Raw genomic sequence first — 57,671 nt, 5'->3', positions numbered from 1 at the left:
GAAATGCAGCACCGGATGATATCCGGGGCGGCCGATTTGGCGCGTGCGCGCTGCAACCCACGTCACGAACTCCATAAAGGTCTGGCCTTCGACGCCGAATTTCTGCCTTGAGTTGATCAGGCCGTGCGGAAGCACATCCACGGACTTCAGGATCATTTTGTCGACGTTGATTTCGCGAGCGTCACCGCCCTGACAGTAGATGGGGACCCTCCGTGTCGGCAGCGGTAGGTTAAATTCATTGCATACGATCTCAGCCATCGAGGTACGGTGAAGATGAGCGGCTGCGCGAAGAAGCGCCTGGCTGACGCCATACTCAATCGCGAGCGGCAGCCGCTCATCTTCGTGAGGCTCGAAAACATTCGCGCAGGCAGCAAGGTAGCGAGACGCATCGACATCGCGAAGTCGTGGCGAGACGACCCGCGACGTCAAATCCGAGATTTGAGCAGCTTCAAAGAAGGGATCGCGTCCGCCGGCACCAGAGTACTGGACGCCCATCATGTCCCCCCAGACGACGATGCCGTCAGCCAGGACAAGCCCGACGCTGAGCGAAGATGCCGGAACGCGAACGGACGTGAACCCAGAGGTTATCGGTTCGCCAAGATAGATGAAGCCGTCCTGGATTGCGCCAGCCCTGATCGCAGCCTGATCGTCATAGAAAAATCCGCCACTGCCAGGCGCGAGAAGGACGTCTTTGATCTGCACTTTCACTTCGCTCGATCTCCGTTGGAGTGCGCTGGCGGGCGATGTAGTAATTTGGTCGATGTCTATCCAACTATGAGCCACTTGGTATCGAGTTCGCCAATATAAAGTCCGGACGGTGCCATCGCGTTTTCAGATGGCTGGCGCCCGCCCCCCCCCGCTCCGCCAATTCCGCGTCTTCACCCAAAGCCAGAAACGCCGCCCGCCCCCCATCAAGCGCCAGCTCCGGCGCGAGCCGCGATCGGAGCCGGCCAACGGACATCTGAAGACCGAGCATCGCATGGGCCCGCAAATACTTGCCCACAGATACGTCAGCGCCGTGTCGGCGGCCTGCCCGGCCATTATTCCGTTTTCTGCTCAACTAGCAGTGGCTCGTAGCGAGGTTGTGAGCGTCGTTCAGTGTCCCCGGGGCAATGGGCGCCGGTTCGGCGCGATCACCTTGCGGCGATCCGGGCGATCGTGATCGCAGCGCTGGTCACGTTGGAGCGGGAAATGTATGGCGCGTATTCGCCGGTGAGCGACCGTCTATCCCAAGAAGCGCCCTGAAGGGCTTCAATGCCGTATTCCCCAAACGGTCGTGCAGATCTGCGTCGTGCACCTGATCCGCCATTCATTGGAGTTCGTGTCATGGAAGGACCGCAAGTCTGTCGTGCCAGCGCTACGGGCGATACCGGGCCAAGGTGGCGGCGCGACTGGCTCACCGTCGTGGCCGATTTGCCGAAAGCGTGCGCCGCATCAGCTACACGACGGATGACATCGACAAGCCTGATTCGGCTTTTCCGATTCCTGTTGCGTCGCATGGCCGCCTAAGATCCAAAACACCATCAGCCGCCTCAGGCTGACAATCGACGACCTTTTGAGGCTCTACAGCTAACAAATTGTCGCGGCAAGGAAGTTCGGGGGCAGGCACGGACTACAGGCTGGCTCGGCGGTAAACCGAAACATGGCGTTTGGACATATCGGTGAACGCACCTCTCGCCCAATCTCCCCAACGCTCCGCTAGCTCAAGCCCTACATGTTCGGCCATTGTATCCAGCTCCTGGTGATAAACGTAACGAATACGTTGCGGATAACGTCTGACCGATGTACCAGAAAACCAGAGGAGAGTTGACATCAAGTTCTGTTGTAGTGGTTCGTGGACTTCCGCTTTGATGAATGTATTCTCGTGATCCACGAGCGTAGTACTAGTTCTCTGGCGGCTGACGAAACCATCCAAGGCTGGCACTCGCAATTCTATCACCAAAGCCCCCTGCTCATGTAGCGCCCCCGCTGCAGATCGGAGGCAAGCTATTTGCTCTTCGCGCCTGAAGAGCAGCGTGAGCGTGCCATACACGCAATAAACAAGATCATAGCGTTGCTCTGAGCTGAAGTCGGCAATGTCCCCTTTCCAGGCCTTGATCCGATTGTTACGGTTGGCGAGAAGTTTTAACATGCTGTCGGAATTGTCGATGCCTTCCACCTTGACGCCGCGCTCGCTCAACGGAACCGCAACGCGTCCGTTGCCAATACCAAGCTCAAGAGCACTCCTTCCGCTGGAATATCGCTCAAGAAACGCGGCAGTGTCGTCTGCCTCAGCGGCTTTACCTGCCATTCTGGTAAGCTTTTCATACACCGAAGCCAAATCCTGGCCGTAGATAAAATCACTTGACATATTTAATTCTCCGGTAGTGGTGTTTAGACGCGCTTGCCTTACTTCCCTGCAGCCAGCCCGCGAAAGCTTCTTTGAGTGGTTCAATTGTTCAGGCGAAATCGCCGGTACGGATTTTGGGCAGCCCCGCTCTTGGGTATTCCCACAGTTCGAAGTGCAAGCCTGATGCCAAGTTCAAAGCGATTTAAGTTCAATACATTGGCTACTCGCGTCCGATCTTTCTGTTTTGCACGGCACAAATTTTGTGCGGCTTCCGACAGTCGACAATCGTACTAGGGGGCGACCTGACCTGCCTCCGTCGGACCATTCTGAGCTGGAATTTTCCACTTATGATCCCGACATCGGATGACCTTGCCCCTCTGATCTAATCCGGTTTGAAGTTCGTTCTGGCCCATCGAGAGGACCAGGACATGAAACGTAGCCGCTGCTCTGAAGAGCAGATCATCGGAATTTTGAAGGAACACGAGGCCGGGGTATCGGTTGCCGATCTGTGCCGCAAGCACGGGGTCAGCGACGCCTCGATCTACAACTGGAAGGCCCGCTTCGGCGGGATGGATTGTCCGAGGCTCGGCGACTGAAGGCTCTGGAGGACGAGAACACGCGGCTGAAGCGGCTTCTGGCCGACGCCATGCTCGACAATGCCGCGTTGAAGGATCTTGTGGGAAAGAAATGGTGATGCCCGCGGCCAAGCGGAAGCTGTCGCTCGCCTGAAGGAAGACGGCGGGCGTGTAAAGCCATCGGCTGCTGCTGCGGGCGGGCGAGTTGAAGGGAATCTGGGTTCCCGACGCGGTGCATGAGGCGATGCGCGATATGGTGCGGGTACGGGCCACGGCGAGCGAGGATCTGCGCAAGAAGCGCCAGCAGCTCCTGTCCTTCCTGCTGCGCCATGGTCGCGTGTTTACCGGCCACAAAAATTGGAGCCGCGCGCATGCCCGCTGGCTGGCGGCGCAAAAGTTCGACCATCCGGCCAAGCAGATCGTGTTCCAGGACCAGGTCGACGTGATCACCGATGCGCAGAACCGGCTGGAGCGGCTGGATGCGCAGTTGGCCGAGCTTGCGCTCAGCTGGTCGATGGCGCCGGTGGTGGCGGCCTACCAGGCGCTTCGCGGCGTCTCCTCTGTCGTCGCCGTCACCTTCGTCAGCGAAGTCGACGATGTCCGCCGCTTCGACAGTCCGCGGCAGTTGATGGCCTTTCTTGGCTTGGTGCCCTCGGAGCGGTCAACCGGCGACACGGTGAAGCGTGGCGGTCTAACGCTTGCCAGCAACCGCCGGCGCGCGACGCGTCCTGGTGGAAGGTGCCTGGAGCTATCGCCATCCGGCCAGGGGACGGAGGCCGTTCGCGTCCGCCTCGAGGGCCTGCCGAAGGCGGTGCGCGAGATTGCCTGGAAGGCGCAGACCCGGCTGTGCGCCCGCTACCGGCGCCTGATGGTCGCTGGCAAGAAAAAACCCATCGTCGTTGCGGCGATCGCGCGCGAGATGGCGGCGTTCCTATGGGCCATCGGCCATCAGGTCGAACCGGTGCGTTGAGATGCAGTGCGCTTCTTCATCGAAGATCAGGATCCCGACAAGCGCGCCCCCGGCGCGGGCGCCGCATTGAAGGCAGGCCCGCGCCGGGTCTCCCGGCGGTCTATGCACCCCTGGGTCCAGACGTCAAGGCGCTCGTCCCACTCGCCGGACGCTACGGCAACACAGCGCTGGGCCTTGAGGTTGAGATCGAAAGTGACACACAACGCGGCATGTTCCGGCTGCGCTCCGATCTCGGGGCGACGAATGCGCCCATCGTCGCCGCGGATAGCGATCTTTGGTTCTTGCTCCAGCCCGACGTCAACTGGCCTTGGATGGCGACGCTGAGCGTTACAGAAGACGGCTTCGAGATGAACGCGGACCGCGTCAAGAAATTGAATTTCACGCGAGCCTGAGCAACCTAAATCGCCGACGTCCAATTGTGCCCGCGCTTAGTGTCGAGCTTCGCCAGCAACGTCAATCCAGGCAGCAAGCGTTCGAACCAGAACGGCTTCAGCATACGTTTAGACAATCACCGACTGTATGTTTTAGCAGGCTGTTGGAAGAAGTGGTTTGGAGCGTGGGTTCACTGTTTCCGGACCATTTGGGCTTTGTGGATGCGCGCATTGGACGAACGGACCGATTCGCTGTTTTCCGATGAGCGCCGATGAAAACAGCGCGCCTTCGCTCGCAGATCGGATGGATGAGTTCGGAACCTCGATCGCTCCGCGCCAGCAATCGTCGCTTCCGCCACTGAGGGCAAGTCCAAGGCCGGAAACGAAAAGGCGCGGATTAATTCGCGGCACTTTGGTCGGAACTCTTGATGGTCCAGCAGCGGTTGCTGAAAAAATTCGGCCATTTCATTCAATCGCGGCTTATCGCACTCCATGAAAAGTCTCGCATCTGCTGTTCCATATCGCTCGCCCCGGCGAATTGCTCGACGCCACAATCTCCGGCAGTGCACGCAGGGCGCTGCCATTCTAGATGCATCGATCGAGAAGAAGCGCTATTCATGGAAGGCTTGGGCATTAGGTCCTCCATTACTATCCATCATGAAAGAGGCGGCTGTCGCCAGAAACGAAGATAAGCATCATCCTGGACCTGTCTCACTGTGCTCTCAATTGCACCAATGTTCGGCGACGATCACTTCTTACCTGGCGCCAACTTGCTGGTGCGGGAGGTAAGGGCCGCAGATTGGCCTTATTCGCGAGCGGTCGGAAATCGAGTGATCGACCAGCTGATTAAGTCGAAGCCACGCTGAACTATCGCTCTACTCTGAGCGAGGCTGGGTGAGACGGCGATCACATATCCGATGCAGTCTTGGTAATCGCCTCTCCTGACGATTGGCGAGTTGGGTTTGACGTGCAATTTCACCTCGGCGACACCTGGTACGGCAGCTGCCCGGCTGCCTCCATCGATCCAATCGAGGATGCCATCGCGATCAGGAACTAAGGATCGGTAGACCACAGTCTGCGAATGCCTTGTACGCAAATCCCATCCCTCGCCGATGACAAGCTTGATGTGCTCAGTAATGAGATCGACACCGTAACCCAACTGGATCAGTTTAGGATCTCCACCCGCCATACGCGGATTGACTTCAATGACCACTGGGCCAAGCTTCGTCCACCGCATTTCAATGTTTGTGGGCCCCCAGCCGAGGCCGAGAGCTTGCAAACTTCTCAGCGAAACATCGGCGATGCGTCTGTACTCGTCATCGGTTAGCGGAGCCGGGAAGATGCATTCACGAGTGACGAAATGCGGTGGCGGGCCGAACTCGTAGGCGACAATTCCAATGACGTCATTTCCCATCAAATTAGCGACATAAAGGGGCCCTTGCACGAAGTCTTCCACCAGTATCCTTGGCGAAGACCGCCATATGTGGCTTCCGCCCAACAGGTAGTTCGTATGTTCGGCCAACTCCTCGACGTCGCGGCACAATCGGACTCCTGTACTGCCTACGCCCACTGCCGGCTTAAGAATCACCGGTAGGCCGATCTCGGCGGCAAAGCTTTCTACGTCCGCCGCATTCGCTGCCAAGCGATAAGCAGGTATTGGAACGCCGCCCTCCGCCAGGAGCTGACGTTGAGCGAATTTGTCGCAGCATCGTTCAATTGATGCGGGGTTCGGTCCCGGTAGAGAGAAATGCCGGCAGAGTTTCCCAACTGTTGCATAAACCGCCTCCCAGGGGGACGTAATGCCAGCAATGTCATAAGTCTCACGCAGCCGGGAACATTCGGAGATCAGCGCATCGAGATCGTCTGTATCGACCCGGACCGCCTCAAGCCTTTCCGCCGCAATATAGTCGTACTGAACTGGATCCGCCGACAGAGTAATCGGATGAAGGCCAAGACGCTGGGCTGCTTGGACGTATGGCAGACCATTACTCCCTCTATGACCTTCAACCAGGATGAGCGCTCTTCTTGCCATTGGCGTGACCTCTACGTTCTTGCTGCACTATAGTATGGGGGTAAAACAAGACATCAGATTTTCATCCGTGCCTAACTGGATTTGCAGAGATATACCATCGTCAGCGATTTGCGGTTGCAAAGATTGTGTGACGTTATTTGAAGCGTCTGTTGCAACGTCTTGATTTCCGGCCTGCCCTGAATGTCCGTTTCGCCCGATTGGTAACGTGCCGGGGTCAGACCCAGATGCGCGCCGACATCCCTCGAGCGACGAAAGCGGTCCGGCCGATCGATCGTGGCACGAAAGGCGAGCGCGGTGATGGGTCCCACACCTGGAACGCTCATGAGTCGCCGGCAGACTTGCTCCTGGCGGGTGATAATGACGACCTGCTTTGTCAGTCGCCTGAACTCGCGCAGCATGGTGGCCAGGATCACCAGAAGCGGTTCGACAAGCCGCATGATGACCGTATCTGCGCCAATCAGTTCGCGCACGCGATCAGCGAAGGCCGCACGGCTTGGAGTGCCAAGCTTGATGCCGACCTCCCGCAAAATCGCCCTCACGACATTTTCGATCGTCCTGCATTTCATTGAGGACCGTGCGTCGCGACGAGGAGGGACCGCCAGAACCGACACTGCCGGCTCTTCACATGCACCTGCCGATACCAGCCCGTGCGCATGATCTGCGCAAGCGCGCGGGCGTCGTTGCGATCGGTTTTGTTCGGCATCGTTTTCATCGCCGCGTTGGCCTGCCGGGTCTCGATGCAGATCGCCGGCAATCCTTCGGCGCGAATACCGTCACAAAGCCAGGCTGTCAGCGAGCAGGCTTCGAGCCCGATGCGCTCCAGCGGCAGATTAATTTTCCGCAGGGCCTCATAAAGCGCCTCGGCTCACTCGCCGCCCGCCCTTCCTTCACGATCCGGCCGCTCTCGTCGACGACACAGATCGGCAAAATACTTCATGGCTGCTCCTCCTGATGTTTGTGGCGATCTACATCGACCACGGTCTCACATCTCGACAGGAGCAGCCGCCCTCAATCTGGCTCGGGCGAGACCCCAATCACCCCATCTGTTGAAGAAGTCTGTCGTATTGCCTTGAGGATGGCTTCGTCGCCGTTGTGGTAGGCGAATGTGATCTCGATCGAGCCGTCGTCGAGCAATTCGGCGGAACCATCGCCGGTGACTTCATCCATCTCGTCGAAGCCGGCCCATGTGAAGAAGATCGTCGAGGGGCTGTAACTGAGATCGAGGCCGGCTTGCAGGGCGCCAAAGGCGATCTCGCCATGGTTGTCGGGTCCGACGGTGATGGTTGCGGGTCTACCGAGGTTCAGGTAGCCGCGATCCCACAGATCGGCTTCGATGATTCGCCAGTGGCCGATCAGTTGGCAGCCCGCGGGCGCGGTCATGCCGGCACCGCCAGCAGCTTCGGCAATCGCACCAGATTGTAGGCGGCGGCCGCGAAGGTGAAGGCCCACCCGACGCGGTCGCGGCCGCCGCAACTTGGTCTTCCCCTGCCCGGCGACCGTCTTGATCCAGCCGAACGCCTCCTCGATGCGCTTACGGATGCGTTGGCTGACGGCATAGCCGCTATGCCGGGTCGTGCGCCCGTCGATCGCGGAACGGCGGCCGTTCGTGTTCTGCGCTACATGCGGCGTCACCTTCATTGAGCGCAACTCGTTGATGAAGTCCTCCGCGTCATAGGCCTTGTCGGCGCCGAGCGTGATCGCCTGTGTCGATGCCGGCTCAATACTCCCCAGAAGTGCCGTTTGAATCTTTCCCAGTTTAGCGCTGTCGCGGGTCTTCCGGAGCGCGCTCCGGGAGACCGGCGGCGCGTGATCGTTGATGTTCTCCTGATGGTCGGGAGAGGGATTTCGGTGATCAAGATCGGCGAGATGATGATGATACTGGATTTGCATCGGCAGGGCCTGTCTGTGTCGGCGATCGCCAGGGAGAGCGGGATCGACCGCAAGACGGTGCGCAAATACATTGCGCGCGGGCTCGAGGCTTCTGCCTATGGACCGCGCAAGCCGCGTCAGGCGGTGATCGATCCCTTCACAGCCTATCTTCGCGAACGCGTCACGCGATATCCCGGGCTCACCGGCAGCCGGCTTTTCCGCGAACTGAAGGACCTCGGCTATGGCGGCGGCTACACGGCCGTTACCGACTTCCTGCGCGACGTCCGTCCTGCCGCGGCGGAGCGTGGATACGAGGTTCGCTTCGAGACCCCGCCCGGCGAGCAGGCGCAGGTCGACTTCGCCCAGTTCAATGTCGTCTTTGCCGATGAGCCGACCACGCCGAGAATCGGCCGTCGATCCCGCCGGAGAAGCTGCTGCGGGCAACGCGACCGGATGCGTCCCGGCGGAAGATTTCTTTCCCGTTCGAGTTCCGAAACTGCATTCGCCATCTCTAATACCCACTCTGCCGAATCCGTCTTCGGAAGAACCAGTGCGTCAACACCCACCATCATAGCTGCATCGAGATCGGCCGCCAAGGCGCGCAAACCACGATTCACGCGGACCAAAATAGATGCGCCCCGGCGGGCCACTTTGCCACGATTCAGGAAGCCGCTCCCGTGCCTCGCCCTTCTGATCCAGGGAACGGAATCCTCTAGGTCGAGAATGACGCCGTCTGCACCCCGCTCATGGGCCATCTCCACAAAACGCGGAACGTGAGCGGGAACGAAGAGCAGGGATCTCCAGCGGGGTACATACATCTCGCTTTCAACGGCCGGAACGGTGTCCTTGATCACGGAGTCGCCTTTGCGATCAATCTTAGCGAGCGTGGCGGCAGTGGGCTTGCTAGGGTCCGATGCGCTGAGATGACCCGAGGTATGCACGCTCTCCGTAAATCGCGACCGCACTCACCTTATCGAGACGCGCGCTCACGCTGACGCGGCTCTTTCGCGCAATGAGCCCGACCACGGTTCAGCATTGCCAGCAACCGGTTTTGTTCGTTCCCATGCATAATTCTCAATTTGAGCTTGTGTGGAACCAAAATCCGCCGGGAACTCCATGTTGATCGCCGACTTTATCTGCAAGGTAGCCGATACCGTTCCGGGTTTTACCGATGCGTTGCGGGTCCAGATCTGGCCGACCCAGCCATACACATCGAAATGCAGCACCGGATGATATCCGGGGCGGCCGATTTGGCGCGTGCGCGCTGCAACCCACGTCACGACTCCATAAAGGTCTGGCCTTCGACGCCGAATTTCTGCCTTGAGTTGTTCAGGCCCTGGGGAGCACATCCACCGCCTTCAGGATCATTTTGTCGACGTTGATTTCCCGAGCATCGCCACTTTGACAGTAATCGGGACCCTCCGCGTCGGCAGCGGTAGGTTAAATTCATTGCATACGATCTCAGGCATCGAGGTACGATGAAGATGAGCCGCTGCCCGAAGGAGCACTTGGCTGACGCCATACTCAATCGCGAGAGGTAGCTGCTGATGTTCGAAGGGCTCGAAAACTTTCCCGGGCATCAAGATACTGCGACGCATTGACATCGAGAAGCCGCGGCGTGACAACGCGCGACGTCAAATTTGAGATCTGGCTGCTGTCGAACAGAGGATCACGCCCGCCGGCACCAGAGTACTGGACGCCCATCATGTCCCCCCAGACGACGATGTGGTCAGCCAGGACAAGCCCGACGCTGAGCGAAGATGCCGGAATGCGAATCGACTTGAACCCAGGCGTTGTCGGTGCGCCGACATAGATGAAACCGTTCTGGATTGCGCCAGACTTAATGGCTTCCTGATCGTCATAGAAAAATGCACCGTTGCCAGGCGCCCACAAGACATCTTTGATCTGCACTTCGTTTCGCTCGATTTGTTCCAAATGCAATTGTCGCCTGGCCAACTATGCGTCACCTGCCAACGAGTTCGCCAAAAAAGTCGGAGGCGGCGCCATCTCGTTTCCAGATGGAGGCACTTGCCCACGCTCAACAGTCTCTCGGAGATCATGCTGAGTCCTGAATTCCAGTTCCGCCGGTGAGCAGAATGGACCTTGAGGTTTGCGAGATCTGGCCAGCTTCAAGGCGTTGCATAAGCCATTTGGTTGCGGTCCAGATGTTTCCTCGCCACCCAAGATCGCTTCAGCGGCAGCAGTTAGCACACCGGGCTCCCGTCTTCCGATTACCCACATCGTCGGCCTATTGCGCCGTATGAATCTGCCGTGATTCTGTCCGTGACGCCGAATCACGGAGGCGTCACGGATGCGACACAAGACCAGCAGCAGCGAAGCCGCTTGGCAGGAGGGAGAGCTTTCTGCGGCGGCCCTTCCCGACAAGCGTCTGGCCCGTCGGCTGCAACGGTTGCTGGATCAGATGTCAGCTGCGCCGGGCAAGCCAATCCCCGCGGCCTGCGGGGACTGGGCGGCGGCGAAGGCGGCCTACCGCTTCTTTGACAACCCGCGTGTGACCGAACATAGCGTTCTCGCTGGCCATTTCGCTGCGACCGCGGCGCGCGTTGCGGCGAGCGAAGGTCCGATCCTTATCCTGCAGGACTACCGAATTTATCTACAGCCGCGCGCAGCCAGGCAAAATCGGCTTTACCAAAACCATCAACGCCGGGCGCTACAAGGCCGGGCAGCCCAACGTGCTGACCTTGTGCGGGGTGCTGATGCATTCGAGCCTGGCCGTCACCCTCACCGGCACACCCCTCGGTCTGACGGCGGCGAAGTTCTGGACACGAACGAAGTTCAAGGGAACGCTCGCGCTCAAGCGGCACATCAATCCCACGCGCGTGCCGATCGAGACGAAGGAGAGCTACCGCTGGCTGGAGAACCTGCGCCAGTCCATCGTGCTCGTTGGCGCGCCCGAGCGCTGCGTGCATGTGGGTGACCGGGAGAGCGACATCTACGAGCTCTATTGCACCGCGCAGGACCTTGGTACCGGCTTCCTCGTGCGGGTGCAGACGAACAGGCTGGCAGAGCGGCCTACCGATGCTGCCCCACACGATCCTGCTCATCGCGTCTTTGCCCAACTTGCGGCGGCGCCTTGGGCGGGACGTCATCGCATTACGGTCGATCAGAACGAGACGACCCGGCTGCAGGTGAAGTTCGCCGCCATCAACACCTTGCCGCCCGTGGGCAAGCAAAAGCGCTACAGTCCGCAGGTTCTGACTTACATCCACGCCCTCGAAGAAGATCCGCCGCCCGGTCGCGAGCCGATCGACTGGAAGCTGGTGACCAACTTGCCGGTCGAAGATCTCTCCGCGGCGGCCGAAAAGCTCGGCTGGTACGGCCTGCGCTGGAAGGCAGAGGTGTTCCACAAGGTCATGAAGTCCGGCTGCCGTGCGGAGGAGGCAAGGCTCGAAACCGCCGAGAGGCTGGCGAAGTTCCTCGCGCTCATCGCGGTGGTCAGCTGGCGCATATTCTTCGTCACTATGTCGGCGCGCGCCAAGCCAGACGCCGCGCCCGACAGCGTTCTCACCTTCGCCGAGATCACTGCGCTCGACCGGATCGATGCGTCCCGAACGCGACCGCGCCTCCAACGGCCCACGCTCGCCGCTTACCTGCTGCAAATCGCCATGCTTGGCGGCTATCTCGCCCGCAACCATGATCCGCCTCCCGGCAACATGGTCGTCTGGCGCGGCATGACCCGCTTGCACGACATCGCGTTCGGCATCTCCATTGGATCAAGCCGACGATGTGGGTAATCGGAAGGGCTCCCGTAGGGGTACATGCGCGACGAATATCTCTGTCAGGCGATCGAAGAAGCGGTCGAGATGGCCCATAATCAGCTTTTTCGGTTGTGCGCACTTTTACTGCCCGCTGCCATGTTGGCCGGCCTGTTGCTCGGGCTACTTCGTGGGTTCAATGCGTCATTGTGATCATCGCCGCGAACGGGGCCGCAATCTGATCACTCCAACGTCGTTCTCGATGTCGATCTCGGTCCCAAATGGTTTCGAGAGTGTCTGTAGACGCTCAAGAATAGTTTTTGCTTGTTGGGCAGGTGCGAGCCTTGGAACTCCGCGGTTTGCAAATCTGTTGGAATGACCGAGTTCGACCGGGTATAGCCGCAACTCCGCAAGCTGGTTTTGCTCGAATCGGCAGACCGTGACAACGCTTTCAAAGAAGAGCGGGTCTGTGAATCCTCTTGCCATCTCGGCGACTTTCACTTCGGCATCCGTGTCGACCCGCGGGTCCTTATCGTATTCGTCAAACATGTCAGCGCCGCATGGGGTCCCGAGGTCATCCTCGAAGAAATTCGCAAGGCCATAAAAGATCGGCCGGCCTTTGTAGATTTCAATGCCCCGTAGCTGGTGTGATCCATGCCCGATATATGCATCAGCGCCGGCATCGATGATACGATGTGCAAACGATGGTTCGTAATCGGGGACAACCTGGCGGCAATTATCAGGTTCGTGCCCGTGGTTCGTTAAGATGCAGAAATCGGAGAACTGCTTGCCCCGACGAACGTCTCGCACGATGTGGGCGATATCCTGGTGGTTTGGTTCATAGCTGACACCTGCCGTGTCTCCTGCTTTGTATGTCGTTCCGTCGATCACGACCACGTTGGGATCTTCACCGCTAGGCCAGTGGCAGGGCAACGCAGCCCGTATCTGCCTCAAACTCTCGAGCATCTGGGGAAGAACCACGATCGTTTTCGCCAGACGAAGGGCGTTAAGACCTGGTCTGCCTGGCGCTTCACCAGCGGGATCGCCGGCACGAGCCATGGGCATGAAGGTTGTAGCACACGAAACCAGGGCCACGCGACCGCGTGCGGTCTCTAAGAACCGAGCGGCGCCGGCTTGTGCACGATTTTCGCCCACGCCGGCGTGGATGATTCCACTCTGATCGAGCACCCGACTCGTTTCGCGCATGCCTTCCATGCCCCAATCAAGCGAATGGTTGTTAGCGCGACCGACGATGTTGAACCCCATTGCCTTCAAATCAGGACCGACCTCCGGCAGGCTAAGGTGATACGCACCGCCGTATTCAGCTTGCGGGTATCCATTGAACGATCGGATATCGACGATGTTAACTTCCAGGTTGCCAAACGTAACATCAGCATCTTGAAGAATCTGGACGACGGCGCCGAAGCCAGAACCTTGCGATTTGGTCACCGCTCGCGACACGATGAGGTCGCCAACTGCTACCATCGTGAAACCGTCCGCCACGTTCGTTGCAATCGAACCAACCGCATCAAAGCCTGCACTTGGCTGGCCTGGACGACTACCGTTCTCGTTTTCCATAGACTTTCCTTCATCTCTGTTCAGTGTTTCTACAAACAGGGCGCTGCGATTTTGATCAATGTGAAAAAGCCCGTTGCCAAGCGCCCGTGAAAAGACCTAGCCCCGCAAGCGGCCGCAACCTTTCGAAGAGCTCCCTATAAACGTCTGGCACGAACGTCGGCCGAGGCGCCCACACTTCGAGGGGTTCGCCCGGCGGTGAGCCGGCATACAGCAACGAAAAGGGCCTACAAAATCTCGGGGATAGTCGCCCACGCGCGATCCCGAAAACACTGTGTCACTCCGACCGATCGAGCGACTCAAGCTGGGCTAGTTCCGTCATGTGCAAGCCGGATCGCCGGCCTACCGTTTATCACCTGCCAAACCAAATATGCGCTCGACAATTTCGGGTCGGGCGGGTGGGTTGCCGCCGAGGTTCGCCAGCAGCACGACGCCACGACCATCGGTTGGGCGAAATCCCATATACGTCGAAACTCCTGGATCGCTGCCGCTGTGCCCCCACACACCATGCATAGACCTCCGAGCCGTACCCGCATAAGGCTTGATACCGTCGTTCTGGTACCACGTAAGGCCCTGAATCTGTTTCGAGCAAGGCATACTTTGAACGTACTGATCGCTTAAGACTTTCTTGATGGTTTCCGCCCGCAATATTCGCTTTCCTTCCATCACACCGTCTTGCATGTAAACCATGAGAAAGCGCGCAAGCTCCGAGGCGGTGGTACGCGCAAGCCCGTCCGACAAGGTGACGTAGCTATAAAGGCAGTGCGGCACGTGCATCTTCTTTTGGCCGGCAGGCGCGGACCACTCAGGATCGATCATTTGCACTTTTGTGACATCGCCATCGTCAACGTAATCGTAGAGCGTAGCGTGCTTCTCTCGCGGCATGCCTTCTAGCAGGAAGCGAGCGTCAGTCATACCAAGCGGTGCGAAAATATGTTCCCTACAGTAATCTGGGTAGGACATGTCGCTCAATCGCTCCACGATCAGCCCAAGCAATCCATAGGTCACGTTGCAGTATTGGTACATGCTGCCCGGCGCCCACGCATTGAAATTTCGTTTGGGGTCAAAGAACGAACCACCGGTCGTAAAATACTGCTGTAGCCAGTCGCGAAGCGTCGCCTGCGGATCGCCGCAACCATAATTCGACCAGAACAATGGACTATCCGCAATGGAGGATGTATGGGTCAGTAGCTGCCGCGTGGTAATGGGCCGGTCCGAAAAAGCCGGATTGCGAACCGTGAACGGCAGGTACTGGTCGATCGGCACATCGAGCTCAAGCTTTTCCTGCTCGTACATCTGCATCACTGCAGTACAGGTGATGGTTTTGGTGATCGAACCAATATTCAGGAGCGTCTGCGGCGTCATGGCACGGCCGAGTGCGATGTCCGCAAGTCCGAACCCAGCGGTATAGACAAGACTGCCTTGATCGATGATCGCCAGGCTTAGTCCTGGTATATGTGACGCTTGCATCTGCGCCCGGATAAACTCAGAAAACTCATGGCTCTGCAGCCACTCTATGAGGCTGCGTGGGCTGGTCGGTCTATTCGCGCCTGACGCCTGATCATTGTTTTCGTATGAATGTTTATCCATCGGTTTACCTTGTCACTTCTTGCCGTACTTGGCGATGTTGGGTGTCCTAGTCAGTCGTGCACTCGAGACCTTCGATCGGGTGAAGGGTCTGTGGCTATGCCACAGGAGTGAGCGAAAAACTGCCCACATCCGACTGTCCCGGACTGCCCGTAGCCGGAGCGCGCACATGACAGGCCACGACGCGCCCGTCTGGCATTGGCACCAAAGGCGGCACTTCGATGCGGCAACGCTCGACCGCGAGCGGGCAGCGCGGGTGGAACGCGCACCCGCTAGGCGGGTTGATCGGGCTCGGCACCTCGCCCTCGACAGGCGCCTCCAGCCGAATCCGCGTCGGATCCGGCACCGGGGCTGCCGCGATCAGCGCCTCCGTGTAGGGGTGGACCGGCTTGGCGAATACTGCCTGGCACGGCGCGAGTTCCACGATCCGCCCCAAATACATGACGGCAACGCGATGCGCGATATGTTCCACCACGCCAAGGTCATGCGAGATGAAGACGAAGGCGATGCCCATCTGCTGCTGCAGATCCAGAAGCAGATTCAAGATTTGTGCCTGCACGGACACGTCGAGGGCTGACACCGCTTCGTCGGCGATGATGAGAGAGGGGTTGAGCGACAGGGCGCGTGCAATGCCGAGCCGCTGGCGCTGACCGCCCGACAGCTCGGACGGAAGCCTGTGCATCATCTCGGGCGACATTCCGACCTTCTGGAGAAGGTCCGCAGCAAGCGCGTTGCGCTGCTTGCGGCTAAGGCGCTCGAAATTCTCGACGGGTTCGGTGATGATCTGTCCGGCGGTGAGACGCGGGTTCAGCGATGAGTAAGGGTCCTGAAACACCATCTGCATCCGACGGCGCCACTCTCGAAGCGCATGCTTCTTGAGACCCGCAATGTCGGTTCCATCGATCAGCACGCGCCCACCCGTCGGCTCCACGAGTCGCATCAGGAGCCGCGCCACAGTCGACTTCCCGCAGCCGGACTCACCGACGATGCAAAGCGTCTCCCCCGCCTCAACGGAAAAGGATACATCCTCCACCGCCCGGATCACCGGAATGCCTTTCTTAAAGATTCCTGAGCCAAGCGGGTAGTGCTTGGTCAGGTTCTCGACTTTCAGCAAAGGACCACTCATGCGCCCATCACCTCTTCGGCGCGCCAGCAAGCCGCAGCGTGGCTGGGCCTGACATCACGCAGGCTAGGCGTCTTCTCGCGGCAAATATCGATCGCGAACGCGCAGCGAGGCGCAAAGCTGCAGCCCACAATAGGTTCGCGCAGGCTTGGCACGATGCCAGGGATTTCCGGAAGGCGGCGCTGTCGGCCGCGCCGCCGGTCAGGCACCGATCGCATGAGGCCCTGGGTGTAGGGATGCGCCGGACGCGCAAACAAATCTATGACGTTCGCTTGTTCCACGATTCGGCCAGCATACATGACAATGACGCGCTGGCATGTCTCGGCTACTACGCCCAGGTCATGCGTGATGAACATCACGGCCGTTCCCGTGCGCTCTTTCAGATCGACGATGAGCCGCAGGATCTGCGCCTGGATCGTGACGTCGAGCGCGGTCGTCGGCTCGTCGGCAATCAACAGTTCCGGCGAGCAGGCGAGAGCCATTGCGATCATTGCGCGCTGCCGCATGCCCCCAGACATTTCATGCGGATAGTTGCTGACGCGCCGTTCGGGATCCGCGATGCGGACGAGACGGAGCATCTCCTCGGCCTTTGCCATCGCAACGGATCGTGAGGCCTTGGTGTGGATCTGCACCGCCTCGGCGATCTGGCGGCCGACCGTATAGACCGGGTTCAGGCTCGTCATCGGCTCCTGGAAGATCATGGCGATCTGGTCGCCGCGGATTTTTCGCATCTCCCGATCGGACAGCTCAAGCAGGTCGCGTCCGTGAAAGCGGACCTCGCCGCCGACGGTCCTGGCGCTCACCTTTGGCAGGAGCCGGAGGATCGAAAGGGCGGTGACGCTCTTCCCGCATCCGGATTCGCCGACGACGCCGAGCGTCTCGCCTTTCTTGACCTGGAAGCTGATGCCGCCCAAGGCGCGGGTGACGCTCTCTTCGCCGTAAAAGTGCGTCTCAAGATCTCGAACGTCGAGAAGCACGTCGCTCCCTGCGGTTTGATTCATCTGCATGTTAGCGCCTCCGCTTGGCGCGGGGGTCGAAGAGGTCGCGCAAGCCATCCCCAAGCAGGTTGACGGCCAGGACCGTGACGGCAAGGCAGATGCCGGGAGCGAAAATCGTCAAGGGCGCGACGGCGAGATAGAGGCGGGAACTCGCGATCATGTTGCCCCAGCTGGGGATTTCGGGCGGCACGCCCACCCCGAGAAAGCTCAATCCCGACTCCGTCAAGATCGCGCTGGCGCAGACGGTAGCGCTCTGTACCATAAGCGCCGGAATGGTGCTCGGCAGGATATGCCGCCACAGCACCTTAGGCAGGCGCGCACCGCCGCAGAGTGCGGCCTCGACATAGGGACGCTCGCGGACACCCAGAACTACCGAGCGAACCAGCCGTGCGATGGCTGGCGTCTCAGGAATCGAGATGGCGACGATAAGGATGCCGACGCCTGGTCCTGTCAGGGAAATGAGCGCAATCGCCAGCAGCATCGTCGGGATCGACATAAGGCCGTCCATGACCCGCATAACGACGTTGTCGAAGGTGCGGCTGTAGCCGGCGATGACACCGATCAGCAGCCCGGCAAGAGCCGCGCACGCCGCCGACATCAGCCCGACCACGAGAGAGATGCGGGCGCCAAAGATCGTTCGCGCAAACACATCCCGGCCCAGATTGTCGCTCCCAAACCACATCTCAGCGGAAGGCGGCTGGAGGCGCTTGAATGGATCCATGTTCACCGGATCGCCGGCGTAAAGCGGGGCGGCCAGCGCCAGGATGAGCAGCAGCACCAGAAGGCCGCCGCCTATCAGGACCAGCGGGTGCCGCCTTGCCAGACGAGGAAGATCAGATAGTCGCAGCCGACCCATCGGCATGGCTTCAACTGGTGCGGAGAGGAGGGTCATATCAGTACCGGATGCGGGGATCGATCAGCGTATAAGCCAAATCGACAATGAGATTGATAAGGACGTACAGACCCGAAGTCAGGATGACCACGCCTTGAATGATGGGATAGTCGCGGTTGTTGATTGCACCCACGACCAGACGACCGATACCGGGTATGTTGAACACTGTTTCCGTGAGGACAACTCCGCCGATCAGATAGGCGAAGCTTAGGCCTATGACGGTCAGGATGGGGACGCCGGCATTCTTCAAGGCATGGTGAAAAAGCATGGCATAGGACGAAGCGCCCTTGGCAGCGGCGGTTCGCATATAGCCTTCGGACAGGACCTCCAGCATGCTCGCCCGCGTCACCCGGGCGATGAATGCAATGAAGGCAAGACTAAGAGCCACGGTGGGTAGGGTCAGGTGCTCAAGCCAAGGCCCGAGGCCAGCATCGATCGATACATATCCCTGTACCGGTAGCCAGTGTGTCCTGATGGCGAAGAAGTATACTAAAAAGTAGCCGATGACAAAGACCGGGACGGAATAACCAAGTGCCGAAAAGGCTGCGAGGAGGCGATCGACGAGACCGCCAGATCGCCACGCGGCGAGGATGCCGAAGGAGACCCCGACCGTCACCGAAAGGATCATCGTCAGGATCGACAGGGAAAGGGTCGGTTCAAGCCGCTGCGAGATGAGTTCGAGAACCGGCCGTCCGGCAAAGATCGAGGTGCCGAAATCGCCGCTGATCATGTCCCTCCCCCAACGCATGAACTGAATTGGCATAGGATCGTTCAGGCCCAGTTTTTCGCGGATACCCGCAATCATCTCCGCCGTGGCCGCCTTGCCGGCGATCATGGATGCCGGGTCGCCGGGCGCCAGCCTGAGAAGCAGGAAAATGAAGATCCCGACCATCGCCATGACGGCGATGGCCGAAATCGACCTGCGAAGGATGTAGGTCGCCACTAGTTGGAGGCCTTCTGCATATTCCAAAGCGGCGTACAATCTGGAAACGGGATGAGGCCGGTGAGCGCTTTGCGACTCGCTGTTGGTGAGACGGCTTCACCCAGAAAAACGGTGCCGACGAAATCCCACTGCAATTGTTGCATCTTGCTGGCCAGTGCTTTGCGCTCTGCCCTGTCGACATCCGCCCATTTGGCCCGAAGAGCCTCATACTCGTCGTTCTTCGGCCAGCCAGTCCAACCGTTCTCACCATTTGCGCTCAGCGTGGGGTTTCCGACCGGATCGGTGCGGGAAAAATCGGACTCGCTCGTAATAAAAATGCTCCAACCGCCGTTCTCAACGGAGCCTCTGTTCGCCGCGCGAGCCCTGGAGGCGCTTCCGTCTCCCGGGGCAAGCTCGGCATTCACGCCAATTTTGCGTAGCGTGGCCGCTAAGAGCTGCGCCATATTGCCGGCCGCAGCCCAGTCCGTACGCTGCAGGATAACCACCTTCTCGCCCGCATATCCGGCTTCCTTGAAGAGCTGCTTGGCTTTTTCCGGATCGCCGCCTTTCTTGAACCATCCCGTATTTTCATCGTTCGAATAGAATGTATTGTTTCCAAAAAAGGAAGTGATGGTTCGGGTGTATTCTGGAGGAAACGAGGTGCGCATGAATGCTTCCTGATCGACCAGGTAAAGCATTGCTTGGCGGGCCTTGACATTCTCGAATGGCTTCTGCAGACAGTTCATGCGCATGAAGTATACTTCATTCGACTTCGGGGGGGTGAGTTCGAGGTCAGGATCGCTCGCAATTGCCGAGTAAAGATCCGGAGATGGTACTTGGATGTAATCAATTTCACCTGACTGTAGTGCGGCGAAAGCTGTCTGCTCGTCGGTGATGATATCCCAGATGACACGGTCGACCTTGACGACCTTCCCCCCGGCCAAGCCATCGGAGATTTCCTCACGCGGCACATATTTCTCATTGCGGTCGTAAGTGAAGCTTGCGCCTGGCTTGGCAAGTTCCTGATTGAACTTGAACGGTCCCGACCCGATATTCGCGGTCACCTGCTCGGTTGCGGGCCGATCTGCGTCTTTCTCGCGCATCATGAACGGGGCCGGTCCAATCTGTGACGCCAGCAGATCGAGCAGAAGCCCCACTGGCTCCTTCAACTCGATCGTGAAGGTCTTTCCGTCCTTCTTCGAGATGTTCTTGGTCCGCGAAATGACCATTTGTCCGCCGGGATTCACTTGGCCCCACCGACGAATAGACGCGACACAGTCTGCTGCAGTGACGTCGCTGCCGTCGTGCCAGCCCAAGCCATCCCGGAGCTCGAACGTATAGATCTTTTTGTCGTCGGAAACGCTCCACTTCCCCACCATTTGCGGCTGAGCCAAATACTTGGAATCATACGCAAACAGCGTGTCGTAAATCGCCAGGCCATGGGTGACTGTGTCGACAGCCGTCGTCAACATCGGATCGAACACGCTGAGGTTACCCAGCATCATCCGGACCGTCCGCGCGTCGGCTGCTGCTGTTTGTGCCCTCAGGACTGATGGGATCGATATAGCGGCTCCAGCGGCCAAACCCGCCTTGATCATTTCACGTCGAGAGATTCTCATGATTTTTCCCCTGCTTTCCGGTCGCGCCGTTTCTTGTCGGTCAGATGAGCACCAAGAGGAGCATTCAACCTATCTATGCTTCCTATCTATGCTCCGTCGCGCGGCGACCTGCGTCAAATTCAGTTTGCGTATCGCTGCCATCTGGTTTTGAGATCACAGAGGCCCAAGACATCGCGGGGCGCATGATGCGACGGAGTTCGAGGTGCATGCCCCGTACGAGTTTGGCGCCAAGGTCTCGCTCCCCAACTCGCCAGTTCGCCTTGCGCGCGAAGGCACCGCCGGGCAATCCCTACAACGGGCACACGCTGGCTTACCGTGATCCCGAGGAGATCATCGGCAATCAGATCAGCCGCATTCTCGCCTAAGGTGGATGTAAAACCACAATGCACCCCCGCCACAATTCAGGCCAGATGTGGGCGCGAACTGAGGGGCTGTCGATTATTTGGGTGTCGCCATGATGGGCGACGGTGAAGCCGTCCATTAGCCGTTCCCCCACACTCGCCTCCCGCCATCCCATGCCTGGAGCGAAGTCGTCGAGACGACCACGCACGATCCAACTGCGGGCGGTTGTGGACGCGTCCTTTGTTTCCCCGGTCACCCTGCCAGTGGCGGGCATTGTCGAACCGGCTTCCACGGCTCAATGCAATTCATATGCCGTGCGAGACAGCGGCCTGCGGAAGACTGTCAACTTCCCCCTGGGGCTTCGGCAGCTTGGCGCCTGGTCGCGAGGCGAGCCCGAGCGCCGGCATTATCGACAGCCAACCGGCAGAGACCACGGACGTTTCCGGTTTTGTGTGCCTACCACGCCGGCAAGAAGATCAAGGGCCGCAAGCGCCATATCAGTACCGCTACCGAGGTGCACCTTGTCGGCTGAGGGTGCACGCGGCCGACATCCAGGATAGGGATGGGGCAGTTGGTGTCACGCCCGCGTGCGATCCTCGCAAGCCAGGAAGACAGCTGTCCGTCCGAGTATGCCGGTCATCTGTAGTCACGTAAGGCCCCTGCTGATGAAACTCAGCGCTAATCCGGCGGCGACCTGGAATTCCAACGCGGATCTCGCGACTGCCTCGACGCTCGAGATGCCGTCGGCTGCTTTCTTCAGGCGGTCGTAGTGGATGGAGCGCGAGTTACCGTTAATCGGCATCCTCATGCTCATATTTGCGCACCTAGATGGGGTCAGGTTACACGAGACATTGCGCTACACCGTACAGCGCCGCATCGGGATCAACTCCTGCGATTTGGCGCTAGGACTCGATGCTTTGACTACGGTGCTTTGCCATGGGTCTCTCTCCGAAAAACCCGGAAGGCTGTTACAATGCACATCGCGATCTGTCCCCCTGATCGGCCTTCGCACCGGAATCCGCGGTCTGCTGGATTGGTCGCCCTGTGACTTTCGACAGCCATGTTCTCGCAAGTGCGGTAGCCGGAGAGGGACGGCCATCACATCAGGGCGTAAGTGCAGCCTTCATCTCGTTTTTAGATGACGACAATACATAAACTGTCTTTGACGGAACCTAGGGAGCGATTGATCTTCGATCCATTGGAGGCATTGGGTGCCCCTAAAAGACCTTTGCCCTGAAGGACGCCACCAGCGTCGACACCGAGGACTGAGATCATGACTGGGTCACACGCCGATTTTGACAAGCGCGTCGATGCATTGTTCAGCGAGTTCAGCGGGCCGGATATGCCTGGCGCTGTCGTCGCGGTGACGGAGAGCGGTCGCGAGATTTTCGCTAATACCTATGGTTTGGCGAATATCAATGACGATATCCCGATTGGCCGTAAAACCATCATCCGCATTGGTTCGCAGAGTAAGCAGTTCACCGTGCTGCTGATTCTGATGCTGGAGGCAGAAGGCAAGCTAAGCCTCGAGGACGATGTGCAAAAGCATCTGCCTTATGTGCCTCGGCTCGAGCACCCGGTCACTCTCAGGCAACTTGCCTCCAACACAAGCGGGTACCGCGACTATACAGAGGCCATGATCGTCAGCGGCCTGTCGATGTTCGCGCCGTCAGACCACCAGACCGTCCGTGATATCATCGCCAGGCAGGATGCGCTCAACTTCAAGCCCGGCAGTGCCATGCTGTATTCAAACTCCGGGTTCTTCATGTTGTACGACATCATTGAGCGAATCGAGGGCGCGACTTTCGATGACGTATTGCGCAAGCGGATCACCGGCCCGCTTGGCATGTACGACACCTCGCTCATGTTGCGCGACAGCACGGTGATGAAACGGCTGGCCGCGCACTATACGAAGCTTGCCGATGGCTGGGCCCATTTGGGCTTAGGGATGGAAGAAGACGGCGGAGGCGGCATAATTTCGACGCTCGATGACATGGTGATCTGGCAGCAGAACCTGATCGACCCCAAAGTTGGCACGCAGGAGATGTATCGGCGCATGGCCACGCCTTGCGTCTTCGATAATGGTGCGAACGGCTTTTACGGCCTCGGACTAGTGACGGATGTCTATCGTGGCCGCCGCGCGGTCGGCCACGGCGGTTGGGTCGCCGGCGGCAAGTCGCAATCTATGCGCTTCATCGACGACGGGCTCGGCATTGTCATCATCGCCAACAACGATCAGGTCGCCCCGTTCGCGCTCGCCCGCCGTATAGCGGATATTTATTTTGGCACCGCCGAGCCGGCGCAGATCGAACTGACGCCGTTCAAGCTGGCGCCCGGACGCTACCGACAGGAAAACGGCCCCGACGTCTTCGAAATCCTTGTCAAGGACGGCGTGCCAAGCTTCCTTAGTTTCGGTCGTGTGAGCGGGTTCGACTTCGGCCATCAGGGCGGCGCCAAGCCTGAGAGCGGCATCACCGACCTGGTCCTCAGTCCGAGGCCGGACGGCAAGATCGACGGCACGTTCTGCGGCACGCCGAGGGTCTACACACCCTTGACCGCTGACGCCAAGGCGACCGCCCCTTTCACCGGACGCTACGCCAACAAGGCGCAAAGCCTTGAGGTCGAGATCGATTGCGACGCGCAGCGTGGCATGTTCCGCCTGCGCTCCAATCTCGGCGCGATGAACGCGCCCATCGTCGCTGCGGATAGCCATCTTTGGTTTCTGAACGCCGACATAGGTCCCGACCTGTCTTGGAATGCGACGCTCAGCGTCACCGCCGATGGTTTCGAGATGAACTCGGACCGCATCAAAAAACTGCGTTTCACGCGAGCGTGACCAACCTAATCGCCGACGTCCAATTATGCCCACGCTTAATGTCGAGCTTCGCCAGCAATGTCGATCCAGGCACAAGCGTTCGAACCAGAGCGGCGCCAGCATACGTTTAGACAATCACCGAGCGGATGATGCGTAGGCTTGATGGCTTAGTCTTACCCCGTCACAAGTTTGTCGATTTAGCGGGCATTGTCCTGGTGCAGCAGGGACATCGCTGAAGGCTGCGACTGAGTGCGACGGTCAAGTGCCTTTGGACGGTGGCGATCGAATTTGGCGCGTGTCCGCGGCCTGACCACTTTTCATAGGAGATTGACCTTTCCATAGTTACTCTTCGCACAATTAAAATACAGCCATATGAAAAAATGTATATATTTTCGTATCCTTGGGTCAACTCGCAGAATCGAAATCTGTTACTTGATCAACGAGATCATCATCCGGCACAGACTTGTGATATCGTAAACGGGCAGGTTCGTGAGCCGGCGGATTGCCGGCGCGACCACTGGGAACCCAGCACACTCGAAAAGGACGACTGCAATCTCCGGATGCGCGGCTCTCAGCCTTGTGATGCAAGCGCCGACATCCGCTTCCATCGCCGCGAACGTCGGTCGGCGGCGCGGGAATCTTCAACTCATCATGCCAGTACTTGCTGCCTTCAATGCCGCCCACCACAACTCTAGACCGCTCTGTCGGATCGTTGAGCTCGAGCATATCGTCGTCAAAAGCATTAGAGTCATAAGTCAGAACGGCAATCTTGGCGGCTGGCGGTACTTGACGGATTAGCGTCGGCAAAAGGAGCATGCTCGACATTGCCACGGGTACCTCTACAGACGCGGCTACAACCGCCTGGTATCGGATCAAGAAGCCGCAGTTTGAACTGATCGCTACGGCTCCTCGCTGGACCAGCCGCTGCGCCGCTTCAACATAGCCGCGCTCAAGAACCGGATCGCCCCCCGGCGTTCGTCTACCCAGTGTTCCTTTTGCGATTTCTGTTATGACAGGAAATTCGAGGGTCGCAGGATTTTCGATAGCGCCCTGTTCCGTACCCCTCTCGGAGTTGGGCAACTGCCCTTGGTCGGAAGTTAGTATCCCGAGACATGCTTGCGGTCGTGACGTCATGAATGTATGTTCTCAACAATTGGAAGTGGCCACTGATGCGTGCAGCCCACTAGTTGGTTCACTCTCGGCGTATCTTTGTTTTCACCCATTGAATTGGCGAAAAGAAGATCTTAAATCCACGATTGTTTCGTCGGCTTAAATTACGGTCCGAAGAGTCGCTGCAATTCCTCTTGCGACTCGAAGATGCAGGTCCTATCGCGCTCACTCCGCGTCGCTCAGTTTGCTTGCGTAACGGACGCAACGCTGCTTCACAACGCTCACGGGTACGCTAGGCGAAGACATTGTGATCTCCATCGAATCTCCCGGAATGACAAACCCTCTAAGACAAGGCAACCGCTTACGCGGCGACACTTGGCGGCGGACATTCCGCATCTGTTAATGTCGCCCTTATAGCGATCGGGGCGAGCGGATTTCAACGGTCCAGGGGTCGCGCAAGGAGCGCTAGCCATTCGTCGGCCTCGACATAGCCCCCCGATCGAATGGCGCAGACGATGGAAGTACTGGGCGACCAGATCTCAGTGGAATCGGCCGACGAAGAATCCATCGGATGCAGAATGCCGATGACATCTCCCTTCTTCACTTCATCCAACAGCGGGCAGCGAGGTTCGAAGATACCCCGGGCAGGCGATTTCAGTTCATCGGCTGGGCGCCGTGTTTCAAGTGTCTGGCTGGACTTCCGGTGATGGAACGTCGGGTAATCGGCTTTTCCCTCGACGAGTCCGAGCGCAATTAGCGCGTTGCGTACACCAGCTTCGTAGATCGCGAGAGCTTCGGCACCAATGGTGCCCCCGCCGAGTTCAGCACACACGAATACCTTGCCTTGGTTATGGGCCGAGATATCGAACATTCCAGGGGTATCTGGATGATCCCACACCAACGTCATGGGTAATTTGAACGCCTTTGCCATTTTGATCGTCTTGGTCATGAGGTCGGGATCAGCAATGGGATGCGTGGTGGTCGCCGGGGGAAAATCCCAAGTTGGTCCGAAGCTATGCAGATCAAATACCGTGTCGGCCATCGGCAACAACAGGCGGAAAACCGCATCCGCGATTCGTTCGGTCACCGACCCGTCGGCTCGGCCCGGAAATACGCGATTGAGATTCAATCCGTCGGTCGGCGTATTGCGGCTGAATGCCTGCACGGCCGGTGGGTTGAGCACGGGGACGACAATGACCTTTCCACAGGTTTGCGCTTCAGGGAGCCAATCGATAAGCCGTCGCGCGACAATTGGCCCTTCCAATTCATTGCCATGACATCCGCCGGTGATAAGGAGCCGCGGCCCCTCGCCCTTGTTGAAGCTGAAGACCGGGAGCGAAAGAACCTCACAATCAGCACCTTTTGGGACAACAAGATGCCCTTTGCTTACGCCGGACTTGCCGACGTCAAACGTTAGATGTGGTGCTTCGCTCATTGTTCAGCCTATTGTGAGTATTCAGGCGACCTTGCCTCGGGTTTGCATTTCTCCGCTCTGCAAGTATGCGCCAATCTGTCTTTAATTTGCCAATATAATGTCCCGGGCGGTGCCATCGCGTTTTCAGATGGCCACCACCTGCTCTGTTGAACGCCACTGCTCCCCAGCGAAGAACTGGGACCGCGGCGAATAGTCGATTGATTTCAACGTTGGAACCCGCGCTTTGAGCGGCGGCGAAATGTCATCGGGGCTGGTTTTTCAGATGAATGGCTTGCGGGTTCTCTGCATTGTATTCGCAAATGAAGCGGTTGATGGCTAGCCTGAAGATCGGCAACGAAATGAGAAGACACCGTGCTGAGCCTGCGCCGCGTAAGTTTGGCGAAGAAGCCCTCGGCGTCGAGCCGGAGCAGGATGTTGCGGTGAGGGAAGGTCCAGCCGACATCCGAGGCTTGAGGGCCACCTTCGCGCGATGGGCCGACTGGCTGGTGCTGCCGACGGGACCTGAGCGCGATGAGGGTCTTGGCCATGTCGCGCAGTAAGGCCAGCCAGCTCTGGGCCATCTCGGCTCTGGATGGCCAGAATATGGATCCTGTATTTGACGCAAGTCAGTAGATGATCAATTTTGAAATAGCAAATAATAGAACGTGGCTGTCTGCGCCTGCATTCTTCTGCGCAGGTGGGGGTGTACGAACCCTAAAACGGGAGGCGACGCTCCCCACATATGAGCAAGACCGTGCGCGCAGGCGCAGATCCAATTTCGCCAGCGACATTTGCGCCGCTCAGGAACCCGACCTTTCGTTCGATCTGGCTCGCCACACAGGTCTCGAGCCTCGGCTGGCTGATGTAGACTGTCGCCGTCAGTTGGCTGATGGCGACGATCTCGACTTCCGACCTGATGGTTGCGCTGGTCCAGGCTTCATCGAACCTGCCGGCGTTCATTTTGTCTGTGTTCGCCGGGGCTCTAGCCGACAATTTCAGCCGTCGCCGGGTCATGTTCGCCGGCAGATGCCTTATGGTGATAGCCTCTGCGATGCTAACCGTTTTTGTGGCGCTGGGCTTTGTCAGTCCGTGGATGATCCTCGGCTTCAGCTTCCTGATCGCGTGCGGTGGCGCTCTCAACGATCCCGCCTGGCAGGCCTCGGTCGGCGATATCGTGGACCTGACCTGCCACGGGTAATTTCCTCCATCTGAGATTAGAGTCCGGCCTCGATTGAAGGACGGACTGATGAAGAGAAAGCGGTTTACGGAAGAGATGGGGTATTCGGTTCAGCTCGCTGAACGCCTGGCCCCTTTTCGGATCATGACGTTTGTCTGATGCTCAGAGCCGACCTGGCAAGAGGAGATCGGCATGAGCGTTTATGCAGGACTGGATACTTCACTCGACGCTGTAGCTATTTGCGTTATCGCCGAGACCGGCGAGATGCTGTGGCAGGGAAAGGTGCTCGGTGACCCGGATGCTGTGACGGCTGCACTTCAGCGATGGCGGGACGATCTAGTTCGCGTTGGCTTGGAAGCCGGTGCGACATCGGAGTGGATCGGCGGACACCTGGTGGACGAGGGCTTCCCTGTCGTGTGTCTCGAGAGTCGACATGTCAAAGCGGCTCTGGGCGCGATGACGGTGAAGACGGACCGGAATGACGCGCAGGGGATTGCACAGATTGTGCGCACAGGTTGGTTCAAGGCAGTTCATCTGAAGTCCGCTGCCGGCCAGAGGCTGCGCACGCTCACCGCCGCGCGCAAGGCCGCAGTCAGGGCGGTCACTGCCAACGAGCAGGTCATCCGAGGCTTGTTGCGTCCCCTGGGGCTAAAGATTGGCGCCGTCACGCGCGTTCGTTTCGAGGCAAGGGTTCGACAGCTGATCGGAGCGGATCGGCTGTTGCTGGGTATCTTTGAAAATGGCTACGTCGAATCCTTCAACGGCCGAATGCGCGACGAGCTGTTGAACGAGAGCCTGTTCTTCGGCCTCGACCACGCCCGCAGTGCCATTGCCGAATGGAGGCAGGACTTCAACACCGCGAAGCCGCATTCCTCGCTCGGCTACCAGACCCCAGCGGCCTTCGCCGAAACCCTCGCCGCAACCGGCTCCGACGCTGCGCTCAATGAAGGCTTCGCGTCTCCGCCGGTTGCTCAAACCGCGCCATACGGCGTAACAGAAACGGCCGAGGCTCTAATCGCCACTGGATGAAAGTTCCGTGGCAGGTCAGACCGACGCGATGTTCCGGCTGCTGTGACCCTGCTCTCCGTCGGTTTCAACACCGTCCGAACCGTCGGCCCGGCGCTCGGCGGCATCGTGGTAGCCTGGTTAGGACTTTTGGCAGCCTTTACCGTGACCACCCTCACCTATCTGGTCCCTCTTGCCACCATATGGCGCTGCAAATGGAAGGTTCGCTCCTCCCCTCTTCCACGCGAGTCGATGAGGACGGCAATCTATGACGAACTGCGCTTCACGGCGATGTCATCCGAAATCAAGGCGGCGATCGCTCGCGGAACCCTCTTTGGCCTAGCAAGCATCGCCATTCTCGCGCTGCTGCCGCTGGTTGTTCGTGATCAGCTGGGGGGAGGACCACTCGGCTATGGCACTCTGATGGCCGGCTTCGGGACAGGCGCCGTCCTCGCCGGCATCTCCAACAGCACATTCAGACGGAGCTTGTCGCAAGAACGGCTGATGAGGCTCTCCTGCATCGCCTGCGCCGCATGCTCTCTTCCCTTGCACTCACCTCTTCGATTGCCGTAGCCGCTATTGCGCTTGCCTTGGGCGGCGCGGGCTGGGTCACCGCCTGGTCCGGGGTTGGCGTGAGTGTGCAGCTGGCGAGCCCGCGCTGGGTCGTGGGACGCACGATTTCGATCTATTATGCCTTGATAGACGGCGGCATCGCGGCCGGTAGTTGGGTGTGGGGCACTCTAGCCGAGAACCATTCATTGACCTGGGCGCTTGGGGGTTCTGCCGGTGCGGTATTGCTCGTCGCTGTAGCTGGCGTTCTGTTTCCCCTGCGCGAACGGCACGATTCCGAACCCGATCCCTTGGATGCATTCGACGCTCCTGCTGTCGCTCTCAATTTGCAGCCGAGAAGCGGCCCGATCGTGGTCAAGGTCGAATATCTGATAGCCGAGAAAAACGTTGAGGCCTTCCTCGACCTCATGCGGCAGCGCAGGCACGTCCACAGCCGCGTGGGGGCTCGGAACTGGACGCTTCAGCGTAACCTCCAGAAGCCTACGCAATGGACAGAGACATTCCGCACGCCGACCTGGACAGACTACCTTCGCCTCAATCATCGTCTCACGGAAGCAGACAAAGAACTGAATGAAAGGGCCCTCCTCCTGCACAAAGGAGAGCTTGCACCTCAAATGACGCTTTTGATCGAGCGGCCAACGACCCTCGCTCGGAAACCAGAGCAGTCGGCCCCTTATTTTCCCCACCGTTGACTTCTTCACGACTGGACTCCCCGCGATAGCGCTTGCACCAGATCACGATGGATCACGAGATGCTTTGCAGAGAGCGTGATCGCGGCGCCCAAGGAGCCGAGCAAGGCAACAGCTGGTAGCTCCCGTAGGCTGCAGGTAGGTGCATCTTGAGAACATCGACAGCGGCGACAGGATTGCCGCTCAGGTTCTGATCTGCGAGAGCGTGCTCGATGTTACGGGCTGACTGGGATGGAAGCGAAGAGCAAGCGGCGCGACACTTCTCAGCGCCGTCATGACCTTTCCGGCATCCAATCCATCTCGCTTCCAGATGATAGTGATAGAGAGACTGAATTTGACTTCGGGCGGCCGGCGATTGATGTTCGTCTAAAGCCCTGTCAAAATCCTTGGACGTACTTGCCGAGATGTCCCGCGTCTTGCTATAAACTGGCCGATCCTACTTGAACAAAATGGAATGTACATAAACATACTCTGGCTTCAGACCCGACGATTGCAGAAACAGTTGCAGCCGCTGTGCCATCTGTTCCCTGAATTACAACAAAGTCATCTGCGACTCCAAAATCACTTGGCACGGCTGGCGTCAAAATTACCGCCCACGGAAGTCGGCGGATCACTTCACCGACCGGGGTGCGCACAGTTTGGGTCGGACGCCGCCAGGCGCGCCGTGTCTCGCCGCCGGCAAGCTGACCTTGACCTCGAATAGGTGAAATTGGATGAAGATCCTTGTGCCCGTGAAGCGGGTTGTGGATGCGAATGTGAAGGTTCGCGTCAAGGCTGACGGTTCGGCGGTGGAACTCGCCAACGTCAAGATGGCGATGAACCCGTTCGATGAGATCGCGGTCGAAGAGGCGATCCGGCTGAAGGAGGCCGGCAAGGCGGAAGAGATCATCGTTGTCTCGATCGGGCCGCAGCAGGCGCAGGAGACCTTGCGCACCGCGCTCGCGATGGGCGCCGACCGCGCCATCCTGGTCAAGACCGACGAGCAGACGGAGCCGCTGGGTGTCGCCAAGGTGCTGAAGGGTGTGGTCGAGGCGGAAAAGCCCGGTCTCGTCATTCTCGGCAAGCAGGCGATCGACGACGATTCGAACCAGACCGGCCAGATGCTGGCCGCACTTCTGGGCTGGGCGCAAGGCACTTTTGCTTCCAAGGTCGTCATCGATGGCGACAAGGCCAAGGTGACGCGCGAGGTCGACGGCGGCCTGCAGACGGTGGAGCTGAAAATGCCGGCGATTGTCACCGCGGATCTTCGCCTCAACCAGCCGCGCTACGCTTCGCTGCCCAACATTATGAAGGCCAAGAAGAAGCCGCTCGACGAGAAGAGCCCGGCCGACTACGGCGCCGACGTCAAGCCGCGGCTGAAGGTGATCAAGACCGAGGAGCCGGGCGGCCGCAAGGCGGGCGTCAAGGTCAAGAGCGTCGCCGAATTGATCGACAAGCTCAAGAACGAAGCCGGCGTGCTGTAAGGCTGCGAAGGGACAAAAAAATGACAATTCTTCTGATTGCCGAACACGACAATGCGACGCTTTCCGACCAGACCGCCAAGGCGCTTTCGGCCGCCCTGCAGATCGGTTCGGACGTGCATGTGCTGGTGGCCGGCAAGGGCGCCAAAGGGGCGGCCGACGCCGCCGCCAAGCTGAAGGGCGTCGGCAAGGTGCTGCTCGCAGAAGCCGACGAGCTCGCCGAACGTCTTGCCGAGCCGATGGCGGCGCTTGTGGTGTCGCTGGCCGGCTCCTATGACGCCATCGTCGCCCCGGCCACCTCGTCGGGCAAGAATATCGCGCCGCGCGTGGCCGCCCTGCTCGATGTCGCGCAGGTGTCCGAAATCATCGAAGTTGTCTCGCCCGACACCTTCAAGCGGCCGATCTATGCCGGCAACGCCATCCAGACCGTGCAGTCGACCGACGCCAAGAAGGTCATCACCGTGCGCACCGCCTCCTTTCCAGTCGCCTCCCAAGGCAATGCGGCTGCCGTCGAGATTGTCTCGGCGGCAGCCGACCCCGGCCGGTCCTCCTTCGTCGAGAACAAGATGTCGGAAACCGACCGTCCGGAATTGACGTCGGCCAAGATCATCATCTCGGGCGGCCGTGCGCTCGGCTCGTCGGAAAAATTCCAGGAAGTCATCCTGCCCGTCGCCGACAAGCTCGGCGCCGCGGTCGGCGCGTCCCGCGCCGCTGTCGATGCCGGCTATGCCCCGAATGACTGGCAGGTCGGCCAGACCGGCAAGGTCGTCGCTCCCGATCTCTACATCGCGGTCGGCATTTCCGGCGCCATCCAGCACCTTGCCGGCATGAAGGATTCGAAGGTCATCGTTGCCATCAACAAGGACGAGGAGGCCCCGATCTTCCAGGTTGCCGACTATGGTCTTGTCGGCGATCTATTCCAGATCCTGCCCGAACTCCAGAACCAACTATGAGCATCCATGGCTCAGCTCCACATTCTGAACTTAGCGTGTTACGACTGCCTTGGAGTACCGGCCGCTGTGACTAGGAAATTGGCTAGCTTGAACACAAAAATCACGGAAAGTGGTCAGTTTTGCGATCGAATTTAGAAACCAATTCTTCAGGCCGCGGTCTATGGGAATTGCATCTTTTATTTATCTTTCTGGCTGCCTTAAGCGGCGCAGACTTTCTGCAGGCTTGAAGCGAGCAAAAGAGACTGAGGCCCCTGGCTGGCCGGCCAACGCTCCAAACGGCGAGAAAGCCTGGCGGGAAGGCTCCGGTGGCGTACAAAGCCGCAGCTTCGGCGTGTCGCGGGCTCCCGGCGCCGACCTGGCCGAGTTCGGGAAGATAGGCCAGACAGGCGGCTGGCGGTGGCCGGTCCGATGCCTTTGGCGGGCGTAGGCACTTGCGCTACGAGGGGACAGGCTTGCGTGGGTTGGATCCCGCGCCTAGCCCTTGCTATCAGCGCTACGATCACCTCGGATCATGGCTCTTCTGGCGCGAAGGCTGGCAGCCAACCTAAAAGAGGATGCTGCTACGGCCCATAGCCCAAAGGCGAGTTCTGTCTCTGCGGCTTCGCGGGGGTACAGCGAAAAATAACGGATGCGAACCACCATGGAGGAACCCACCAAAGTCATCATCCCCACCGACCCGCACACCATGTGACAAAGGCCAGCTTATCCGAACATTCCCTACCGTATTAGAGATCATTTCGCTTCATCTGGAAACCAGATCAGCCCAATTCACAAACTGAATTTGACACAAGGCCTCGTAGCGAATGAACGTCAACCAAGAGACTGAATGTTTGAGCATCCCTGCACCGGTACGTTCACCTGCCCTGCTTTGAGGGATTCCGAAGTAACCGAGTGGGCGCCCGCGTGTCTCCGATGCAACTTGAACGGTGCGAACGAGCGCCTCGTCCCGTCAGGCGAATGATCAACTGTAATATGGCGGACCTATGAAGATCGATAAAAAATCCGTTGCAGGCAAAGAGCTTATCGTACAGGAACGGACCCAGCTCTTGATAATTGGCGCGGGTCCTGCCGGTCTATCCGCCGCCATTGAGGCGGCTCGGCGGGGCCTTTCGGTTGTTGTCATTGATGAGAACCCGGTTCCCTTCAGGACGATGGGCGACGAGGTGCCACTGCACTATGGACAGGGGATGGCCGGCGTCGCGCGAAACCGCAATGCTATGATTGAGGCCTTCGTCACTTCCGAGCCACTGATCCAGGTAGCATTCGACGCTGGCGTGGACGTGCGGCTCGGCACCGCCTGTTGGGGGCTTTATGCAAACGGTCCCGGTGTCCGCTGGCTACCCGGCATGGTTGCCGGCTTGGCCGATGAGGAACGCGGCTGGCTAATCGGCGCCGAACACGTCGTCGTCGCGGCCGGTCGGCGCGACATGGGGCTGGGCTTCCCCGGCTGGGAGAAGGCGGGCGTGATGGGCGCCACGGCGGCGGTTGCACTCGCAACGCGGTTCCAAGCCTTGAGTCCTCGGCGTGTGACGGTCCTCGGCACCTCGGCGGAGGCGTTGGGTGCTGCCGCAGCACTTAGGGACGCCGGGATTGAGATCGCGGCCATTGTGGAACAGGCGGCGGAGCCCGTTGGTCCTGCCCATCTTGTGACCGAATTGCGCGCCGGCGGCTGCGAATTTCTGACCCATCATGTCATACGCGAGGCGCTGGGACAGGGATCGGTCGAGGGAGTGCTCATTGCCGCCGTTGACAAAGCGGGTCGATCCGTTGGCGAAGAGCGCCAAATCGACTGTGAGGGCGTCGTGCTTGCGGTCGGCGCGACTCCGGTCGTCGATCTCCTCGCCGCTCTCGGCTGCCATATCGCTTTTCAGCCGAAACGTGGCGGGTATGCGCCGGTGGTGGATGCGGCTCAGCGTACCAGCGTCCGCAACGTCTTCGCGGTCGGCGACTGCGCCGGCATCTGGCCTGCGAAATCGCTCGACCGCAGAATCGCCGAAGGCGAAGGCCTGCGCGCGGTCGACACCATTCTTGGGAATGGGAAAAACTCTGAGACGGCGAAGAATTTAGAGCCCGATCTGCCCGCCTACGATTTGTCAGCTTATCGCATGGCTTGGGCACGGGCCAGCGTCATAGAGGCCCGCGGCGAGTTTCACGTATGTCAATGTGAGGAAGTCACCGCTCGCGAGATCCTCGAAGTGCGTCCGCCGCGATATCTCGGCTGGCAAGCCGACCACCGCAACGATCGTTCGCTCTCTTCCCTGCTGGACGACGATGCTCCCCCAAACCCGGACCAGGTCAAACGCCTCACGCGTGCGGGAATGGGCCCGTGCCAAGGACGGCGCTGCCGCGAGCAGATAGCGGCCTTGCTCGCACTGCAGGCCACCGTGCCGCTCGCGGCCATTCCTCTCGCAGGCTACCGCGCGCCGGTGCGCCCGCTGCCGCTGTCAATCGCCAGCCAGCTACATGAATCGGCTGATCAGACCCAACATTGGGAGCTTTGGTTCGGAATCCCCTCGCAATGGCAGCCCCCATGGGAGCTTCCCGAATTTTACACCGCAGCGGCGAACGAAGCGACCGTCGGGGGCGCGGATCGTGAGCGAGGCAGCCATGAATAAGATCATAGGTGCATCAGTCGTCATCGTCGGCGGCGGTGTAACAGGGCTAAGCACCGCCTGGTGGCTGGCAAGATCCGGGGTCGATGTTCTAGTTATCGAGAAAGGCATCGTAGGTTGGGAAGCGTCTGGCCGAAATGGTGGCGGCTGCGGGAACTTCACTTCGCCTCTGTACCCCGAGATGCTGCGGCTGTGGCCGATCATGGATGAACTGCTCGGTTATCCGACAGAGTTCTCGGCGAACCGGATCCATGTTTCCGTGACCGAGGAGCAATTGGCGGTCCAAAACTTGGGCGCTGCTGCAGTGGAGCGTCAGGGATATCGGTGCGAGCTTCTTGACATGAAGCAACGTCGTGAACTCATTCCCCTCGTCGGCGACCACGTTGCCGGCGCGCATTTTTATCACTTTGGCGGGCACGCTAATCCACACCGCACGGTCCAGGCCTATGCGTGGGCGATGCAAGACCACGGCGGCCGGTTGATGCAACACTGCACGGTTACGGGTTTCCGCACCGAAGGTGAAAGGGTGATTGGCGTCGAGACGGAGCGCGGCCTGTATGGCTGCGATCAACTCGTGATCGCGGCAGGGCCCCACACTGGTCGCTTGTCCGCGGTGCTGGGACAGGAGGTTCCTATGCAAAGCGCCCGCGCCGAGATGATCGTTACTGAGCCACTTCCCCTAATGGCTTATGGCGGTGTGGACGGGAATGGCCTCCACGGCCGGCAGACGCTGCGCGGCAATCTCGCCTTTGGAGGCGGCCCGCACGAATGGCTGGACCTGCCTGAGGGAGGCGTATTTGCCAACCCCTCGACCCCGCTTATGGGCCATATCGGCCGGCGTTTGATTGAGATGATGCCGAAGGCGGCGCACGCCCGCATCATCCGATCATGGGCCGGTGTGATCGAAAACACGCCTGACGGGCGTCCGGTGATCGACCGGCTCTCGACGTTTCCTAATGTGGTTGTTGCGACTATGTCCAGCGTGGGCTTTGGTCTCTCGCCGTCCAGCGGGCGAGCGATCCGCGACGTCGTTGTCGACGGCACGTGTAGCTTCGCGGACATCTCCTCATTTAGGCTGGCACGGTTCGCGAGACTCGAGCCCGACTGGCGTGAATTGCAGGGATGGGTCGCACCCGCGAAGGAGGAAGCCGCATAGAGCGCTGTCCGACGGGCATGTTCGTCGTTTCTTTACGATACAGCCTTGACCATGGGGTTGAGCGTCATCGCGACGCGCTGCCGTGGTGCGCCTCTCTTATTCCAGTTTCTTCTAAGCTGACTCCCGAATGCAGAGCGGCTTTATCCGCAGATCGCCAGGAAGGGCGCAAGACAGTCCAATCAGTCGCGCAAAGCGGTATCTGTTCGGAACGATCTGTCGAGCACGCGGCAAAGATGCAGGCGCAGGGGCCTGCTCAAAGGCCAACAGCGTTTTTTTTGAACCGCAGCCCTTCGCGCCGCAGGAACTGCCACACCGTGTCGTGCAACACCTTCATCCCGCGGGCCGCCAGTTCCGCCTTCAGCCTTTGCACCGGCAGATGCGGCGTTTTTTTGATCCGCTCCTCGATGAACGCACGGTGCGGCTCCAGCACACTGTTGCGGTGGCCGCCCATCTTGCAGGAGCTACAGATCCGCTCGTCCGATAGCGCTTCGACCACTTCACCGCCGACGACACCGCTATGTCGAAACACGCCGCGACCGATCGGCAGCTCTCGCCGGCCTTGATCGCTGCCAGAACACGCTCACGCAGTTCGTTCGACAGGGTCGCGCCATCCGATGCTGGCCTCCTCTCCCGCCAGCATCCTGAATCACAACCAAGACTCAAGTCCTCAAGGGAATCCCTTCCGATTCGGTCAAATGCGGACTGCCTTAATAAAACGACTGTCCGCGACGTAGCGGATTCCCCGTCCGGCATTTTGCCAAATTCGCATTCATACTCGGAAGTCAATATTCGGCGCTACCCGGGAAGCTCCGCTGCTTCGAAATGTTGATCCGGGTGGACGCCGCTCCACTGACAGCTCAAGCCCGCACCCGTTCGCTGCTCGGGTCATACATCGGCTTAAGCGAGACGTCCGCAGCAAAGCGCTCACCTGCGATCTCGATTTCGTAAGTGGAGGAAAGCAGCTCTTCTTCGCTTTGATTCTTGCAGGGTACATAGCCAAGGCCTATGGCTCCACCGAGCGTATGCCCGTAGTCAGCGGATGTGATTGTTCCTGCGACCCGACCGTCTCGGATGATCACCTCGTTGTGATACATCAATGGAGTGGGATCTTTGAGCCGAAACTGAACCAGCCGTTGCTCAAGGCCTTTCTCACGTTTTCTCACCACTGCATCCCGCCCGATAAATCCAGGCTTTGCCGTCTTTACGGCGAAGCCCAATCCCGCTTCAAGCACATGATCATCGGTGCCAATATCTTCCCCGATCCCCCGATATGCCTTCTCTATGCGGCAGGAGAGAATGGCATGCAGCCCACACAGCTTAAGTCCGACATCAGCGCCGGCCACCTCAATTGCTTCGAAGACATGCGCGGCTTGGTCAGTTGGGACGTAAATCTCCCAGCCCAATTCGCCAACATAAGTAATTCTATGCGCCCGCGCCAAGCCCATACCGATCTCAATTTCCTGGAAGGTCCCGAACGGATTGTTGTTATTGGAAAAATCATTCGGGCTTACTCTGCGAAGCAGCTCGCGCGAACTCGGCCCCATCACAGCCAGAACGCTTTCTGACGCCGACATATCGGTTATAACGACAAACTCGTCGCCTAAATGCCGCCGGAGCCAAGACAAATCGCGATGCAATGAGGAGGTCGGAACGACGAGCAGGAAAGCAGTCTCCGTGAGGCGACTGACGGTGAGGTCGCTCTCGATCCCGCCGCGCTCGTTCAGCATTTGCGTATAGACGATCCGGCTGACCGGCACGTCTACGTCGTTGGAGCAAACTTTCTGGAGGAAGCTGCAGGCGTCTCGTCCCTCCACGCGGATCTTTCCGAATGAGGTCAAGTCGAAAATCCCGACCCGTTCGCGCACCGCCACGTGCTCGTCGCGCTGGTTATCGAACCAGTTCTGGCGGTACCAGGAGTATCGGTACTCGCGCTCCTGGCCCGCCCTGGCAAACCAGTTGGCCCGCTCCCAGCCCGCCGACTCGCCGAACACTGCGCCCCGCACTTTGAGATGCTCGTAAATTGGCGAACGTCGAACACCACGCGAAGTTGTCTTCTGACGAGCGGGGAACTGGTCAGCGTAGGTTAGCCCCACTACCTCCGATACGCGCTCCTTCAAGTAGGAACGGTTCTTCTGAAAGGGCTGCATTCGGCGGATGTCCACACCCCACAGATCAAATGGCGGCTCGCCGTCATTCATCCACTGCGCCAGCGCTAAGCCCGCACCACCCGACGAGGCTATCCCTCCGGTGTTGTACCCACACGCTACCCAATAGCCCTTAAGTTCGGGAGCTTCTCCCAGATGGTACCTGTCGTCCGGTGTGAAGCTTTCTGGCCCATTGAAGAAGGTGCGGATACCGGCCGTGGCCAAGACCGGCACGCGCTTCAGAGCCTTCTCCATTATTGGTTCGAAATGCGCAAAGTCCTCAGGCAACTGATCAAAGCAGAAGGTTTCCGGGATGCCGTCCATTCCCCACGGCTTCGCCTTCAGTTCCACCGACCCAAAAAGAATCTTCCCTGCATCTTCTTTGTAATACGTCTGCTCGTCGCGAACACGAAGTACCGGCAGTCGGGTTAACCCTTCGATCGGTTCGGTGATCATGTAGAAATGTTCGCAGGCATGCAGTGGAACGGCAACGTTGTTTCTTGAGCCTAATTCCCGCGCCCACATCCCAGCGGAGTTTACGACGTTTTCTGTTTCAATTACCCCTCGCTCGCCGCCCCTTTCCCATGTCACGCTCGACACCCGTCCGTTCCTCGTCTGAACGCCAGTGACTTGCACGCCTTCAAATATGGCAGCGCCGCGCATACGTGCGCCTTTGGCGAGCGCCATCGTTACATTAGTTGGATCACACTGCCCATCATTAGGAAAATGGAGCGCGGCAGTAATGTCAGATACATCTACATAGGGGTGTAGTTCCTTGAGTTCGTCTATAGAGAGCTTTCGCGCCTCGGCGCCGACTGCGCCCGCGAGGGACAACTGCCTGTACAGCTCGTGCTTGCGCTGGTCGGTGAGTGCGATAGACAACGAGCCGACTCGGCGAAGGCCGGTTGCAATACCTGTTTCACCTTCCAGGCTTGAGTAAAGTTGCATCGAGTACTTGTACAGATTATTCCTAGAAGCGACAGGCGGCTCGCTTACCAAACCGGCTGCGTGCCAGGTTGTGCCACAAGTAAGTTTCTTGCGCTCTAGCAGAATGACGTCGGTCCATCCGAGCTTTGCTAAGTGATATGCGACAGAGCATCCCGACACCCCGCCCCCGATTACGACAGCTCGTGCTTTGGTGGGCGGCGACTTCTTTTCTGACAAATCAACGAACTCGCTAAGTTCTGGCGAAACGCTCATGAAGATTTAAGCTCCTGTTCTGTGTGTTTTCCCAACTTCCTGCCCCAGCGGCGGAAAGGGGCGCCCATCAGGAACAACCGCTTCTCAGCGAAACCGACGAGGGGAAACGATCAGGAGCGGCGCAAGGAGAATAGATAGCGGCTTGATGTTGGCGGCGCGCCGCCAACCGTTTTACAGATTGCGGTCCGGGCATTACGGCCTTCATTTGTCGTTCCAAAAAAGGGCTCATAAAGTCGCACTTTGCACCTCTATTTTCGTCAGACTTCAATCGTTGGGCCTCTTCCGTCAAACACCGTTTTTGTATTGCCGACATCTAGAAACGAGATGGCAGCAAGGATCTGGCCAATAGTTGGAACCTAGTCCGTTCAAGATCGGATGCAGGGTAACTAGGTCCGAAGGCTTTGTAGAAGCCCTGCTTTCCCAAAGAAAGGTTCCTGAGGGCCGTTGAAGCCCACCAAGGCTGCAAGAGCCAACTCTAGTCCCGCGTGGGCACCGCAATCCCTGGTGCAGCGACACGGTGTGCGCGATCTCTTCATACATCTGTACTTCCCGCGACGTGAACGTAAACGATTGGTATCCATTCCGGATTTTGCCTTGGTCGAGCAGCAGCAGCTTGGAACCGACAGCGGTCGTGGCCCAGACAGCACCGTATTGGCACGGCCGGTTTTAGAGAATGGCTTGTCACGCTACGTGCAAGACGCATATGCAGATCCATAGCCGTCGCGACGGCGACCGACAATTCGCTTCCGGTGACAGCGGGATCGCGTCGGCGAGTGCGAGCGCGGGGCGCGCGTTGTACGCGCTTGCGTGGCAGTCTAATGCAAAGCTCGTAGGTATTCTCAAAGTCGCCCTATCTGCCAGCCCACCGCGACCGCCGCCGGCCTTCGGCTTAAGGCAACCCTGCGTCCGACGGCAGGAGCGCGCAGAAATGCAGCTTTTTAAACCTGCAGATCATCGGAAATCGGACAACGTTTGACAGTAGCTTACTGTGGTAGTTAACCCGCCTTCCCGGCGCCTTCGCGACAAGGCTAGAATAGCGCTTCCCATGGCCAGCAAATTGCCTTCCCATGCCGAGTACGTCATCATCGGAGGTGGCATTATCGGCCTCTCGATAGCCTATCACCTGACACGTCTCGGCCACCGCGACGTTCTGCTTCTGGAACGCGATCAGTTGACATGCGGCACAACCTGGCATGCGGCGGGCCTCGTGACCCAACTCCGCGCCAATGAAACCATGGCGAGGCTCGCTCAATATTCCGCGGAGTTGTTCAGGGATCTTGAAAATCTGACCGGTCAAGCCACGGGTTTTCGTCAAACTGGCTCCATCACCGTCGCCGCGACCCGGGACCGGCTTGAAGAGTTGAAGCGCGGGTCCTCGATGGGCCGCTCGTTTGGCCTAGACGTGGAAATGATCAGCGCTGCGGAAGCGCAGCGCCGCGTTCCCTTGCTCGATGTCAGTGATGTCCTTGGAGCGGCGTGGATCGCTTCCGATGGGATGACCAACCCGATCGATACGGCCCGTGCTTTCGCAGCCGGGGCTCGACAGGGAGGAGCAACGATCCTTGAGCGGACCCCAGTGACACGCATCCTCGTCGAGAAAGGCCGCTTCGCCGGCGTGGAAACCAGTCAGGGAGCGGTCCGTGGCGAAAAGGCGGTCATCAGCACCGGTTTGTGGACGCGGAATGTGGCTGCGGACCTCAACTGGTCGGTACCGTTGCAGGCGGCCGAGCATTTCTATGTCGTGACGGAGGCCATTCCCGACCTGCCCCACGACCTGCCGACGATCCGCGATATGGACGCGCGTGTTTATGCAAAGGCCGACGCCGGCAAGCTGCTCGTCGGCTTCTTCGAGCCCAATGGCAAACCCTGGGGCATGAATGGCATACCCCACGATTTCAGTTTCGATTCGCTGCCCGAGGATTTCGACCACATCGAACCTTATCTCTCAGCGGCCATCGAGCGCATGCCGGTCCTGGCAAATGTCGGTCTGCAACTAAATTTCAACGGCCCTGAGAGCTTCACGCCGGACAACCGGTTCCACCTTGGGCCATCACCCGAAATTCAGGGTCTGTATGTCGCCTCTGGGTTCAATTCCTGCGGGATCGAGTCCTCGGGTGGCGCGGGCAAGGTCATGGCAGAATGGATGTCGACAGGTTCGCCAGCGGGCGACTGCTGGGAAATGGACGTCCGGCGCTCAATGCCCTTCCAGCGGAACAAGCGGTATCTGTACGACCGCACGGTGGAAGCGGTCGGTAACCTCTGGACGCTTCATTTGCCGCACAAGTCACCAAAGACGGCGCGCAATGTCCGCGTATCCCCCTTGCACGACCGCCTGTCCGCAGCCGGCGCTAATTTCGGTGAAAGTGCCGGTTGGGAACGCGTTCAATGGTTTGGTGCGCCCGGGTCGCCGAATGAAAACCATGCGACGTTCGGCCGGGACGAATGGTTCGAGCGAAGTGGCGCCGAGCACACGGCCACCCGCTCCGGCGTCACGCTGTTCGACCAAACGTCCTTCGCGCACCTTCTGGTGCAGGGGTCGGATGCCCTTGCGCTGCTCCAGTGCTTGTCCACGAACGACGTGAACGTAGCCGTTGGCCGTGTTGTCTATACGCCGTGGCTGAACGAGCGAGGCGGTATGGAGTCCGACGTCACGATCGCGCGCATCAATGACGAGGAATTTATTATCGTGACAGCGGCCGTCCAACGCACCCGCGATCTCGCCTGGCTGCGCTTGCACGCCAAGGGAGCCGGCCACGTCTCGGTTACCGACGTTTCATCCGGATATACGACCCTCTCCGTGATGGGTCCGCGATCGCGTGAGTTACTGGAGCGCGTCAGTCCTGCGGATTTTTCTAACGAGGCATTTCCCTTCGCAACGGCTCGTGAAATCGAGGTCGGGTATAGCCTGGCGCTCGCATTCCGGATGACCTTTGTCGGCGAGTTGGGCTGGGAACTTCACATCCCGACCGAACAAACACTAGGGGTCTACGACGCCCTGGTGGCCGCCGGTGCAGATCTCGGACTAGCCCACGCCGGATATGTCGCCCTCAACACGTTGCGCCTGGAAGCGGGCTACCGAGACTGGGGTTCGGATGTCGGCGACGAGGACACCCCGTTGGAATCGGGACTGGGGTTTACGGTTGCCTGGGATAAGCGCGAGGAATTCATCGGACGCGCGGCCCTGGAGGCTCAGCGCGGCAAGCCCTTACGCCGACGGCTGGTCCAGCTCGCTGCGCCCGATGCCAAGTCTTTGATGTTCGGCACCGAGCCTGTTTGGCGCAATGGAATACTCGTCGGCTACCTCCGCTCGGCCGGATTTGGCCACACCGTCGGCTGCGGAATCGGCATGGGGTATCTCAACTCGGACACTGGAGTGACGGCGGACTGGCTGTCAGCAGGGATGTTCGAGATCGAGATCGCCGGAGAGCGCTATCCTGCCATAGCTTCTCTGCGGCCATTCTTTGATGCCGGACGCAGCCGCGTGAAGGGCGAGTGGCACGACGCGCAGAAGTTGATCGCGCCGGAGCTCCTCAATGCCGGTGCACACCCCTAGCCGTCGCAATAAATCACTTGGAATTTCGGCAATGTCATCAGATCCGTCTATGGTTCTTTCGCTATCATGCGCGGACCAACCGGGCATCGTGTCCGCAGTTGCTGGCCTGCTTTACGCGGCAGGATGCAACATTCTGGAGGCGCAGCAATACAGCGACCCGGAATCGGGGCTGTTTTTCATGCGGGTAGTCTTCGCACGTCTCGGCGATGCAACCGTCGGCAAGGAACCGGCCGGTAAGATTGCGGAACTCGCCGAGCGTCTCGGGATGGCCTACACCCTGCGGCCATTGTCGCTACCCAAGCGAGTGATGTTGCTGGTCTCAAAGTTCGATCATTGCCTTGCCGACCTTCTCAATCGTTGGCGTATTGGTGAGTTGCCGATGGAACCGGTTGCGGTGGTCTCCAATCACGGCCAAGAACACCTTGCTTCCACTGTTCTGAAGGATTTGCCCTTCTTTCACCTTCCCGTCAGTCGGGACAACAAGGCGCAGCAGGAAGCGACACTTGTTCAGCTCATCGAGCACACCGACCCCGATCTCATTGTTCTCGCCCGTTACATGCAGATCCTGTCAGACGGTTTCGCGGCCAGGTTGGCTGGGCGGTGCATCAATATCCACCACTCATTCCTACCCGGCTTTAAGGGCGCCAAGCCCTATCATCAAGCGCATCTGCGAGGAGTAAAACTTATTGGCGCGACGGCCCACTACGTGACCTCGGACCTCGATGAAGGCCCGATTATCGAACAGGACGTAGAGCGTATATCCCACCAAGACACGCCAGGCGACCTCATCCGCAAGGGACGCGACATTGAACGACAGGTCTTAGCCCGCGCTGTTCGGCTTCACCTTGAGGACCGCGTTATCCTGAATGGGAACAAAACCGTCGTTTTCGCAGGCTGAAAAGGCGGAGGCTCTTAGCTCATTGTCCTGTGTTGCATGCCGCGCCCCCGAGATCCCCCGGACTAGTCTATTCAGCTTTGAGTCATTTTCCGGCGTTGGATTTGCCCTCATGGGCGGCGGAAGCGACGGTCGCTGGCGCGGGGCGTTTCGCATTGAGCAGGGCGCGACCGTACCGCATTAAAAGTTTGTCCGAACTCGTTCGGCGCTGCCATTCGCTCTGCGAGCGAGGCCGCGCGCTGTTCTGGTCGGCGCTCTCTATAGGGCCATCGACGCGCGGTCTGTGCGACCAAGATGAACACCGGGTCGTTCAGCAGTTCATCGCACGCGGCAGTGTCCCGGGCGGACGCTTGCCGGGCTTGCTGGCGCCTATGCATATTCGAGCGCCGCAAACGGCACGCAGACTGAGCAGGGATTGGAGAGCGCCTTCCTTCAGTTCGGCGGAATGCGGAAGTACTGCTAGACAATGCCTGGGCGCTTTTTAAGCACCATTAGGTGGCACCTGCGAGATACCGTTCAGCCCGCATTCGCGCCGCCTGTGCTGCCATTCTTCAAAAGCGACGCAGCAGTCGCGAGCAAGGCGGGATATGTTCGTCGGCACCTCAGTATTCGCAGAAAAAGGGCTTAGTAGCCCGCAACTGCGCTGCCAATCGACGATTTTACAGGGCTAATTTCGATGAAATAGAAGGCCCGATCCGGAGTTTTAGATGAACGGTTCTGCAACCGCTGCATTGGAGGGCCTCAAACGCCCGGACCTGCTGCAACAAGGCGCGTATGTGAATGGCGCTTGGCTCTGGAAGCCCGAAACCCTCGCGGTAGTCGATCCCGCTACTGGCGAAGAATTGGCTCAGGTGGCAGCCTGCGAAATGTCTGATGTAGATAATGCGGTTCATTTCGCGAGAAGCGCATTCCTGCGGTGGCGCGACTTGCTTCCTTCAGAACGGGGCGCATACCTCCGGAATTGGGCGACAGGATTGCGCGAAAACGCGGAAGATCTGGCCGTCATCATGACCGCCGAGCAAGGCAAACCCGTCACGGAGGCTCGCGGCGAAATCTCGTACGCCGCGGGCTTTCTGGACTGGTTTGCAGCGGAGGGCGAGCGAGCATACGGCGAAACCATCCCCAGCCATATAGTTGGAAGCCGGCTGGCCGTGCAGATGCAGCCGATCGGAGTGACCGTCGCTATCACACCATGGAACTTTCCATCGGCAATGATCACTAGAAAGGCTGGAGCGGCATTGGCCGCTGGCTGCACCATGATTGTAAAGCCCGCTCCAGAAACGCCCTTGTCGGCGCTCGCGCTTGCCCGTCTTGCCGAAGACGCAGGAATCCCCGCCGGCGTGTTTCAGGTGATAACCGGCGAAGCTCCGCCAATTGCCAGGCGACTGTTGGAACATACCGATGTGCGCGCGTTCTCATTTACAGGCTCGACCGAGGTCGGCCGGATACTCCTTGAGCAGTCCGCAAGGACCGTAAAGAAAGCTTCGCTCGAGCTGGGCGGCAATGCTCCATTCATTCTTTTCGACGACGTGCCGATGGAAGCTGCGGTCGCAGGCTGCATGGCAGCAAAGTTCGCTACATCCGGCCAGGACTGTTTGGCAGCAAACAGGATTTACGTTCAGCGGGGAGTCTATGACCGGTTCGTAGAAGAATTCGGCAAGGCCACCAGCAAACTGAAAGTCGGACACGGATTGGAGCTCGACGTCGACATCGGTCCAATGACCAAGGCGTCTGGTGCCGAAAAATGCAGGCGGCAGATCTCCGAGGCTCTTTCAGCAGGGGCTCGAATGATAGTCGGCGCACAGGATACCGCTCTTGGCGGGAACTTCGTGATGCCGACAGTGCTCGCCGATGTGACCGACGACATGCGGGTTGCAAAAGAAGAGACGTTCGGGCCTGTGGCTGCAATTCTGCCCTTCGAAGACGAAGCGGAGGTGCTCGCGCGCGCGAACAACTCGGAGATGGGTCTTGCGGCATATGTTTACACCCGAGATCTTAACCGTGCGATGAGGCTCACCGACCGGCTTGAATACGGCATGGTGGCGGTTAACACCCCAAAATTTACGGGAGCGCCCATCCCTTTCGGCGGATGGAAACAGTCCGGACTCGGCCGGGAAGGCTCCAAACACGGCATTACCGAGTATCTGGAACCAAAATACACCTGCTTCGGAAATCTTGCAGCATAAAAGATAAAAGGATGCATTGATGACTATAAACATCAAAGAAATAAGCAAGAAGGACAGGAACTCTGTCCTGCATCCTTTCACCCAGCTCAAGGATTTCGTAAGCGGCAAGCTTGGTGATCCAACGATCATCGAAACGGGCAAAGGAATCCGCATCCAAGATGCGCAGGGGAACCAGTTCATCGATGGCTTCGCTGGTCTTTATTGCGTTAATGTTGGCTACGGCCGTGCTGAAGTCGCAGAGGCGATCTCCCGTCAGGCCTTTCGCCTAGCTTATTACCATTCCTATGCGGCACACACGACCGATGAACTTGCGATTCTCTCTGATCGCCTCGTCAAGATGGCACCTGGGAAGATGAGCAAGGTGTTCTACGGCATGTCCGGCTCGGACGCCAACGAGACCCAGGCCAAGCTTGTTTGGTACTACAACAATCTGCGTGGCAAGCCGAAGAAGAAGAAGATCATCTCGCGTGAACGCGGCTATCACGGGTGCAGCGTCGTGTCCGGCTCGATGACGGGCATGAGCTTCTATCACGACCACATGGACCTGCCGCTCCCACAGATCGTTCACACCGGTGTTCCACATCACTACTGGGGCGCACACCCGGGCGAGACCGAACGCGAATTCTCCGCTCGCCGCGCCGCCGGGCTTGATCAGCTGATCGAGCGGCTCGGCCCAGACAACGTCGGCGCCTTCATTGGCGAGCCCGTCCTCGGCACAGGCGGCATCACGCCTCCGCCGGAAGGTTACTGGGAAGCGATCCAGGCGGTCCTAAAAAAACATGATGTGCTGCTCATTGCCGATGAAGTCATCACAGGGTTCGGCCGCACCGGTTCCATGTTCGGCTCACAGCACTATGGCATCGAGCCAGACCTCATCACGATCGCTAAAGGTTTAACGTCGGCCTACTTCCCGCTTTCAGCGGCAATCGTTGGGGAGAAGGTGTATAAAGTCATGGAGGATGGGGCCGACAAGGTCGGCGCATTCTCGCACGGCTACACCTACTCTGGTCATCCGATCGGCGCCGCCGCGGCCAACGCGGTCCTCGACATTGTCGAGAAAGAAGACCTCCCCGGCAATGCGCGTGACGTCGGCGCGTTTTTCCAGGCGCAGCTGCAGGAGAAGTTCGCGCAGTTGCCGATCGTCGGTGAAGTGCGCGGCGTCGGTCTTATGGGTGCAATCGAGTTTGTCGCCGATCGGCACAAACGCAAACGTTTTGATCCGACGCTCAAGGTTGGTGCCAGAATTTCGAAGGCTGCCCGTGACCGTGGTCTTATCGCTCGTGCCATGCCGCACGGGGACATTTTGGGCTTTGCTCCGCCGCTGATAGCAACCAAGGCAGAAGTCGAAGAGATCGCTGCAATCGCCGAAAGCGCAGTGCGCTCGGTGATGGACGAACTCGTCCGGGATGGCCACATCCTCTGAAACACGCTTCGACGTCTCCTGCACCATCAATGCGAGGCCGGCCGCTCCAGCACGTCCAGGATCCGGCCGAGCGCACAGGTGTCGATACTCTCGATCCGCAGCCGACGGACGCCGCCAAGCTCGATTTTCCATGCTGCTCTTCTTGCGCGGTCGAAAGATCGGCGGTGGCTCTGCCTTGACGACCTCCAGGGTAGCAAGCTGCGGCACGGACGACACGGAGATCTGGCATCGCTCCTTGCGACAGGAAAAGCTGGCTCACATGAAGGCTCGCCGATCGCGCGATCTCCGAAACATTGGTCCCAGCCTCGAACGTCGCCGCGACCAGCCGCTCAACCTGATGCTTCGTCACAGGGCTACTCTTAGTACTTGCACTGAGGTTGCAGCCTTCAGCCTGCTCAGCAAGGCGGCCGTCCGTGAGGATACGAAAGGACGGGGCAGACAGGAAGAGCACGGCGAAGATGAAGCGCAGGCCGAGTTCGGAGACTAGCGGCGACAGACATTCCGCAGAACCTCGCAGAAGATGATCCAGCCGCGGCCTTCGCCCCGCATTTTGGCCGCCTCGACAAAGTCCATCGCGTTGATGTCGGCGGGACGGCGCGTGACAACCGGTTGACCGCGCTGGTCTGGAGTTCGGCAGCAACACTGGCTAACACAACCAATCCAGGCCGTGCTAGATCAAGATCGCTAAAATCCGCTTACCTTCGTGCGTAACCTGACCCTGCCCCTCCCGCGGTGTTGCATCGCCGAACCGCTGCGGTCTGGCACCGGTCACACAAATCTTAACTTTCCAGTGCATCTCGGATGGCGCGAATCGCCCCGAACGCGTCAAACGGAAGGGCTTTCGGGGACTGGTAAACTTGGTCAGGCCACTGTGCCCGCTTCACCGGTGATTGGCCAGGCTGGTGTGAGAGCTTCACCGCTGCGAAGTCCGCCCGCGGATCAATATAGATCACCTGGCCACCATATCCCCACGCGATGTAGGCGCCTCTCTCTTGGTCTTCGATCCAGAAAGTATTGTGATAAGCGCCATTGGGCAGGTCTGAACTGGCATCGGCATAAGAACCGTTCGGCGCGAACAAGTCGAATAGAAGAGGCTTAGGGCGTCTTATCGCCTCGATCCATTCAGATGGAACGATCTGCCTGCCGTTGAGCCTGCCGCCGCGCAGATGCAGCAGCGCGAAGCGCGCGAAATCACGGAGTGTGGCTTGAAATCCACCGGACGACATCGAAAAACGAGATTTGTCTACGATTTGGCAGGCGTCTTCCTCCGCCCCCATCGGACTCCATAATTCGCTGCTATACAGCTCCGGGAGAAACTTGCCTGATACGCGCTGCATGATTAGCCCTAGCACGTCGATGTTGGGGTCAAAGTACTTGAACCGCGCGCCGTGCGGCGCCTCCTGCTCGGTTATCCGCAGAATGGCCTGCCATATATCGGCAGGAGCGTCAGGATGTCCCTCCGGGGGGCCGAAGTATCCTGTTGCTACAACGTAATTAAAGTAATCGTTGTTTGGCACGTACCACAATCCCTTGAGAGTGGCGCCCGCAGTCATGTCCAGCAAGTGCTGCACCGTGGCGCCGCGATAGGCGGTCGCCTGCAGTTCCGGCAGATACCGTGTTACCAGACTTTCAGGGTCGATAAGCCCACGGTGCACCAGAATCCCGAACACCGTCCCTGTGATGGACTTGGAACCCGATCTGGCGATGTGCTGAGAATGCGGTTCCATGCCATTCATGTATTTTTCGAACACGATCTCGCCCTGGTGCAAAACCAGAAACCCGTCAGTATAGTCCCTCTCGAGGTATTCGCGGATCGTGGCGCGTTGGCCGTCGCTGGACGCAACTTCGATATCACCGATATCCTCCCTGATCCGGCTTGGAAGCGGCAGGACCGGTCCTGGCCCGCGCCAAACCCGGGCGGTTCGCGTAGCTTCGCTTACGTGCGAGTATGTCCATTTGCTATAAGGCCAAAAAGACCACTCGTCGGGTGGGATCATAGGCGCACCCAGCGTCGCATCGGGCCGCCATAACTCGGGATTGGTCAGCGAGGCGCCGGCAACGCGGCGGTTGATATCTTCGAATTCCTGAGACATCGGAATGTTCCTTTGACTTCGGCCAATGCCATCACGACCTGGCGGCAGATCGCTAACTCTCTGAATTTCAGCCCTCACCAGGCCTATACTGATCAAGGCGACACCGCCCGTGAAGAAGGTTTCACTTGGGCGATGGAGAACGGACCGACATAATCACTTATCGGGATCACGCGCATGTTCGCCAGCTGCTGCTGTGTTGGACGAAGCGACGTTTGGAGGTGCGTTAACATTGCGCGTCTACTGGCCTGGCAGCGAACCGGGCCGCAATCGAAACACACCGATGTTGTTCTCGACTGGCCCGGCCTGGTATCATGAAGGTCAGAAGTCTGCGTCTGGTTTTAGCGGACGTAAAGCTGACGTTTGTAGTTCGTCAAAATCTCGCAGCCAGTTTCGGTCACGCGAACAGTCTCGCTGGTGCCGACGTCCGCAAAGCCGAAAGACTTGACCATCGAGGGGATATGGAAGACCATATTGGGCTTGAGGGTCCGCGTTTCCCCTCGCTTAAACGACAGGATGTGCCCTTCGCCCCAATCCGGCGGGTAGCTGATGCCGATGGAATACCCCGTACGCTTGAAGCGGCCTTCATAGCCTCCATCGTTGACGGTCTGCGACCAGATACTCCACACCTCACCGAGGGGGCGATCAGGACGTATGCCGTCGAGCATGTTTTCCAGCGCCCTTCGTGACACGTCCTCCATTTTCTCGAGTTCACGGTTGGATGGACTGACCACGGAAGCCCGCATGATCGCGGCGCTATAGCGTCGAACAGTGCCGGACAGTTCGAGGAAGACAGGATCACCCGGCTGAATCTGCCGGCCCGACCACGTGCCATGCGCATAGCTCGTGCGCACGCCCGAAGTCACAAACGGCGGGTAGCCGGGGTATTCACTTCCCTTGAGCGTGACCACGCGCTGGATTTCGGCGGCGATTTCATTCTCGTTCACGCCGGCCCTTATCTGGTTGATGCCCGCTTCGATGCCGGCCTCGGCAATCCGCGCTGCCTGCCGGATATAGTCTATTTCGGCATCGGATTTGACGACGCGGACCGCCTCGACAATCATCGAGCCATCTTCGAAACGGACGTCAGGGAGAAGGGTCTTGAGCCCTTCGTAATCGGCGATCGAGAAGAACCAAGACTTTTCCTCGAACCCTACCTTCGCCTTGGCAAAACCCAGGTTACGCAGCGTTTCCGCGAGCAGCTCGAGCGGGGCCTCGTGGTCCATGTAGCTGGTACTGTTATCTATCCACGAATAGGCCCGGACATTCACCTCTTCAATGCCACGGGTGATATGGAGGGGCTCCCCTTGCAGCGGGATAAGCAGATACTGGGCGGAGGCATAACCGAGCGTGTTGTAACCGCTTAGGTAAAGCATGTTCTCGGGGATGGTCACCACGAGGATGTCCAGATCCCGCGCTGCAATGCCTTCGCGGACCGCCTTGAGCCTTCTTTGATACTCCTGGATAGTAAAAGCCAGGTCTTTTTCTACCTTTATGGTGTCTATGCCGGAAACTTTCATAGGAGCCCTTCGAAACAAGGAGGCGCGCCACGCGCTGGACGGCGTATTGTAGCATCTGATCTGCGCACAACGTTGCCGTCGTTTCCGAGTTTGCGCAGGAAACCTGCGTTGAGTTGGCCTTGATTGCTCAAAAGCCTCCGCCCTCGTCGACATTGCTGTTGCATCGGCAGCCACCCCCAACAACAAATGTCTAAAAAACGGCGGCGGGTCGGGCGAAATCTGCGCGAATGTTGTGCCCGCGTCGGGAGCCTGGACCCTCGCCGGCTTAGATCACTTCACTTCCGGCAGCCTCGGCGCGCGGGTGCGGGCCGTCGGAGTGTTCTGCCAGCTGAGATGGCAAGCTTGTGATCGGCTAAGAATGCGACTGCCGTCACCGCTGACGTCGAGTTCACTGTCTCGAGGCGCTGGCGGCACGGGCCTCCCGATGCAAAGTGCCTGCGCGCACGATTGGCTGCTCCCTCCCGGCTCGAAAGTCTGCATGCAATTCGCATCTATGCAGAAAATCCTCAACATGGGCGAGAAATAGGGGGAATTTCCCACCTTCTGACGGATATGATCAGTCCTGCAGAGACGAAGCTAGTTCCCCGCTGCCGCCAGCCGCGTTCGCGCTTGGAGTCTGTCCGCGGCGTTTGGACCAAGGTAAACCGCAATTGACGAGCACCATGACTATGAACGGCAGTAAGCTTCCATTAAACAGCATCCGTGACGATTTTCCAGCGACGCAAGACTTAATTTACATGGATGTTTCTAATCAAGGATTGATATCTCGAACCACAAGAGGGTCGTTCGAGGATCATCTGAATAACAGATTGCACGGGATAAACGATGAGCTTAGCCAGTTGGCGGACATCGAGAAGACACGCGCCAGATTTGCTCGATTTGTTGGTGCAGATAAAGATGAAATTGCTATCACAAAGAACGCGTCAGAGGGGATCAACATAATCGCCAACGCGATTGACTGGCGAGCCGGCGACAGCGTTGTCTTATGCCCTCAACTTGAGCATGCAAACAACATCCTGCCATGGCTCCAAGTGAAAGCTCTACATAATGTTGATCTCAAATTAGTGGAGCCGGATAAAGGTGCGATTCCCGTAGATGCGATTGTCAATGCGCTTGATTCCAGGACTCGCGTTGTGACGCTTTCAACCGCAACGATGGTTCCTGGCTTTCGGACAGTCACGCAACCTGTCGCGGAGGCGTGCAGGCGTCATGGCGCCTTCCTCTTGGCGGATGGGACTCAGTCGGTCGGAATACTCCATACCGATGTCAACCGGTTGGGAGTAGATGGTTTGGCCGTCTCGACTGTGAAGGGATTGATGGGCCTCTACGGATCGGGATTTCTCTACTGCCGCCGGGAGTGGGCAGATCAGCTAAAGCCAGCCTACCTCGCTCGCTTTAGCGTCGATCTCGGGAACGCACCAGAATCGGCTCCCATTCTCAACGCCGCCAAGTTGCGGGCTGGGGCGCCTCGTTTTGACATCGGGCATTACAATTTCCCAGGCATGATTGCCGCCCACGCATCCTTAGGGCAACTGCTGGAGATCGGAACAGAAGCGATCGACAAGCACGTGACATCTTTGGCAACTCGACTGGCTTCAGGACTGCTACAAGCCGGACTGCCTGTCTGTGGCGGGCCTCCTGGCGAGCACACTGGGAGTATTGTGGCGGTGGGCGACATGGCTGCACTCGGCGGAGCGCAAGAAGTAGCCGCCTACATACCGTCGCTGCACAGCTATCTTGCGGAAAACAAGGTCGTTGCATCAACGCGACGAGGACTCCTTCGGTTCTCGCTCCATCTTTACAACAGCGAGGAGGAAGTCGACCAAGTTGTCGATATAGTCAAAAAATGGTCGAAGTAGCTGCGCCAGATCACAAGCGGATAGGAGAATTTATGTCATCGCCAAGCGCAGATACCGTGGCGCTTCTTCAAGACCTTGTCAAAATTGAAAGCGTAAACCCTTCGCTTTCACCCAGGGGCAGCGGAGAACAGCGGGTCGTCGAATATCTTGAAAGGTTTTGCCGGGACCGAAACCTGCCTTATGAACTCCAGCACGTTGTCGACGGCCGCTCGAATTTCTTGACCTGGATCTCAGGCAAAGACCCTAGTCGGCGCCTCCTTTTTGTGGCCCATATGGACACGGTGCCCACTGATAATTGGGCTTCCGATCCATTTTCTCCCGAATTGAAGGATAATCGACTCTACGGTAGGGGAAGTTGCGACACAAAGGGTTCCCTCTCTGCAATGATGATCGCCCTGAGTACCTTAGGGGACCGTCAGCCGAATGCCACAATTGTCGTTGCCGCCAGCATTGATGAAGAGTACCGTAAGATCGGCGCTCGCGCCATCGCTCTCTCCGGCAAGTCGTATGATGCCGCGGTTGTTGGTGAACCAACCGAGCTTGAGCTTGTAGTCGCCCACAAAGGGTCGGTCCGCTGGCAAATAGAGGTTCAGGGTGTCCCTGCTCACACTTCGAAGCCGCATCTCGGAGTCAATGCAATCTCAGGCATGGCAAAGGTCATATTGGCGCTCAACGAACACGGAGAGAATCTCGCTTCCCGCACCCAGCCTTTGGTCAGTCCTCCAACTTTGACGGTAAGTCTTATCGAGGGTGGCCTGGAATTGACGACGGTTCCTCCATCGTGCCGCATCTGGGTGGATCGACGTCTCGTTCCAGGAGAGCGACCGGAGCAGGCGTTGGCAGAAGTGGAGAACATACTGCAAGGTTTGCGGGATCGCGAAGACATCAAGGTCCGATCATTACTGCCCGCGCTTGAAGATCCTGCTCCGGACAGTGCCGAGTCGAGCAAGATAGCTTCCGTGGCAGCGCAGGCGTGTGCCGAAGTTGCCGGGACGGGCAAGTACATTGGAGTGCCGTACGGCACGGATGCTAGTCAGCTATCATTGGCCGGCATCCCATGCATCGTGCTCGGGCCAGGAAGCATTGATCGCGCTCACACGAATAATGAGTTCATTGAATTGGATCAACTTGAAAGGTCCGTTGAAATATATAGACGCATAATGCTAAGTTACTAGCTTTGGAACCGCAGGTCGAGATTAGCAACGATACTTGGCGACGGGTAGTGACGAGGCCCATGGTCCGGATCTACCACTCTCAATCGGGAAGAGATCATCGCTATGAATGATCATGGTCGAAAAGTTCTAGTAATGGCCAGTAGCAAGGGTCTTGGCTTGGCCATCGCCAAACGACTAGCTAAAAACCGCTCGGAAGTTGTTATTTGTGGTCGTAACAAGGCGTCATTAGACAGAGCTGTAGGTGATCTACAGAAAATTGAGGGATGCGCAGGCGCTCATGGTATAATTGCAGACTTAGCTCGGCGAGCCGATGTCGACATGTTGTTGCAACGCACTTTGGTACTCCTCGGGAGCATTGACTGCCTCGTCGTAAATTCTGGTCATATGCCGTACGGAACTCTCGAAGACCTAGACGACGATGATTGGGATCATTCCTATGAGACGCTTCTCATGAGTGCAGTGAGAGTGTCGCGAGCGGCGGCCGCTGCAATGAGAGCGTCAGGTCGTGGGGGTGATATCGTCTATGTCTCCTCGGCAGGCGTGCACGAGGTGACAGGTCACCTACTACTATCGAACGTCATGCGTGCCGGAATAGCAGTATTAGCTAAGCACCTCGCAGACACACTCTCGGGAAGTGGCGTTCGCGTGAACGTTGTCGCGCCTGGTTATTTTGACACAGGCAGAGTTCACAAAAGAATTGAGGCGTTGATGGTCGACGAAGGCCTCAATCGAGATGCCGCTATCGAACGTGTGGCCAATACCAATCCCCTGGGGCGGATTGGAACTGCCGACGAACTCGCGGAGCTAGTTGGATTTATTGTCGGTGACCGAGCAAGGTACATCAATGGCACGACAATAGTGATTGATGGAGGCGGCAGCCGCCTCGTAATGTAAGCTGTAGGTGCACCTTGGTGCATCCGTCGCCGTAGCCGACGTCAGCGCACAAGCCAGCCGAAAGAAGGCGAATTATTCGCTGCCCAATGCCCGTCTTGAGCTGTGCCGCCGTAATATGGCTGGCTGCTTTGAGAGCTTGGATTTGAACGGGACGGCAAGATGGACCGACAGCGGCGAGAATCCGGCCGGACATCAGACTCGCAGACACTCACTCTACGGTAAACGGAAGCCGGGGTCACGGCGGGCTGTATGTCTGACGTTGCGAGCCGATGGCTCGGTACGCCCCCCGGCGAGTGCTGCCTTGCGCTAGCATGGCGCGGTAGCGAAGCTGCGCTCTTAAGGTCGTCCTGACGAGCACAGTAAGCAGCACAGCATGAGCCATGTGACGTTATTGACCGGGGCTGAGCGTCGTCGTCGTTGGCGTGAAGAGGATCAGCACCGGATACTGGCCGCGGCATTCGTGCCCCCGGGCCAGAGTGGCGGCGGTGGCGCGTCAGTACAATGTCGCGACCAGCTGGTCTATAAGTGGCGCCGCACGCTGAGAGCCCGCGAGACAAGGCTTCGCCGAAGTTGTCGTGGTTCCCGATGAGCCTGTCGCCGCTTCGGTGCCGGCGGCGCCCCTGCGGTGATCGAGCTGCAGATCGCCAGCAAGGTGCGGCGGTGCGGCTGCGGATTCCGCTGACCACGCCGCCGACACTGGCGGCGGCGATGGTGAAGGCGCTGGGCGTTTCATGATCCCGGTCCCGAGCCAGGTGCGGATCTGGTTGGCGGTCGGCCGGGCCGATATGCGTCGCGGGATGGCTCGGCATGTCGCTGTATGCAAAACGGATGGAGAAGGGCCGGTTTCTATGCTGCAAGGCTCGCTCTGCAGGTTCAGGAGACGATTATGGATCTATGTGCGCGATGACCGACCGTTCGGCGGCGCCGATCCGCCGGCAGTGGTGTTCTACTATTCCCGCGATCGCCGAGGCGAACATCCCGCGGTGCATCTCGCCGGCTGGAGCGGCATTCTGCAGGCCGATGCCTTTGGTGGTTACGGCGATCTCTATGCGACGGGTCGTCAGCCGGCGCCTGTTCTGGAAACCAGCTGCTGGGCCCACAGCCGGCGCAAAGTGTTCGAGCTGGCCGATATCGAAGCGGCGGCGCGCAAGAAGGCGCACGGCGAGAAGCCCAACCTGGTCTATCCGCTCGCGGTTGAAGCCGTGAAGCGCATCGATGCCCTGTTCGATATCGAGCGCGCGATCAACGTGTCGGGCAAAATGAGGAATTGACCCCCGAACGAAACGAAGAACTGACCCCTCTCTTTTGAGAGGAAGAATCGATGACGAGAGAGGTTTCATCGCAACTTGCATTGTCTGGAACGATGCGGGTTGAGGAAATGCGATCGGGGGAAGAAGTTTTGGCCATGGTAGGCCTTCACGAACGAGGCTGGGGAGCGAAACGAATTGCGCAGGAGTTTGAATGCGCGCGCAACACGGTTCGCCGATATCTTCGTGAAGGTAACATTGTTGCGTATCGCCAGCCCGTGCGTCGGACCTGCGCTCGGTAGAAGTTCGGGTTCGACAATGGCGGCGCGAGTGTCACGTGAGTATTCCAAAAAATCTCAACATCACGACGCGGATAGCCCGAAGAAACAAATTGCGTTCAGATTATTCGCGCGGCGGCTACAGAGAGCGGAAAACATGCATTTCGCTCCCGCGAAAGCCGGGGGACGAGCTATCGAATGCGGTATCAAACAAGCTGGCAAGGCAGGTAAGGCTGTGTTCAAAGGTTCCCCGAGCAGCGCGACCATTCAACTGGAGGTTCGGTGATGGATTTGACGACGCAAATTATCAAGCATGTTCTCGATTCCCGTTTTGAGACAGTCCCCAAGAAGGCTATTGAACGGGCGAAACTCTCTATTTTGGACACGCTTGCGAGCGCCATTGGCGGATCGAGCGACCCGATTGCGCACTTCGCTCGTCACCTGGGCGCATTGTCCGGCGGCAAACCTGAATGCACTGTTTGGGTTTCCGGGGAAAAGCTCCCCGCCTGCTTGGCGACCCTTGTCAACGCCACGACAGCCAGGGCCCTGGATTTTGATGAGACCTACGAGCTTTGTATTAATGGCTGCCACGCAAGCGCGTATGACGTGCCGCCGGCGCTGGCACTGGCGGAACGCGATCCCTCTATCACCGGGCGCGAATTGCTGTCCGCCCTCGCAACGGCTATCGATCTGCACGTGCGTCTCGCGCGAAGCGTTACCGCCAATTCTATAAACACGGGCCGCGACAATATGGTCGCTGTCTGGGGCGCGACCGCGGTCAGCACAAAGTTGCTACGGCTCGACGAAGAGAAAACCCGAAATGCGTTCGGTATCGCCTACGCCCACGCCGCCGGCGAATTCCAGATGTATGAAGAAGGTACCCACACTGTCTCGTTGCAGCAGGGATTGCGGGCCCGCTCCGGGCTTGAGTCGGCGCTTTCAGCCATGGTGAGCTTCAACGGTCCGCGGGAGCCGTTCTTTGGTAAGTATGGCTTCTACAAAGCTTTCGAAACTAACTACGACCTCGGTTTGCTTATGGGGAAACTAGGTGATGACTATGTGAACGCTTCGATTAGCTTTAAACCCTGGCCCTCCTGCAAGTGTACGCATCCGGGGATCGACGGGCTGCTGCAATTGCGCGAGAAGCACAATTTCGCGGGCGAGGATATTGTTTCAATTGAGCTCGGATTGAACCATCTCGCTGAGAGCCTTGTGGTTCAGCCGCGCGACCAAAAGTGGAACCCAAAGAACCCGGTCGTCGCGCGCTTCAGCCTGCCTTACGTCATCTCTGTCGCGGCGCAACACGGCAGAGTAGCAATCAGCGAT

The 57,671-nt window shown here is 58.7% G+C and carries 36 protein-coding genes and 20 pseudogenes (1 of these 56 running past the window's edge); 30 read left to right on the top strand and 26 right to left on the bottom strand.

The features are described from left to right. On the bottom strand, window positions 1-702 hold part of the coding region annotated (locus EOD29_RS27765) for a methylaspartate ammonia-lyase (protein ID WP_127248559.1) (this coding region is incomplete at its 3' end). 12 nt of the annotated region lie to the left of the window's left edge; 702 of 714 annotated nt are visible. 562 nt (window positions 703-1,264) lie between these two features. On the opposite strand from EOD29_RS27765, the pseudogene EOD29_RS27760 reads away from it, so the two are divergent. Continuing rightward, window positions 1,265-1,460, top strand: a pseudogene (locus EOD29_RS27760) (transposase); the annotation flags it as partial. Between the two features lie 152 nt (window positions 1,461-1,612). Here EOD29_RS27760 and EOD29_RS27755 read toward each other — a convergent pair. Beyond that, on the bottom strand, window positions 1,613-2,350 hold the full coding sequence (locus EOD29_RS27755) for a class I SAM-dependent methyltransferase (RefSeq protein ID WP_127248546.1): 738 nt from the start codon (window positions 2,348-2,350) through the stop codon (window positions 1,613-1,615). Window positions 2,351-2,757: 407 nt separating this feature from the next. On the opposite strand from EOD29_RS27755, the pseudogene EOD29_RS27750 reads away from it, so the two are divergent. The 3 genes and pseudogenes from EOD29_RS27750 to EOD29_RS27740 all read left to right on the top strand — a co-directional run. Further along, window positions 2,758-3,017 (top strand): annotated as a pseudogene (locus tag EOD29_RS27750) (transposase); the annotation flags it as partial. Window positions 3,018-3,091: 74 nt separating this feature from the next. Then, a pseudogene (locus EOD29_RS27745) lies at window positions 3,092-3,874 on the top strand (IS110 family transposase); the annotation flags it as partial. A 209-nt stretch (window positions 3,875-4,083) separates the two neighbouring features. Continuing rightward, a complete protein-coding gene (locus EOD29_RS27740; RefSeq protein ID WP_127248545.1) occupies window positions 4,084-4,266 on the top strand; it encodes a hypothetical protein in 183 nt (60 codons plus the stop codon). Window positions 4,267-4,436: 170 nt separating this feature from the next. On the opposite strand, the gene EOD29_RS36105 is transcribed toward EOD29_RS27740, so the two are convergent. The 5 genes and pseudogenes from EOD29_RS36105 to EOD29_RS27720 all read right to left on the bottom strand — a co-directional run. Beyond that, window positions 4,437-4,739: a hypothetical protein gene (locus tag EOD29_RS36105; protein ID WP_164763855.1), complete on the bottom strand. Its 303-nt coding sequence runs from the start codon at window positions 4,737-4,739 to the stop codon at window positions 4,437-4,439. Between the two features lie 311 nt (window positions 4,740-5,050). Further along, window positions 5,051-6,277 carry an acetyl-CoA carboxylase biotin carboxylase subunit family protein gene (locus tag EOD29_RS27735; RefSeq protein WP_127248544.1) on the bottom strand — a complete coding sequence of 409 codons (1,227 nt, stop codon included), beginning with the start codon at window positions 6,275-6,277 and terminating at the stop codon, window positions 5,051-5,053. Window positions 6,278-6,450: 173 nt separating this feature from the next. Continuing rightward, window positions 6,451-7,207 (bottom strand): annotated as a pseudogene (locus EOD29_RS27730) (IS110 family transposase); the annotation flags it as partial. A 78-nt stretch (window positions 7,208-7,285) separates the two neighbouring features. Next, window positions 7,286-7,657, bottom strand: coding sequence for a hypothetical protein (locus tag EOD29_RS27725; protein WP_127248543.1), 372 nt, complete (start codon window positions 7,655-7,657; stop codon window positions 7,286-7,288). After that, window positions 7,654-7,984: pseudogene (locus EOD29_RS27720) on the bottom strand (transposase); the annotation flags it as partial. The gene EOD29_RS27725 and the pseudogene EOD29_RS27720, both read right to left, overlap by 4 nt. Window positions 7,985-8,125: 141 nt before the next feature. Here EOD29_RS27720 and EOD29_RS27715 point away from each other — a divergent pair. After that, window positions 8,126-8,539: pseudogene (locus EOD29_RS27715) on the top strand (helix-turn-helix domain-containing protein); the annotation flags it as partial. Between the two features lie 143 nt (window positions 8,540-8,682). On the opposite strand, the pseudogene EOD29_RS37365 reads toward EOD29_RS27715, so the two are convergent. The 3 genes and pseudogenes from EOD29_RS37365 to EOD29_RS37355 form a co-directional block, all read right to left on the bottom strand. Next, window positions 8,683-8,901: pseudogene (locus tag EOD29_RS37365) on the bottom strand (CoA ester lyase); the annotation flags it as partial. Between the two features lie 231 nt (window positions 8,902-9,132). Next, on the bottom strand, window positions 9,133-9,495 hold the full coding sequence (locus EOD29_RS37360) for a hypothetical protein (protein ID WP_281059232.1): 363 nt from the start codon (window positions 9,493-9,495) through the stop codon (window positions 9,133-9,135). 15 nt (window positions 9,496-9,510) lie between these two features. Beyond that, window positions 9,511-10,057 (bottom strand): annotated as a pseudogene (locus EOD29_RS37355) (hypothetical protein). Between the two features lie 400 nt (window positions 10,058-10,457). Here EOD29_RS37355 and EOD29_RS37350 point away from each other — a divergent pair. From EOD29_RS37350 to EOD29_RS36100, 3 genes and pseudogenes are all read left to right on the top strand, one after another. Beyond that, window positions 10,458-10,601: pseudogene (locus EOD29_RS37350) on the top strand (transposase DNA-binding-containing protein); the annotation flags it as partial. Between the two features lie 109 nt (window positions 10,602-10,710). After that, the gene (locus tag EOD29_RS27700; protein WP_245475456.1) at window positions 10,711-11,901 is read left to right on the top strand and encodes an IS4 family transposase; all 1,191 of its coding nucleotides are present in this window, start codon (window positions 10,711-10,713) and stop codon (window positions 11,899-11,901) included. Window positions 11,902-11,925: 24 nt separating this feature from the next. Beyond that, the gene (locus EOD29_RS36100; RefSeq protein WP_164763854.1) at window positions 11,926-12,075 is read left to right on the top strand and encodes a hypothetical protein; all 150 of its coding nucleotides are present in this window, start codon (window positions 11,926-11,928) and stop codon (window positions 12,073-12,075) included. Here the strand turns inward: EOD29_RS36100 and EOD29_RS27695 are convergent, their stop codons facing one another. From EOD29_RS27695 to EOD29_RS27665, 7 genes are all read right to left on the bottom strand, one after another. Continuing rightward, entirely contained in the window at window positions 12,076-13,440 is a 1,365-nt protein-coding gene (locus EOD29_RS27695) for a CapA family protein (RefSeq protein ID WP_127248542.1), read from the bottom strand. It lies immediately after the preceding gene. A gap of 339 nt (window positions 13,441-13,779) precedes the next feature. After that, window positions 13,780-15,027, bottom strand: a complete 1,248-nt coding sequence (locus tag EOD29_RS27690; protein ID WP_127248541.1) for a serine hydrolase domain-containing protein — start codon at window positions 15,025-15,027, stop codon at window positions 13,780-13,782. 94 nt (window positions 15,028-15,121) lie between these two features. Continuing rightward, a complete protein-coding gene (locus EOD29_RS27685; protein ID WP_127248540.1) occupies window positions 15,122-16,150 on the bottom strand; it encodes a dipeptide ABC transporter ATP-binding protein in 1,029 nt (342 codons plus the stop codon). Next, on the bottom strand, window positions 16,147-17,154 hold the full coding sequence (locus EOD29_RS27680; protein ID WP_127248539.1) for an ABC transporter ATP-binding protein: 1,008 nt from the start codon (window positions 17,152-17,154) through the stop codon (window positions 16,147-16,149). Before EOD29_RS27680 ends, EOD29_RS27685 begins: the two co-directional genes overlap by 4 nt. Before the next feature lies 1 nt (window position 17,155). Beyond that, window positions 17,156-18,037, bottom strand: coding sequence for an ABC transporter permease (locus EOD29_RS27675; protein ID WP_127248538.1), 882 nt, complete (start codon window positions 18,035-18,037; stop codon window positions 17,156-17,158). Between the two features lies 1 nt (window position 18,038). Beyond that, complete coding sequence (locus tag EOD29_RS27670; RefSeq protein WP_127248537.1) at window positions 18,039-18,980, bottom strand: ABC transporter permease; 942 nt, start codon at window positions 18,978-18,980, stop codon at window positions 18,039-18,041. After that, complete coding sequence (locus EOD29_RS27665; RefSeq protein ID WP_127248536.1) at window positions 18,980-20,578, bottom strand: ABC transporter substrate-binding protein; 1,599 nt, start codon at window positions 20,576-20,578, stop codon at window positions 18,980-18,982. Before EOD29_RS27665 ends, EOD29_RS27670 begins: the two co-directional genes overlap by 1 nt. Window positions 20,579-20,783: 205 nt before the next feature. Here EOD29_RS27665 and EOD29_RS37345 point away from each other — a divergent pair. Further along, window positions 20,784-20,940: pseudogene (locus EOD29_RS37345) on the top strand (IS5/IS1182 family transposase); the annotation flags it as partial. Window positions 20,941-20,990: 50 nt separating this feature from the next. Here EOD29_RS37345 and EOD29_RS37340 read toward each other — a convergent pair. After that, window positions 20,991-21,089: pseudogene (locus EOD29_RS37340) on the bottom strand (IS5/IS1182 family transposase); the annotation flags it as partial. 139 nt (window positions 21,090-21,228) lie between these two features. Here EOD29_RS37340 and EOD29_RS37335 point away from each other — a divergent pair. After that, window positions 21,229-21,499, top strand: a pseudogene (locus EOD29_RS37335) (transposase); the annotation flags it as partial. 67 nt (window positions 21,500-21,566) lie between these two features. Here EOD29_RS37335 and EOD29_RS36095 read toward each other — a convergent pair. Then, on the bottom strand, window positions 21,567-21,722 hold the full coding sequence (locus EOD29_RS36095) for a hypothetical protein (RefSeq protein WP_164763853.1): 156 nt from the start codon (window positions 21,720-21,722) through the stop codon (window positions 21,567-21,569). Between the two features lie 471 nt (window positions 21,723-22,193). Between EOD29_RS36095 and EOD29_RS27660 the strand changes: the two genes are divergently transcribed. Beyond that, window positions 22,194-23,756 carry a serine hydrolase domain-containing protein gene (locus tag EOD29_RS27660; protein WP_127248535.1) on the top strand — a complete coding sequence of 521 codons (1,563 nt, stop codon included), beginning with the start codon at window positions 22,194-22,196 and terminating at the stop codon, window positions 23,754-23,756. A gap of 384 nt (window positions 23,757-24,140) precedes the next feature. Here the strand turns inward: EOD29_RS27660 and EOD29_RS37330 are convergent, their stop codons facing one another. Both EOD29_RS37330 and EOD29_RS27650 read right to left on the bottom strand, forming a co-directional pair. Continuing rightward, on the bottom strand, window positions 24,141-24,815 hold the full coding sequence (locus EOD29_RS37330; protein WP_245475455.1) for a hypothetical protein: 675 nt from the start codon (window positions 24,813-24,815) through the stop codon (window positions 24,141-24,143). Between the two features lie 466 nt (window positions 24,816-25,281). Next, window positions 25,282-26,280: a succinylglutamate desuccinylase/aspartoacylase family protein gene (locus EOD29_RS27650; protein WP_127248534.1), complete on the bottom strand. Its 999-nt coding sequence runs from the start codon at window positions 26,278-26,280 to the stop codon at window positions 25,282-25,284. Between the two features lie 311 nt (window positions 26,281-26,591). Between EOD29_RS27650 and EOD29_RS27645 the strand changes: the two genes are divergently transcribed. From EOD29_RS27645 to EOD29_RS27610, 9 genes and pseudogenes are all read left to right on the top strand, one after another. Further along, window positions 26,592-26,819, top strand: coding sequence for a hypothetical protein (locus EOD29_RS27645; protein WP_127248533.1), 228 nt, complete (start codon window positions 26,592-26,594; stop codon window positions 26,817-26,819). Between the two features lie 182 nt (window positions 26,820-27,001). Beyond that, window positions 27,002-27,436 (top strand): annotated as a pseudogene (locus EOD29_RS27640) (MFS transporter); the annotation flags it as partial. 192 nt (window positions 27,437-27,628) lie between these two features. Then, window positions 27,629-28,063: pseudogene (locus EOD29_RS37325) on the top strand (transposase); the annotation flags it as partial. A 108-nt stretch (window positions 28,064-28,171) separates the two neighbouring features. After that, window positions 28,172-28,465 (top strand): annotated as a pseudogene (locus EOD29_RS37320) (transposase); the annotation flags it as partial. Window positions 28,466-28,486: 21 nt separating this feature from the next. Next, a pseudogene (locus tag EOD29_RS27630) lies at window positions 28,487-29,703 on the top strand (MFS transporter); the annotation flags it as partial. Window positions 29,704-30,413: 710 nt separating this feature from the next. Beyond that, the gene (locus EOD29_RS27625; protein ID WP_127248531.1) at window positions 30,414-31,163 is read left to right on the top strand and encodes an electron transfer flavoprotein subunit beta/FixA family protein; all 750 of its coding nucleotides are present in this window, start codon (window positions 30,414-30,416) and stop codon (window positions 31,161-31,163) included. Window positions 31,164-31,183: 20 nt separating this feature from the next. Further along, window positions 31,184-32,113 (top strand): electron transfer flavoprotein subunit alpha/FixB family protein, encoded by a 930-nt coding sequence (locus EOD29_RS27620; RefSeq protein WP_127248530.1) that lies wholly within the window; start codon window positions 31,184-31,186, stop codon window positions 32,111-32,113. A 983-nt stretch (window positions 32,114-33,096) separates the two neighbouring features. Beyond that, complete coding sequence (locus tag EOD29_RS27615; protein WP_127248529.1) at window positions 33,097-34,728, top strand: FAD-dependent oxidoreductase; 1,632 nt, start codon at window positions 33,097-33,099, stop codon at window positions 34,726-34,728. Next, window positions 34,721-35,881 (top strand): FAD-binding oxidoreductase, encoded by a 1,161-nt coding sequence (locus tag EOD29_RS27610; protein WP_127248528.1) that lies wholly within the window; start codon window positions 34,721-34,723, stop codon window positions 35,879-35,881. Before EOD29_RS27615 ends, EOD29_RS27610 begins: the two co-directional genes overlap by 8 nt. Before the next feature lie 271 nt (window positions 35,882-36,152). Here the strand turns inward: EOD29_RS27610 and EOD29_RS27605 are convergent. Both EOD29_RS27605 and EOD29_RS27600 read right to left on the bottom strand, forming a co-directional pair. After that, window positions 36,153-36,481: pseudogene (locus tag EOD29_RS27605) on the bottom strand (IS630 family transposase); the annotation flags it as partial. Window positions 36,482-36,738: 257 nt separating this feature from the next. After that, complete coding sequence (locus EOD29_RS27600; RefSeq protein WP_127248527.1) at window positions 36,739-39,225, bottom strand: FAD-dependent oxidoreductase; 2,487 nt, start codon at window positions 39,223-39,225, stop codon at window positions 36,739-36,741. Between the two features lie 1,045 nt (window positions 39,226-40,270). Between EOD29_RS27600 and EOD29_RS27595 the strand changes: the two genes are divergently transcribed. The 4 genes from EOD29_RS27595 to EOD29_RS27580 all read left to right on the top strand — a co-directional run bounded on the left by EOD29_RS27595 (window position 40,271) and on the right by EOD29_RS27580 (window position 47,282). Next, window positions 40,271-42,778: an FAD-dependent oxidoreductase gene (locus EOD29_RS27595; protein ID WP_127248526.1), complete on the top strand. Its 2,508-nt coding sequence runs from the start codon at window positions 40,271-40,273 to the stop codon at window positions 42,776-42,778. Between the two features lie 31 nt (window positions 42,779-42,809). After that, window positions 42,810-43,676, top strand: a complete 867-nt coding sequence (purU, locus tag EOD29_RS27590) for a formyltetrahydrofolate deformylase (protein ID WP_206520509.1) — start codon at window positions 42,810-42,812, stop codon at window positions 43,674-43,676. A gap of 704 nt (window positions 43,677-44,380) precedes the next feature. Next, window positions 44,381-45,859, top strand: coding sequence for an NAD-dependent succinate-semialdehyde dehydrogenase (locus tag EOD29_RS27585; RefSeq protein ID WP_127248525.1), 1,479 nt, complete (start codon window positions 44,381-44,383; stop codon window positions 45,857-45,859). A gap of 19 nt (window positions 45,860-45,878) precedes the next feature. Continuing rightward, on the top strand, window positions 45,879-47,282 hold the full coding sequence (locus tag EOD29_RS27580; protein ID WP_127248524.1) for an aspartate aminotransferase family protein: 1,404 nt from the start codon (window positions 45,879-45,881) through the stop codon (window positions 47,280-47,282). 424 nt (window positions 47,283-47,706) lie between these two features. On the opposite strand, the pseudogene EOD29_RS38045 reads toward EOD29_RS27580, so the two are convergent. From EOD29_RS38045 to EOD29_RS27565, 3 genes and pseudogenes are all read right to left on the bottom strand, one after another. Then, window positions 47,707-47,911 (bottom strand): annotated as a pseudogene (locus EOD29_RS38045) (ABC transporter permease subunit); the annotation flags it as partial. Between the two features lie 150 nt (window positions 47,912-48,061). After that, complete coding sequence (locus tag EOD29_RS27570; protein WP_127248523.1) at window positions 48,062-49,375, bottom strand: serine hydrolase; 1,314 nt, start codon at window positions 49,373-49,375, stop codon at window positions 48,062-48,064. A 338-nt stretch (window positions 49,376-49,713) separates the two neighbouring features. Beyond that, complete coding sequence (locus tag EOD29_RS27565) at window positions 49,714-50,892, bottom strand: Xaa-Pro peptidase family protein (RefSeq protein WP_127248522.1); 1,179 nt, start codon at window positions 50,890-50,892, stop codon at window positions 49,714-49,716. A gap of 668 nt (window positions 50,893-51,560) precedes the next feature. On the opposite strand from EOD29_RS27565, the gene EOD29_RS27560 reads away from it, so the two are divergent. The 6 genes and pseudogenes from EOD29_RS27560 to EOD29_RS27530 all read left to right on the top strand — a co-directional run. After that, window positions 51,561-52,751, top strand: a complete 1,191-nt coding sequence (locus EOD29_RS27560) for an aminotransferase class V-fold PLP-dependent enzyme (protein WP_245475454.1) — start codon at window positions 51,561-51,563, stop codon at window positions 52,749-52,751. After that, window positions 52,739-53,926 (top strand): M20 family metallopeptidase, encoded by a 1,188-nt coding sequence (locus EOD29_RS27555; protein WP_245475453.1) that lies wholly within the window; start codon window positions 52,739-52,741, stop codon window positions 53,924-53,926. Before EOD29_RS27560 ends, EOD29_RS27555 begins: the two co-directional genes overlap by 13 nt. Window positions 53,927-54,028: 102 nt before the next feature. Continuing rightward, the gene (locus EOD29_RS27550; protein WP_127248520.1) at window positions 54,029-54,820 is read left to right on the top strand and encodes an SDR family oxidoreductase; all 792 of its coding nucleotides are present in this window, start codon (window positions 54,029-54,031) and stop codon (window positions 54,818-54,820) included. An 881-nt stretch (window positions 54,821-55,701) separates the two neighbouring features. Continuing rightward, a pseudogene (locus EOD29_RS27540) lies at window positions 55,702-56,067 on the top strand (transposase); the annotation flags it as partial. A gap of 131 nt (window positions 56,068-56,198) precedes the next feature. After that, a pseudogene (locus EOD29_RS27535) lies at window positions 56,199-56,315 on the top strand (helix-turn-helix domain-containing protein); the annotation flags it as partial. Between the two features lie 315 nt (window positions 56,316-56,630). Next, window positions 56,631-57,671, top strand: a 1,041-nt coding sequence (locus EOD29_RS27530; protein WP_127248519.1) for an MmgE/PrpD family protein, incomplete at its 3' end; no start/stop codon positions are given.

Origin of the sequence: Mesorhizobium sp. M1A.T.Ca.IN.004.03.1.1, from assembly GCF_003997555.1 — a bacterium.
Taxonomy (GTDB): domain Bacteria; phylum Pseudomonadota; class Alphaproteobacteria; order Rhizobiales; family Rhizobiaceae; genus Mesorhizobium.
The sequence above is the reverse complement of the archived record's forward strand: the minus strand, read 5'-3'. Positions and strand labels throughout refer to the sequence as shown.

What these genes read in the sequence shown, in the direction of transcription:
- EOD29_RS27620 (WP_127248530.1), top strand. Translation starts at nt 31,184, where the DNA reads ATGACAATTCTTCTGATTGCCGAACACGACAATGCGACGCTTTCCGAC.
- EOD29_RS27685 (WP_127248540.1), bottom strand. Translation starts at nt 16,150, where the DNA reads ATGAGTGGTCCTTTGCTGAAAGTCGAGAACCTGACCAAGCACTACCCG.
- EOD29_RS27585 (WP_127248525.1), top strand. Translation starts at nt 44,381, where the DNA reads ATGAACGGTTCTGCAACCGCTGCATTGGAGGGCCTCAAACGCCCGGAC.
- EOD29_RS27650 (WP_127248534.1), bottom strand. Translation starts at nt 26,280, where the DNA reads ATGAGCGAAGCACCACATCTAACGTTTGACGTCGGCAAGTCCGGCGTA.
- EOD29_RS27740 (WP_127248545.1), top strand. Translation starts at nt 4,084, where the DNA reads ATGTTCCGGCTGCGCTCCGATCTCGGGGCGACGAATGCGCCCATCGTC.
- EOD29_RS27680 (WP_127248539.1), bottom strand. Translation starts at nt 17,154, where the DNA reads ATGCAGATGAATCAAACCGCAGGGAGCGACGTGCTTCTCGACGTTCGA.
- EOD29_RS27755 (WP_127248546.1), bottom strand. Translation starts at nt 2,350, where the DNA reads ATGTCAAGTGATTTTATCTACGGCCAGGATTTGGCTTCGGTGTATGAA.
- EOD29_RS27615 (WP_127248529.1), top strand. Translation starts at nt 33,097, where the DNA reads ATGAAGATCGATAAAAAATCCGTTGCAGGCAAAGAGCTTATCGTACAG.
- EOD29_RS36105 (WP_164763855.1), bottom strand. Translation starts at nt 4,739, where the DNA reads ATGGAGTGCGATAAGCCGCGATTGAATGAAATGGCCGAATTTTTTCAG.
- EOD29_RS36100 (WP_164763854.1), top strand. Translation starts at nt 11,926, where the DNA reads ATGCGCGACGAATATCTCTGTCAGGCGATCGAAGAAGCGGTCGAGATG.
- purU (WP_206520509.1), top strand. Translation starts at nt 42,810, where the DNA reads ATGTCATCAGATCCGTCTATGGTTCTTTCGCTATCATGCGCGGACCAA.
- EOD29_RS27565 (WP_127248522.1), bottom strand. Translation starts at nt 50,892, where the DNA reads ATGAAAGTTTCCGGCATAGACACCATAAAGGTAGAAAAAGACCTGGCT.
- EOD29_RS27610 (WP_127248528.1), top strand. Translation starts at nt 34,721, where the DNA reads ATGAATAAGATCATAGGTGCATCAGTCGTCATCGTCGGCGGCGGTGTA.
- EOD29_RS27625 (WP_127248531.1), top strand. Translation starts at nt 30,414, where the DNA reads ATGAAGATCCTTGTGCCCGTGAAGCGGGTTGTGGATGCGAATGTGAAG.
- EOD29_RS27645 (WP_127248533.1), top strand. Translation starts at nt 26,592, where the DNA reads ATGGCTAGCCTGAAGATCGGCAACGAAATGAGAAGACACCGTGCTGAG.
- EOD29_RS36095 (WP_164763853.1), bottom strand. Translation starts at nt 21,722, where the DNA reads ATGCCGATTAACGGTAACTCGCGCTCCATCCACTACGACCGCCTGAAG.
- EOD29_RS27595 (WP_127248526.1), top strand. Translation starts at nt 40,271, where the DNA reads ATGGCCAGCAAATTGCCTTCCCATGCCGAGTACGTCATCATCGGAGGT.
- EOD29_RS27600 (WP_127248527.1), bottom strand. Translation starts at nt 39,225, where the DNA reads ATGAGCGTTTCGCCAGAACTTAGCGAGTTCGTTGATTTGTCAGAAAAG.
- EOD29_RS27695 (WP_127248542.1), bottom strand. Translation starts at nt 13,440, where the DNA reads ATGGAAAACGAGAACGGTAGTCGTCCAGGCCAGCCAAGTGCAGGCTTT.
- EOD29_RS37360 (WP_281059232.1), bottom strand. Translation starts at nt 9,495, where the DNA reads ATGTGCTCCCCAGGGCCTGAACAACTCAAGGCAGAAATTCGGCGTCGA.
- EOD29_RS27660 (WP_127248535.1), top strand. Translation starts at nt 22,194, where the DNA reads ATGACTGGGTCACACGCCGATTTTGACAAGCGCGTCGATGCATTGTTC.
- EOD29_RS27725 (WP_127248543.1), bottom strand. Translation starts at nt 7,657, where the DNA reads ATGACCGCGCCCGCGGGCTGCCAACTGATCGGCCACTGGCGAATCATC.
- EOD29_RS27560 (WP_245475454.1), top strand. Translation starts at nt 51,561, where the DNA reads ATGAACGGCAGTAAGCTTCCATTAAACAGCATCCGTGACGATTTTCCA.
- EOD29_RS27690 (WP_127248541.1), bottom strand. Translation starts at nt 15,027, where the DNA reads ATGGATAAACATTCATACGAAAACAATGATCAGGCGTCAGGCGCGAAT.
- EOD29_RS27555 (WP_245475453.1), top strand. Translation starts at nt 52,739, where the DNA reads ATGGTCGAAGTAGCTGCGCCAGATCACAAGCGGATAGGAGAATTTATG.
- EOD29_RS27550 (WP_127248520.1), top strand. Translation starts at nt 54,029, where the DNA reads ATGAATGATCATGGTCGAAAAGTTCTAGTAATGGCCAGTAGCAAGGGT.
- EOD29_RS27580 (WP_127248524.1), top strand. Translation starts at nt 45,879, where the DNA reads ATGACTATAAACATCAAAGAAATAAGCAAGAAGGACAGGAACTCTGTC.
- EOD29_RS27675 (WP_127248538.1), bottom strand. Translation starts at nt 18,037, where the DNA reads ATGACCCTCCTCTCCGCACCAGTTGAAGCCATGCCGATGGGTCGGCTG.
- EOD29_RS27735 (WP_127248544.1), bottom strand. Translation starts at nt 6,277, where the DNA reads ATGGCAAGAAGAGCGCTCATCCTGGTTGAAGGTCATAGAGGGAGTAAT.
- EOD29_RS27665 (WP_127248536.1), bottom strand. Translation starts at nt 20,578, where the DNA reads ATGAGAATCTCTCGACGTGAAATGATCAAGGCGGGTTTGGCCGCTGGA.
- EOD29_RS27570 (WP_127248523.1), bottom strand. Translation starts at nt 49,375, where the DNA reads ATGTCTCAGGAATTCGAAGATATCAACCGCCGCGTTGCCGGCGCCTCG.